Raw genomic sequence first — 57,671 nt, 5'->3', positions numbered from 1 at the left:
AAAAGCAATTCAGAACCAACAAAGCCACTGGCTCCAAATAATACCGCTTTTTTCATTTTATTGTTTTCTAAAATTGACATTATTTTGTTGTAAAGTGCAGTTGAACAATATTTTCTGCAATTACTTTATTTTCTTTTATTTCAAGAATTTTATCAGCTGGTATATGACTAACAAGAAGTGCTCCTGCAGCTGTTAAAATGGGAAGATAGTTGATGTAAAATTCATCTGCATGTCCTTCTTTTAGAAAAGATTGATAGGTATAGGCACCGCCGGCAACAAATATTTTTGAATATCCTTTTGCTTTGTAAAATTCCCTAACCGCATCAATATTCTTTAGAACAGTGACTCCTTCGAGTTCTTCTTCGCAGCTAGATGAAAGTACTGCAATTTCCACTCCTTTAAAGGCTTCAAGAGCATTAGCATTATTAGAAAACAGACGATATGTATTTAATCCTATCACCATATTTCCTGTTTGATGAGCTAAACCCATACAGTCCTGCAATAACTCGACAGGTATTTGATAATTGTCTTCACTTGTCAATAAAATTAGTCCGTTGGCTGAAACGGCTACATAAATAATTGTTTCCATTGTTGAATATTTTTGAGCAAAACTATACTATAGGATTGGCATAAAATTGTACACAATGGACATACAGGAAATAATTAGGAAATTAAATGGAGCAGAGCGGACCAAAATATTTGGCTCTTAAACCGGATAATTTTTTGAATTCTTTTGCAAAATGGGCCTGATCGTAATAACCGGATTGATATCCAACACCTGTCAATGAAATAGTTGTTTCTTGGATTATCAACTGTTTGGCTAATTCAAATCGGGCCAGTCGTCTGTAAGTTTGAATATTGACCCCTATAATCTGCTTAAACATTCGTGATAAATGGCGATAGCTTATCTCGGTTCCTAAAGTTATTTTATATTCAGGATTAGATTGAATAGCTTTTGCAAGTTTTGCAAAACAGGAAGTCTGTTCAGTAGTTTTGGTTAATAGACCGATAAAAAAAGTGTCCAGTAAATTTTGTCTTGCTTTGATATTTTTTACCAATTGAAGTGATGTGGAAAGGGAAGCAATAGTCTCTCCAAATATATCTTTTGCATCAATAATAGTATTGGTTATAAAAGAAGTTTGCGTAGTACTAAAAACAGTCAAAAGAGCAGGAGAGCAATGAACTATAATTGTATCAATATCATTTTCCTCGGGTTGTATTACATGAATAACGTCATGTAATCCTGCTATAGCGACAACTGGGCTTAATTTGTCGTTTAATTTTGTCTTTTTGAAATTAAAAATCAATGAAGCATTAGCACTTGGCCATAGATTTTTCTGCAATAATTTTTTACTTGAAGAAGAAAAATGAATGTATTGATGGATATATGGCAACAATTCGTCTTTTTCAGGAGTATTTATTTCATAGTGATACTGCATGGTGTTTTCTGATTCTTTTACAAGATTTATGGACAACTAGTAATTATATCTAAGGTAAGGTTTTAAGAAGTTGGATTTCCAGAAAAAAACTTTTAACAAAATTACTAATTTATTTTGCTAATAAATCAATTGAATAAACAGGAGATTTGTCATGATGCTGAAGATTTTACTATGTTTTTTGTTAAAGCATCCACTAACGAAATATGCGTGAATTGATTTGTCATTTTTAGGATTGCAATTTTTTGCATCTTTTATTTTTTGGTGGTTGCATCTAATTGTTTTAGGCCCTTCCTTTGATAATTTCGCAAGACCAATCAGGGCTTGCGAAATTATACAGTTCTAACAGGAGAATTATCTTAATTTTAAAAGATAATATTTTACAGTGTTTTTATACTCGGGGGCATCAATTTGTATACTATCGGTGTCACAATTCTTGATAGCAGCGTTGAGCTAATCAGTCCGCCTATCATCACTACTGCCAGCGGGGAAATCAACGGATTAGTTGACAGCGCAATAGGCAGCAGGCCACCAATAGCTGTCAGGGAAGTCAACATGATGGGCAGAAAACGGACTTCACCGCCTTTACGTATAGCGTCTTCCACTGACATTCCGTGCATCCTGAGCTGATTAGTAAAATCAACAAATAAGATAGAGTTCTTAACTTCGATTCCCACTAAGGCAATTAAACCAATAGTTGCCACAAAACACAGGGAGTTACCAGTTACCCAAAGGGCTGTAACAGCGCCCACAATTCCCAAAGGTATAACCGATAAAACAATCAGTGTTCTTTTAAAAGTTTTGAATAGTAAGATTAAAACAGCAACAAAGAGAAAAATGGTAATTATAATAATGGTTTCAAAACCTCCAAAGAATTCATTTTTAGACTCGAACTCACCTCCCATAGTATATTTATAACCTGAAGGAAATTTGAAATTATCCAATTTGCTCATTAAGTCTGTAATAACATTGTCTGTCAGGTGATTTTTATCAACAAAAGCAGTGATGGAAACAGTTCTTATTTTGTTTAAATGCTTAATAAATAAAGGAGAACTTTCCATGGTTAAAGTTGAAATCTGTGACAATGGAACAGCTTTACCGGTTGTAGTATTTATAAAAACATTATCCAATGAATTTAACGTCGCCCTTTCGTCTTTTGGTGTTGTGATTACAATATCCCGATCGTCGTCGTTTTCATCTGTCTTGTTATTTTTTTGTATAATGTGGCACGATTCAACCAAGATAATTTTCGCCGTTTTTATCAATATTGAAACTTCCACAATGATTTAAATCCGTTTAAAATTTCGTTATAATAATTAATTGATTCAGATACATAGATATACATTTTTACAACAAACTAAGACAAATATTTTTTTGAAACCCTTTAAGCGATACGACAGAGAAGTCAAGAATAGTAAATATTGACAAAATAATGAAACGGTATGAAGGAATTTAATAATAAGAGTCATTAATATGTATATAACAAAGAGCTATCAATACCAATTAAATTTTAAGATTTGATATTTTTCTACAACGAGTGATGATCTACATTTTACCCCATATAATTTGTTATTTTATATTTCCTGTTTACTCATTGTGGCTAAATTATGGGGCTGATTGATGACAAGAACAATTTTCTAGTTGTGTTTACCATAAAATAAAAGTCATCTGGGATGTATTACTTAGGATAACTTCACTAGAAATATTTCTATATATATATGAGCATCATTTTTTTTTAACTAATTGATATATTTTGTTTTAATATTTATTTGTCAATGTTTTTTCTATATGTTTTTGAAACTCTGTACTCCCTCATTTATTTTTTAATTCTTTTGTATATACAATTAAGAGAACTGTATTCTGTTCCTTTCTTTATTGTTGAACAACAGTATGTTACTTCATAAAGGGAGAGCCAGATCTGCTCTAAATTGTATGACTTTACTAACCACAAAAAACAGCAGGAATATTGTCTTATAAATTTCAAGAGATATGTTCTGAAATGTTCTTATTTAAAACTGCTTTCTAACCCTCTAAACCAACCAAAATGAAGAAAACACCTGTTTTAATTTTATTGCTAATTTTATCCTTAGTATTGTCTTTACAAAAAGGATTTTCCCAAATCAATCCGTATAAGGCTCCCTTGTATTGGAATCCGTATGAATATAATCTTATTAAAAATGATTATATCCCTGAAGATGAATGGAAAAAAAACATTGATTGGGTCAATGACAATCTAAAATCATATGGGTACAATATGATTTGTATAGATGGCTGGGGAGATGACTCAAACTATACTCAGGATGGTTACAGAACAACACATTCCTCGAATTGGATACATGATTATAAATATTGGGCAGATTATTTAAAAGCCCGCGGAATGACATTAGGTATGTATAATAATCCTTTGTGGGTAAATAAAAAGGCTGCTGATGCAGGAGTTAAAATTAAAGGAACCAATATTCCGTTATCAACGCTTCTGAACCCTATTGAAGGTCAGGAAAAAATATTTAACTGGGTTCAGGTTAATAAGCCTGGGGCAGAACAGTACATTAAAGGTTATGTACAATATTATGCCGATATGGGTGTAAGTTATTTAAGGATTGATTTCTTAGCCTGGTTCCAAACGGGGGCGGATAAAGGAGACTTCACATACGGTCCGGCAAGATCAACCCAAGACTATGAAAAAGCATTAAGATGGATTCGCGAAGCATGCGATGAAAATAAAATTTTTTTGAGCCTGGTGATGCCCGAATTAATTGATAATGCTGTTTCTGAGAATAAATACGGACACATGATTCGAATTAACGAAGATCTTGGAGATGGAGGGTGGAACAGGTTTAATAATTTAGATCGAGGCATCCGTCATAGTTGGTGGTCTCAATATTATAATACTTTTGATGGATATACCTATTGGTCATTTATTTCAGGACGAAAGAAATTAATTCTGGATGGAGATTTCATTAGATTAAATTCACTGGCCAATGACAATGAAAAAAAAACGGTAATATCGTTACATTTAATGGCGGGAGGTCCTTTGTCTATAGCGGATCAGTATAATTCCATTGGACAAGATATTTCTTATTATCAAAATGAAGAAATGTTAGCTTTAAATAAAGATGGCTTCGTCGGGAAACCATTATTTACGAACGATCCAACAAATGAATCGAGCCAGGTTTGGGCTGGACAAATGTCTAATGGAGATTGGATTATTGGTTTTTTTAATAGAGAGAATGTAACTAAGAGCCGCACTTTGGATTTCAATGTGTCTCTTGGTTTTTCAGGTAATGCATCGGTAAGGGATCTTTGGACTCATACAAATTTAGGAAGCATGTCTTCTTATAGTATAAACGTGCCTGCGCACGGTTGCGTGATTTTGAAAGTTGTACCAATAAATCCGCAGCCAGATATTTTATCAGGAAACAATTATTTTATTAAATCAAAAGCGAATGGTAAAACAATAGCTTACAACACCCAAAGAGATTCACTGACCACAAATAATATTGATTGGGATAAATCTGAGCAAAAATGGCTTTTTACCTTTGAAAAAAATAAGGAGTATAGTATTACATCATTGTCCGATAAAAAATCTTTTGATGTTGTTGAACAGTCTATTAATGACGGAGCAAAAATTCACACATGGCAGTATTTAGGATTAAACAGCCAGAAATGGGATATGGTTCCTGATGGGAACGGTTATTATAAAATCATAAACTCCAATAGTAATAAAGCTCTTGAAATGGATACAGTAAGGGGAATTGTAGTTCAATCAGGCAGCATCGGCGATAGTTCGCAATTATGGACTTTAGACCCCATTTTCGATCACCTCACTTTAGTCGGTCCAGCATCACCAACAGGCAGCTGGACGAAACCCGAAGGTACTGATGCAACCGATTTTAAAGAAAGTACCTTCGGCTCTAATATCTGGACATTCACAGGATATTTAAACTTGGGGGAGATTAAAATTCATGCGAAAGCAGGTGGTTTTGTTTCAGGCAGCTGGACTAGCGGTTCATGGCTCCAGGCAAAAAATAGTAATGCCAATTTTCTGACCGCCAATGAATATGTGGTAGGAGGTGCTGACAATAAATGGAATGTTGCGGCTCCAGGGCTGTATAATATTAAAGTAAATTTGCGTGAGAAGAGCTTAGACGTAAAAAAAATAGACTATGATTATATGACCCTTGTAGGCCCGGGATGCTCTATTGGAAATTGGGTCACGCCCGAAGGAGATTCAAGTACAGATTTTGCAGAAACTGCCCCTAACTCAAATATCTGGTTTTTTAAAGGGAATTTAAATGCCGGAGAGATTAAGATCCATGTAAAATTAGAATCTGATTTTATTGCAGGTAACTGGCTTGATGGATCCTGGCTTCAGGCAAAATCGGCAAATGCCGATTTTCTCACTCAGACAGAATACCTGATTGATGACAGCAATGATTATAAATGGAATATTGAAGAATCTGGGTATTATATTGTAACTGTTGATCTGAATGTAAATAAGATAACGGTACAGAGAAAATATTTTGATTATATGACTTTAACGGGACCTGGCTCTCCAACTGGAGGTTGGAACAAACCAGAAGGAGATATAAACACAGACTTTATACAAACGTCTCCTAATTCGAACATCTGGACTTTTACAGGGATGTTGAAGGTGGGCCAGGTTAAAATTCATGCAAAAATTGGATCGGTTTTTATAGCTGACAACTGGCTTGACGGTTCTTGGCTGCAGGCGAAAACCAATAATGCTGATTTCAGAACTGCTGCAGAGTTCATAATTGACAGCAGCAACGATTATAAATGGAGCGTTGCACAAGCTGGTCTGTATAAAATTACAGTCGATCTGACAAATGGACTCTTATCAGTTAAAAGATTGGATTATGATTATATTACTTTAGTTGGTCCCGGTTCCCCATCAGGGAGCTGGACCAAACCTGAAGGTGATATTGCTACTGATTTGGCCAGAACGACACCAGGCTCGAATATATGGACTTTTACAGGTGCATTAAATGCGGGTGAGATCAAAATTCATGCAAAATTGGGAACAGATTTTATTTCCAATAATTGGGAGGATGGGAACTGGCTGTATTCCGACGCTGTTAATGCTGACTTTCTTACTGCTGCGAAATACCGTGTTGATGGGACTGATACAAAATGGAATATTGCGGAAACAGGTGTTTATAATATTACGATTAACCTTGCAACAGAGCTCCTAACAGTGCAAAAGGTAGATGAAAACAATATAATCTTACAAAAAAACTCCTTAAATAATAAAGAAGTATCTTTAGATGGTAATGAAGTTTCAGTTTTTCAAAGTGACATAGTTGTTTATCCCAACCCAACTTCAGGCCTGTTTTCAATACAAATTAAACGTCCAAAATCTGCAAAGGCTACTGTATGTATATATAATTTAAATGGACGAGTTCTACAAAAGCGAAATATTATTTTTTCAGAAGAACGCCAAAGTTTCGAGTTTAATATTACTGGTGCCACATTTGGAATATACTTGATAAGAGTTGACTGCTTAGAGGGCATGACACAAAATCTGATTTTGAAAAATTAGCATTATTTTAATAACACCAAAACCGCCTGATGCCTTGGAGGCGGTTTTTGCTTTATTTTACCTTCTTTCTATTTTTTTTTAAATCACTTATTGAAATAAACATACTCCAATAATTGATTAGGATTAATGTAGCGGAATCTATTTAAAATATTGCAAAAGATGGAGGTACTGGCGGAAAGAAACGTAAATGTGAAAATTTGATCCAATATATGGTGGTGAGAAGAAGGGATGTCGAATTAGCTTTCACTGGATCGAAACTTTAAAAAAATAGAATGAATTAAGATTTTAGATATTAGGAAATGTTTTGGATTTTTTACACTAGCATACAGAATGGTCTTAAAAGTTATGGCCAATGCAGATAGGAAACGTGCTGTAAGTTTGATAATCTGTATCAGCTTCTTTATGTGTTAAATTATCTTATTCAATTTAAATTCATTAAGATATTGGTTTACTGTTAGTAATGTAATAAACTTGTTGCTTTTTTGACAACAGGCTTTATTATATCTGCAGTCCAATCTATTATATAAAGTGATGAGTTTAAGCAGGAAGTAATTTGTCAGACTTGCTGGGATGCATCGAAATCCCTATAAATTTCCCAGATCGATTTTGAAGACTTTCAATCCGGATTTACTTCTGTTTTAGAAACATAAAATAATTGGATTAAAACAATGAAAAGTATTTTGTGAATATACAATTGTCTTTTCAAGGACCATCGTATAAGCTGTACTTTTGTATATTTGATTTTTAAATTGTAATATAATAAAATTTTAATGCTAAGGAAAAGAGAAATCTCAATAGAAGAAGAGAACGAAAAATACAGCGTCAGGTTTCCTTCATTTATGATGGATACTTGTAGTTATTTTATAAGGCAGTTTATTAGTAAGATTACTATCGTGGTATTTTTTTTATTGCTGCATCCACAGCTATTTTATGGCCAAGGCGGCGAGTTGCTAAAAAGGCTTGATCAGGTTATTGACTCTTCATCTCTCTATGACAGCAATAAAGGAAGAATCATCAAGAATATAAAAAACAAACTGAGGCATAACAAAGATGGTCAATATAGGGAAGTGGAATTAAATCAGCAGCTTTTCGACCAATATGTAGTTTTTAAAAGAGATTCAGCTTTTAATTACGCTCTGAAAATTAAAGCTTTATCAGAAAGTATTAATGATAAAGCTTTTTTGATGAAAGCTAATATTAATTTAGCTAACATCAGTGTTGCAGCCGGAATGTACAAAGAAGGTTTAGATTATCTGGATTTGATTAAGCCTGAAGAAATAAATAACGAAAACGGATCTTTATACTATGGTTTATTGGGACGATGCTATGGAGATATGGCGGAATATAGCAGTATTCCATTTTTTAGCAGGAAGTATAACAGGCTCGCTAAAGAATGCCGGATTAAGGCTCTTAATTTAACAACGCCGGGGACTTTCTTTAATTCTTTTTTAAAATTTTATAACGAGTATAAAGACGGTAATTTAATTATAGCAGAGGAAGGGTTTCAATCTATGTTCAATTCCAATATAAATAGCAGAGATGAAGCATTACTAAATTATATGTTAGGGGAAATTTGCAGAGAATCTGGAAAAGCAGACCGAGCGATTGATTACTACAGCAAAGCCGCTATTGCAGATATACAAATATCAACAAAAGAATCTTTAGCATTAATAAGGCTTTCAGAGCTGCTGTTTAGAAAAAAGAACCTGCAGAGCGCATCTTCACTAGTCAAAAAAGCATATGATGATGCTGTGTTTTACGGCGCTCAGCAGAGAAAACTGCAGGTTGGGGCGATTCTGCCACTTATTGAAGAAGAGATAGTACAGAATATTGAAAGAGAAAGAAAACGTCTTTATATTCAATATATTGGAGCTATTGTTTTTTCCACAATTGTAATTTGCTTCCTAATCTTAACTTTTATCCAATTCAGAAAGATTCAAAAGGCAAAGAAAATAATTGCAAGCGCTCATAGTGATCTGCAGAAAGTAAATAAACAGCTTGTAATTGTTAATGAAGAGGTAAACGCCAGAAATAAGCAAATAGAATCAATCAATAACCGCCTATTCGAGGCTAACAAAATCAATGAGGAGTATATCGGTTTCTTTTTTACTGAGTATGATGATATCTTCGAAAAGTTTAATGACTTTATCTCTTCTATAGAAAAAGATATTGATTCTGGCGATTACGTTAAAGCGAAATATCGTGTATCGAGATATGATCTGAAGAAAGAAAAAGAAAAGCTTTTAAATAATTTTGATACTGCCTTTATTAATTTATTTCCAAGTTTTATTGAAGAATTCAATTCCTTGATGAAACCAGCGGAGCAGATTAAGCTTAAAGACAATCAAATTCTTAATAAAGAATTGAGGATTTTTGCACTAATCCGTTTAGGAATTAAGCATAATGAAAAGATTGCCCAGATTTTAGGCTATTCGGTTAACTCTATTTATGCTTACAAAACAAAAGTCAGAAATAAATCAATAATCGAAAATGAGGGATTTGATAAAAAGCTGATGAAAATGACTTCTATTAAAAACTAACTTTATAATTAGTTATTCTAACTAATTCCCGCTAACTATACTAGCGGGATTTTTTTGTGCTTCGATTTTCTTTTACCCTGTTTGAAGATGAGAATAATTAGTTTTTTATAGTAAAATATTACATAATATGTTTTTTTATACCTAAATAATTATTGTATTGGAATTAAAAATCTATATGATTATTTGAGCTGTTATTTTGTTAATTGACTATAAATAAGTCAGTTGTGTTTTTTGTTTCCTTTTTAAAACCGTATTTTTTCTATACGAATTCCATATAAGCTTTTTTCGGATATGTTTTTTTGTTCCTTTGCTTTAATCCATGACAGATTTTGGATGCGCTAGTTTTTTAAAGGCCTTATAAAACTCAGTTGAAATATCAATATAAATATTTATGAAATAGCATTATTATTAGAGGACCCGTCCTTACTTCAAAAAACAATTACTAACAATATTACTAACCAAACAAAAAAATAAATGAGATCATATCATGAAATTGATGTTCAAAGGGCATCTATTAAAGATTTTGTCCTAATTCTTTTTATACTTGTTTCACTCTGCGGCAGCAATAATGCTTTCGCTGTTGTTCAACAACAGGGGGGACCTGCATTAAAAAGTGTACAAAAAATTCTTTCGGGCACAGTTTATAATGAAAAGCATGAGCCCTTGCCTGGGGCAACAGTAATAGTAAAAGGGACATCAAACAGTACAACCACAGATTTTGATGGCAAATTTTCTATTAAGGTAAACACAACCGATGCTGTATTAGTTGTCTCTTATGTAGGATATGCTAATAAAGAAGTTTCTGCAGTAGATAACAATCTGGAAATTCAGCTGGCGCCTGAGACAACAACACTAACAGATGTAGTTGTAATTGGGTATGGAAAAGCCAAAGCCAGGGATTTAACAGGATCTGTTTCTTCAATCGATGTAGCTAAAACAAAAAATCAGCCTGTTGCCAATATTGGAGAGGCAATGCAGGGAAGAGCTGCAGGTGTGCAGGTTATTTCGAGTGGAGAACCAGGATCTAATGTCACTTTTAGAGTGAGGGGAACAGGTACCATTGCTAATAATAACCCTCTTATCGTAGTGGATGGAATGCCCTTAAATGGAGGCCTTAACCAGGTAAATATGAATGATGTAGAATCGATCAGCGTACTTAAGGATGCCTCTTCTACAGCAATTTATGGTTCTAGAGGAGCAAATGGAGTTGTGATTGTAACCACTAAAAGAGGTGGAACAAAGGAAGGCTCAACTTTGACTTTTGATACTTTTACGGGGGTACAAAATGCTTCAAATGTGGTAAAGATGCTAAATGCTTCTCAATACGCATCGTTAAATAATGATATGCTGACTAATGGAGGACTTGCTCCTAATCCATTATGGACAAATCCCGCTTCATTGGGAACAGGAACCGACTGGGTTGGAACATTATTCAATCCTGAGATGATGTCTAGTTATACCTTATCATATGGCAATAAAACAAAGAAATCTAATATCTATGTTTCTGCTAATTATTTTAACCAAAAGGGTATTGTTTTAAATACAGATTATGAAAGATTTATTGTTCAGTTTAATTCTGATACTAAGGTGACCAGTAAAGTAAAATTTGGTAACAGTGTTAAAATTGCACACGATATAAAAGAAAGCGGCGCATATGATATCCGTAGCACGTTATTGGCAAACCCTACCCAGCCAATATATGATGAAAATGGAAATTTTACTGGACCTACAGGAAATCCTCTTTATTATGGAGATATTACAAATCCAATCGGAAAAGCCACAACTGTCGAAAGATCAACAAAAGGATATAATCTTCAAGGAAACCTTTTCGCAGAAATCAATTTACTAAAAAACTTAGTGTTTAAGTCTTTAGGAGGAGTAGAGGCAAATATTTGGTTTGACAGAACATGGTCGCCTAAATATTCATGGGGTTCTAATGTTCAGACCAACTCATATCTTTATGAGGGGACAAATAAAAGCATTACGGTTCTTTGGGATAACACGCTGACTTATGATGCTCATTTTGGCGCACATAATTTGAATGCTGTTGTAGGAAGCAGTTCGCAGTCTAATAAGTATGATTTCTTAAACGGCTCTATTCAGAAATTTGCGAGTGATGAAACCCAGCAGATAGACAATGGGACATTACAGCCGACGGTAGGAGGTAACGCTTCTGAATGGGCAATTATGTCTTATTTGGCAAGGGTAAATTATGACTATGACGGCAAGTACTATATAACTGGAACAATCAGAAGAGATGGATCTTCTCGTTTTGGTGAAGGAAATAAATGGGGATGGTTTCCATCAGGTGCTTTATCATGGAGGATTTCATCAGAGAAATTTATGGAGAAAGTAACAGCTATTAATGATTTGAAATTAAGAGTTGGTTACGGAATTACCGGAAATCAGGATATTGGTAATTATGCTTTTTCATCATCGTATAATACGGTTATGTATAATTTTAATAACAATTATGTGAGTGCTGTTGTGCCTACTGTACTTCCGAATACAAATGTAAAATGGGAAGGTCAGGAACAATTTAATGTTGGTCTGGATGCGTCATTTTTCGACAGCAGAATCAATTTAACTTTTGATGCCTATGTGAAAAACACCAATGATATGTTAGTTCCGATGTCGGTGCCGGTAACTTCTGGATATTCAGATATCTATGTTCCATCGATAAATGCCGGAAAAATTCAGAATAAAGGTATTGAATTGTCATTATCAACAAAAAATCTGGTGCATGAATTCAAGTGGTCTTCAGATGTTGTTTTTTCTTATAATAAAAACAAAGTTGACAGTATAAATGGTGATACTCCAATTATAACAGGAAGCACAGGATTGAACAGTACTATTTCCCTAATTCAGGCCGGGTACCCTGTAAACGTTTTTTATGGGTATGTAACTGACGGTATTTTCCAAACGCAAACCGATGTAAATAATCATGCAGTTCAAATGTTAGGTTCTAATTCGGCAACAAGCACAGCACCTGGAGATGTGAGATTTAAGGATCTTAACAACGATGGGATCATTAATGATAAGGACAGAACATTTTTAGGCAATCCAAATCCAAAATTCACCTACTCGCTTAACAATACATTTTCTTATAAGAATTTTGACTTAACGGTTTATCTTCAGGGAGTATATGGAAATGATATCTATAATGCCAACCGCATGTATACGGAATCTATGTCAGTTGCAAATAATCAGACTACGGCAACTTTAGGAAGATGGACAGGCGTGGGAAGCAGTAACAGTATGCCAAGAGCAGTGTATGGTGACCCTAACAGTAATGCCAGAGTTTCTGACAGGTTTGTGGAAGATGGTTCGTATCTGCGATTAAAAAATGTGAGTTTGAGCTATAACTTTCCGGATAGCGTATTCAACAATGTGTTTTCATCGATTCGATTATATTTCTCAGCGCAGAATGTTTTGACTTTCACAAACTATAAAGGATTTGATCCTGAAGTTTCGGCAAACGGTATTGATAATAGCGTATATCCGGTTACAACAAATTACTCTATTGGACTTAATCTTGGATTTTAAAATTATGAAAATGAAACACATAAAAATAGGCTTAATAGTAATGTTATCATTTGTAATGGTACAGTGCAGTGATGATTTTTTAGATAAAACACAACCTGATACTATAAATACTGGAAATTATCCTACCAATGCTGAGGAATTAATTACCATGGTTAACGGTGCTTATCAGCCATTGCAATGGCCAAAATTATATAATTTTAGAATGTGGACCAGCGATATTTTTGCTGGCAATAGTATTGTTGGCGCAGGGGGAGGGGAAGATGGTATTGAAACAACTAACTTGTCTAATTTTGTTACTACTCCCAGCAATGAAGGAGTTCTGGATCTATGGCGCGGGCCATGGCCGGGTATACTGAGATCAAATATTGTATTGGCGGTCGGACCTGGCTTGAATATCGACCAGGCAGTTAAGAATAGGTGCTTGGGAGAGGCATATTTTTTAAGAGCCCAATACTATTTTATTTTAGTTCGTTTTTTTGGTGACGTTCCGTTGATTACTGAGCCGCAAAATTCAAACAGTAATCTTTATCCATCACGTACTTCCAAAGATGAAGTTTATGCGTTGATATTAAGTGATTTGGAAAAGGCTGTTGCTATGCTTCCTACCAAACAAGAATTGTCAGAGGGAGATAAAGGACGAGCCACTAAAGGGGCAGCTTTAGGACTATTAGCCAAAGTGAACTTGACGTTGGGCAAATGGCAGGAAGTTGTTGATTTAACGACAAAACTAGAGACAATGGGATACAGTTTGAATGTTGATTACAGCGATAACTTCAGTACTGAAACAGAAAACTCAAAGGAATCTCTTTTTGAGGTGCAATATGCAGCTAATGCAGGATATGATTTTTGGAGTAATGAAAATCAGGCTTCCTGGGCAAGCACTTTTACAGGGCCAAGAAGTTCTAATATGGTAGCAGGAGCTTATGGATGGAGCCAGCCAACTCAGGAGTTTTTTAACAGTTATGAGAATGGCGATCTTCGTAAAGATAAAACTGTATTGTACCAGGGATGTCCTGACTTTGCTGGCATTCCGTACAGCGCATCATATTCCTTGACAGGATATAATTTAAGAAAGTTTTTAGTGCCCCTAAGTATTTCGCCTTCTTATGATAACAGTCCGCTAAATTTCCCGGTCCTTCGTTATGCTGATATTCTTTTAATGAAAGCTGAGGCGCTTAATGAATTAGGGAACACTTCTCAGGCAGAAGCTCCGCTCAATTTGGTTCGCAAGCGTGCAGGTTTGGCCAATATCACTACAGGACTTGGTAAGATTGATTTTAGGGAAGCTGTTCTGCATGAGAGAAGAATGGAGTTAGCATTTGAAGGTCAAAGGTGGTTTGATCTTATAAGAGTAGATAATGGCCAGTACGCGCTTAGTTTTTTCCACTCAATTGGGAAATCTAATGCTGATCAGCATCACTTGCTGCTTCCTATACCGCAGATTGAGCGTGACAGAAATCCTAATTTATCTCAAAATCCAGGTTACTAAAATTGTAGTGCTATGAAAAAAAATAGAAATTATATAGTTTGGACAAGATACGTGATTGTCTTCTTGTTGTTTTTATCTGCAGCTTTGTCAAGCTGCAGCAATGATGATCTTCAGGCTAAAAATTTTAGTGCTGATGTGTTAAAGCTTACGTTGAGCAGTACTGACATGGTTTTGGATCAAAGCATGTTCCAGCAAAAATTCAGTTTTAAATGGAGTACAGGTGATAACAAGGGAACAGGTGCTTCGATTTCATATAAACTGGAAATTGACAAGAAAGAAAATAATTTCGTTAATGCAGTTGAATATGATTTTGGAAAAAACAGATACGACTTTGATATTAATGTGGCAACATTAAATTCAATACTGCTCACAACTTTTAACGGAGAGCCTGGTAAAGTGATTGTTTTGCAGGCAAGGATTACAGCAACTTTTGGTGATAAAAGTGTGACGCCTCAAACTTCAATAATCGATTTTAATTTAACTCCCTATCAGCCGTTATCAACCGAACTGTTCATGGTCGGTGATGCATCACCAAATGGTTGGGATATTACAAAGGCTTTTGCTCTGACTGCCCAGACAGCTAATCCTGTTGTTTTTGTATATTCTGGCCAGTTAAGTAAAGGTAAATTCAAATTTGCAGTAAATACGGATTCTTGCTGGTGCCAGGACTTTTATACAAAAGATGCTGCTGATACAGGCAAGATAGTCCATAATACTGGCGGAAGCGGTTCTGACCTGCAATGGGAAATTACCAAAGCAGGACTTTACAAAATTACAGTGAACTTGCTAAAATTAACTATTGTAATTGAAGAACAGGAATCTCCAGCTTTTACACAATTATGGATTGTAGGTGATGCAAGTCCGAGCGGCTGGAATGTCGATACGCCAGAAGCCTTTACGGTTACAGATAATCCTTTTATTTTCACATACGAAGCTAATTTAACGCCTGGAAACTTTAAAATAATGGCTGGCACAAAAGGAGGCTGGTGCGGAGAATGGTACAGACCATTGGTGGATAATCAAGGTTTGACCGAAACAGGCGTTGCACAGAATTCCGGCTGTGATGTAGATAATAAATGGCAGGTTACAGCACAGACTGCAGGCAGATACAAAATTACACTTGATATAAGTACAAACGTTATTAAGATTGTCCCTGTTGAAGTTTATCTGATTGGCAGTGCTACACCAAATGGATGGAATATGGGCTCATTGCTTCCGATGACTAAAAATGGAAGTGTCTATACTTACAGTGGACCTTTGACTGCAGGTGAATTTAAATTTACAAAATACAATACCAATTGGTGTGAGGGGACTGAAATTACACCAGTATCAGCAAACCAGGCGATTACTAATACAAATTTTACTAAACGTGATAAATGTGATGGTGACGATAATAAATGGGTGGTAAGCGCAGCACAGGCAGGCAACCATACTATTACATTAGATCTTTCAACAAATGTCCTTACAATCAACTAAAGATGAGTATTAAAAATAAAATAATAAAGCTGTTTTTTCTTTGCCTCTTTTTATGTTTTGCATCATGCCAGAGTGATGATGACAATGGAAAGATTGAATATGCCGAAGATGCAGTTACTGCAAAGATTACCCTTAAAACAGATAAAGCAAGTTATAAACCGGGTGAAACGGTAAACTTTACGGCGGATAAAGTTTTTAATAGTTCTCTTATTCGCTATACCCACCTTGGAAAAGTTATTAAGGAGGAAACTTTTAGCGGAACTTCATGGAGTTGGCTTCCACCTTCTGATGATTTTCAAGGATACATGGTTGCCATTTACCAAACAAATACTGACGGTACCCAAACTATTTTGGGTACTGTAGGTATTGACGTTTCATCAGATTGGGCTAAATTCCCTCGTTATGGATTTCTCTCAGAGTTTGGCAATATTTCAGAATCAGACAGAGCAGCAGTTATAGATAATCTAAAGGATTATCATATTAACGGGATCCAATTCTATGATTGGCAGTACAGGCAGCATCAGCCATTGGCAGGCACAGTCTCAAATCCAATGCCGGTATGGAACGATATAATTAACAGAGAGGTATACGGAAGCACAGTTTCGGGTTATATAGCTCAGGCCCACAGCAAAAATATGAAAGCAATGTTTTATAATCTTGCTTATGGAGTTTTGAACGATTATGATCCAAATCTTATCAAACAGCAACAGTTTGTCTATAAAGATGCCAACCATAATGATAAAGACAAGCATGAGTTAGGATGGCCCTTTATTAGCAACATCTACATCACCGATCCTGCTAATACAGCATGGCAGAATTATCTTGCGCAAAAGAATGATGATGTTTATAAAGTGTATGATTTTGATGGTTTTCATATTGACCAGCTTGGAGACAGAGGCAATGTTTTCAGATATGATGGTACAAATGCTGATCTGAAAAATGCATTCCCTTCCTTTATTTCAGCTATGAAGTCTGCCAATACCAATAAAAAGCTCGTTATGAACGCAGTTAATCAATATGGACAGAAAGAAATAGCTGGTAAAGAACTTGATTTTTTATACACTGAAGTTTGGTCTCCTAATGAAGGCTTTAAAGATTTGACACAAGTTCTAACAGATAATGCGGCTTACAGCAATAACAGTAAAAATACTGTATTGGCAGCCTATATGAACTATAATAAAGCGAATAATCAGGGCATGTTTAATACACCGGGTGTCCTGCTTACGGATGCTGTTATATTTGCTTTTGGAGGATCGCATCTGGAATTGGGCGAGCATATGCTGGGCAAGGAATATTTTCCAAATAAAAACTTAAGCATGAGTGCGGAGCTGAAATCCTCACTTTTGGAATATTACGATTTTATGACGGCTTATCAAAACCTTCTTCGCGACGGCGGAACCTATACAAATCCGACAATTGCCACTGGAGACGGGAAGTTAAATTTAGGCAGCTGGCCTCCTACTATGGGGAAAGTTGCGGCAGTAGGAAAACAAGTTGGTAGCAGAGAAATAATACATCTATTGAATTTTACTAATGCTAATTCTTTGAATTGGAGAGATACTGATGGAACACAGAATGTTCCGGATTTAATTAAGCAAGCGATGCTTAATTTAAACCACAGTGGCAAAGTTACCAAAATCTGGTATGCTTCACCAGATTATAATGGAGGTGCAGCTGTCGAACTTTCATTTTCTCAAAACGGGGAAAAGGTGAATTTTAAAGTGCCGGTACTTCAATATTGGGCAATGATTGTAGTTGAATAGTCCCAAATAAATAGAGGATTGCCCCATTTCCAGGGGGCAATTTTTATAAACTCGTGTTAAGCTTTTGGAGCGGAACACATTTCTGCAAGCGTTGGATGTATTTTCAATGCTTAAACTAATCGATATGTTATATTATGAAAAAATCTATTTTTTATTGCTGCGTAATTTTCTGTATTATGGTTTCTCAAGCATACTCGCAAAAGAAAGAGCAGTATTTGGGGAATTGCACCGCTTATTCAGTAAAAGGAAATAAAGTAGTTTTCAGCTGTGCTAATAATTCAAAAATCATGCTTCAGTTATGCAGCGGGGAAGTCGTTAAAATCTGGGCATCTGCTGATGGCAATTTTGTCAGGAATAATGAATCTTTTGCAGTTATAGAAGAAGATCTGGGCTGGAAAGGAAATGTTACTGTAAAGGAGGAACCATCAACCTATGAAATTTTTACAGAGCAACTAAGGATACGGGTAAATAAGGCTCCGTTTCAGTTGCAGATATTTGACAAGTATCAAAAACTTCTTTTCAGTGATTATGCTGAAAAAGGATTTGTTAATGACAATGGCAAAATAAGAACCAATAAAGTCTTACGAAATGACGAACAATTTTTTGGATTGGGTGAAAAATCAGGGAACCTGAATCGTCGTGGAAGTGCTTATAAAATGTGGAACAGCGATCAGCCATGTTATGGCGTTAATGAAGATCCGCTTTACAAAAGTATTCCTTTTTTTATGAGTAGTTACCGTTACGGAATTTTCTTTGACAATACCTATAAGACAGAATTCAAGTTCGGAAGTGAGAGTAATGACTATTATTCATTTGAAGCGCCGGCTGGGCAGATGGTCTACTACTTTATGTTTGGAAACGACTACAAGGAGATAATACAAAACTATATTGCCTTAACAGGGAAACCGATTATGCCGCCTAAATGGGCATTGGGCTTTTCGCAATGCAGAGGAGATTATACACGTGAAGATCAGGCCAGGGAAATTGCTGCAGAGTTCCGAAAAAGAAAAATCCCATGCGATATTATCTATCAGGATATTGGCTGGACAGAAGGGCTGCAGGATTTTGACTGGAGAAAAAACAATTATAACAATCCAAAAGGGATGGTAAAAGATTTAAGTGATATGGGCTTTAAAATGATTGTTTCTCAGGATCCTGTTATTTCACAGGCAAACCAGCAACAATGGAAAGAGGCTGATGCACTTGGTCATCTGGTAAAAGATGTCCGTACAGGCAAATCTTATGATATGCCATGGCCTTGGGGAGGCAATTGCGGGGTTGTAGATTTTACAAAACCTGAGGTGGCAGATTGGTGGGGCAGCTATCAGCAGAAACCTTTAAACGATGGAGTTCGCGGATTTTGGACAGATATGGGAGAACCAGCATGGAGCAATGAAGATGCTGTTGACAGACTCAATATGAAACATCATCTTGGAATGCATAACGAGATTCATAATGTTTATGGTTTTACTTGGGATAAGGTGGTTACAGAGCAGTTTTATAAGCATAATCCAAATAAAAGAATATTTCAAATGACCAGAGCGGCTTATGCGGGGTTGCAGCGTTATACTTTTGGATGGAGCGGTGATTCAGGAAATGGTAGCAATGTGCTGGATGGATGGAAACAAATGGCCAATCAGATTCCTGTAGGTCTTTCTGCAGGGATGGGGCTAATTCCGTTTTGGACCTGCGATATTTCAGGGTACTGCGGGGATATAAAGGATTATGATGCTATGGCAGAATTATATGTAAGATGGCTGCAGTTTGGTGTTTTTACCCCATTGAGCCGCGCCCATCATGAAGGTGGAAACGCAGTTGAACCATGGAAATTCGGAACGGAGGCAGAAAATATAAGCCGAAAAAGTATAGAATTAAAATACAAGCTTTTCCCATATCTATATACATATGCCCGCGAAGCTCACGATACGGGACTGCCGATCATGAGAGCCTTGCTGTTGGAATATCCGAATGATAAAGAAACATTTAAATTAAATGGGCAGTTTCTTGTTGGAAAAGAACTCTTGGTAGCACCGGTCGTAGAACAAGGTGCTGTTACTAAAGATGTATACCTTCCTGAAGGAGAGTGGATTGATTTTAATAATTGCAAAACTAAGTATAAAGGAGAGCAATGGATTACTGTTGATGCCCCCTTGAATACAATTCCTGTCTTTGTGAAGAAAGGGAGCATAATTCCACAGATGCCTGTAATGCAGTATATTGATGAAAAGAAAGTATATCCGGTTACATTTGACATTTTTCCAGGTAATCTAAATAAAGAAACCTCTTTTACATTCTATGAAGACGACGGAGAAAGCCGTGATTACGAAAGAGATGTCTTCTGTAAAACCAAGATAACTTCAAAGGCTTCAAATGAAGAAATCAAGATTACTGTCGGTGAGCGTGAATATAAAGGATATAGTCCTGCCGGCCCAAGAAATTTCATTCTAAAAATTCATGCATCGAACAAACCTAAGGATGTTTTTGCAGGTGGAGAAAAACTTAAAAATGTTAAACCGCATGTTTTGGAGAAAAATATTGAAGCCGATTTTACAAAAATAAACTGGAGCTGGAATGAAGCTGAAAATGTTATCTCAGTAAGAATTCCTGATTCAGGAAAAAATGCAGTAATCACAATTAAAAATTAAATACTATTATACTCACAATGAAACACTTTTTTCTCACCGCTATTTTGTGGTTTGGCATTTTTACTGCCAATGCACAGGATTTAAAATCGCCTGACGGCAACTTTTTAATGCACTTTTCCCTGGAGGCAGACGGTACTCCGGTTTATAAATTAATTTATAAAGGAAAAGACGTTATAAAAGCAAGCAAGTTAGGTTTTACGCTTAAAAATGATAATAAGTCCTTATTAAATGATTTTAAAATAGAAGACACTAAAACTAGTTCTTTCGATGAAAATTGGAAACCTGTATGGGGAGAAGTTTCATCAATTAGAAACAATTATAATGAATTGGCTGTAAGCCTGAGCCAAAAAGAAACAGATAGAAAAATGATCATTAGATTTCGTCTTTTTGATGATGGACTGGGTTTCCGTTACGAATTTCCCCAGCAAAATAACCTGATTTATTTCACCATTAAGGAAGAACGAACCCAGTTTGCTATGGCGGGAGACCATACCGCTTATTGGATTCCCGGAGACTATGATACGCAGGAATACAATTATAGTACTTCAAAACTTTCTGAAATAAGAGGCCTGATGGAAAAAGCATATACAAAAGGAAATGCTTCGCAGACGTCATTCTCTCCAACCGGCGTGCAGACTTCACTAATGATGAAAAGCCAGGATGGATTGTATATTAACCTGCATGAAGCTGCATTAATTAATTATTCCTGCATGCATCTTAATCTAGATGATAAAAATTTTGTATTTGAATCATGGCTGACGCCTGATTCACATGGGGATAAGGGTAAGATGCAGGCACCTTGCAAAACGCCATGGAGAACTGTTATTGTTAGTGATGATGCACGTAACATTTTGGCTTCGAAATTGACTTATAACTTGAACGAACCAAGTAAAATTCAAGAAACATCATGGATCAAACCAACAAAATATGTGGGTGTATGGTGGGAAATGATTTCAGGAAAAAGTACCTGGTCTTACACTGATGAATTTCCTTCTGTTCAGCTTGGCGTTACCGATTTCTCTAAAGCCAAACCAAATAGGAAACATGGCGCAACTACCGCCAATGTGAAAAGATATATAGACTTTGCAGCTAAAAATGGATTTGATGCGGTGCTGGTTGAAGGATGGAACGAAGGCTGGGAAGACTGGATTGGCCATGAGAAAGATTATGTTTTTGATTTCGTTACGCCATATCCCGATTTTGACATAAAAGGATTAAATGAATATGCACATGCAAAGAAGGTAAAACTTATTATGCATCATGAAACTTCAGGGGCGGTACGTAATTATGAGCGTCATATGGATGCTGCATACAAATTGATGAAGCAATATGGTTACGATGCTGTAAAAAGTGGATATGTAGGCAATATACTTCCGCTTGGTGAGACGCATTACAGCCAATGGACAAATAATCATTATCAATATGCCATTGAGAAAGCAGCAGATTATCAAATTATGGTAAATGCGCACGAAGCAGTCCGTCCGACTGGAATTGCACGTACTTATCCAAATCTTATCGGAAATGAAGCTGCACGTGGAACCGAATATCAGGCTTTCGGTAATGACAGAAATAATGCAAACCATGTCACAATACTGCCTTTTACAAGACTGATTGGTGGACCAATGGACTATACTCCGGGAATTTTTGAAATGGATGTAACAAATGGTTCACATGTAAACGCTACTATTGCTAATCAATTAGCGCTTTACGTAACGATGTACAGTCCATTGCAGATGGCGGCAGATTTTCCTGAAAACTATGAACGTTTTGCAGATGCTTTCCAATTTATTAAGGATGTTGCGGTGGATTGGGATGACAGCAGATATCTTGAAGCTGAACCTGGCCAGTATATTACAGTAGCCAGAAAGGCCAAAGGAACTGACAACTGGTTTTTAGGAAATGTAAACGGAGAAACAGCGCGTGTGTCCAATATCGATCTTGGATTTCTTGAAAAAGGGAAAAAGTATACCGCTGTAATTTATGCTGATGCTAAAGACGCAAATTATAAAACTAATACCCAGGCCTACACAATCCGTAAAGTTGTTGTTACGAGCAATTCAAAGCTTTCGCAATTTTCGGCTTCGGGTGGAGGATATGCTATTAGTTTTTATCCTGTAGCTGATGCAGCAAAAAAAAAGTGATAAAGACCTAAACAAAATAAAAATTTAATTAATTAGTTTTTTAAAGATCGTTGCTGTTAAACAGACTGCAGCGATCTTTATGTATTATAACTAACCTCTTGAATATTTAACCTTAAGTAAGATGAAAAAATACATATTTAATCATGTTTTCTTTTTTTTGATGCTATGCGGCAGCAATTATTTGTATAGCCAGGATCCGTGGAAGCTTTCGGCAGATAAACCGGATTCCAATAATTATTATGGAGAAACGGTGGCTAATGGCATGATCGGAATTATATCGTCACCGGAGCCTTTAAAAGTGAAAGAAGTAGTATTGGCAGGAACGTACGATATCTACAAGCGTGGAAGGGTCAGTAGTTTCATTCCAAATTACAATCTGCTGAATATGAAACTGGCTTTTAATGGTGAATCTGTGCAGACCTATAATATTAATAATTATAAGCAGGAACTGGATATGCGCAATGGGGCTTTCACGGGGTCTTTTCAATTTAAGGATTTAGCAACTGTAACATATTCATACTATGCTTTGCGTCATCTTCCGCATTGTATAATGATGGTTGTCAATATAAATACGCAAAAAGATACCGAAATCAACGTAGAGAATCTTTTGGAGACTCCCTCTTCACTTAACAACCAGCAGAATTATTTTCAGAATATTACAAATACCCATGTTAATATACCATTATTGACTTCTGTTGCATTTACGCCCACAGGAAGATCTAAAATAGCTGTTTCAAATACATTCCTTTTTGATGAAGGGAAAAAGCTGCAACCTGAGATCCTGCACAGAATGAATGACGCTGATATGCATGCAATGTCATTTGACAAAAAAATAAAAGCGGGCAAGACTTATTCTTTTGCTTTGATAGGCAGTCTTATATCATCAGATCATATAAATGATCCTTATAATGAAGCTGAAAGGCTGACTATTTATGCAGCCTTAGAAGGAAAGTCAAGGCTTTTAAACAGACATATGCAAGAATGGAATAGCCTCTGGCAGAGTGATATCCAAGTAGAAGGAGATCCCCAAGCGCAACAGGATATAAGAAGCATGCTTTATCATCTCTATTCTTTCACAAGAAAAAGCACATCTCTTTCTCCATCGCCGATGGGGCTGAGCGGGCTTGGATATAACGGACATGTGTTTTGGGATACCGAAATCTGGATGTTTCCTCCCATGCTGCTGCTTCATCCTGAAATAGCAAAAAGCATGATTGAATATCGTTATCAGAGGCTGGATGCAGCACGTAAAAAAGCTGCCATTTATGGATATGATGGCGCAATGTTTCCCTGGGAAAGTGCAGATTCCGGAGCAGAAGAAACTCCGGTGAATGCTTTAACGGGAGCTTTTGAGCATCATGTAACAGGAGATGTGGCCATTGCTGCCTGGCAGTATTATCTTGTTACAGGTGACAAGGAATGGCTGAAAGAAAAAGGGTGGCCGATATTAAAAGCAACTGCTGAATTTTGGGCGAGCCGAGTAGAGAAGAATGATAAAGGAGAATATGAAATAAAGAATGTCGTTGCAGCAGATGAATGGGCTGAAAATATTGACAACAATGCTTATACGAACGGAACAGCTATCAGAAATCTGCAGTATGCATCTAAATGTGCAACTGTATTGGGTGTCATAGCTCCCAAAGAGTGGACTTTGATTGCAGATAAAATTCTAATTTCGAAGATGAGTAATGGAGTAACCAGAGAGCACGATAGCTATACGGATCAGAATATCAAGCAGGCCGATGCCAATCTATTAGCATATCCATTGAAGCTTATAACCGATAAAGAACAGATAGAAAGGGATTTGAAATATTATCAAACTAAAATTCCCCAGTCAGACACTCCCGCTATGACACAAGCTATATTTTCATTACTCTACAGCCGCTTAGAGGATAGCGACCAGGCTTATCATTGGTTTAAAGATGCTTATCAACCGAACCTTAACCCTCCTTTCAGGGTCATTTCAGAATGCAAGGGAGGGACAAACCCATACTTTTCGACAGGTGCAGGAGGTGTTCTTCAAGCCGTAATAATGGGATTTGGAGGTTTGGATATTGATGCTGCCGGAGGCATAAAACAAGTTAAATCAGTATTGCCTAAGAACTGGAAAAAATTAACAATAACCGGAATCGGAATAGAAAAAAAGACTTTTGTACTAACTCATTAAAAATAGTAATAGGAGCCGAGGAGATAACTAAGATAAAAAAGTTTCAAGACAAGAGTTTGAGGTTAATTACCGTTAACCTCTTGTCTTTTTTATGTAGTTTCTGTGGATGCTTATATTGGAAATGATTAGTAATGTTTCGAACTTGAGCCTTCAAATTGTTTTAATACAGTGGTAAATTCTTATAATTTTTTTTATTATATGGTCTTTCCGTACAGACTTTGCAGTGGGTGTTCTTTTCCTCCAGCGGAAGAAACTGCTTTTGTGGATCTGAAAAATCCGGCACATCTTCTCGACAGGAAATATTTCAGCATTTTCTCTGATGAATTCATATTTCACCCGCCGCTCTTGGAGAAGATATTTTGAGCCTTTTTTAGGATGTCCCTTTCAATTTCTAATTCTTTTATCTGTTTCCGAAGCTTCTGCAGTTCATTTTTATGGGATATTTCAGCTGAAGTTTTCTTTATGGTAAATCTGTCTTCGAGGTAAAGCTTCTTCCAGTGCTGAAGGGTACTTGTACTGATGTTGAGTTCTCTTGCCACGTCACCGACTCTTCCGCAGTGGATGCTCATGGAAGCGACCAGAATCTTAAAGCTTAAAGTAAAGGTTCTCCTCGTATTTTTCATGCTGTTAAAATTAGCAGGAATAAAATTAGCTGACAGTCAGAAATTTTAGGCAATATATCATCATTTTTTAGTACTTCAGATAAACACTGCCTAAGCTTTTAGTCGCAAATAAGGTATCAACTCCATGAACCTCTGTGCACCGATTCTGCACCAATTCAAATTTTTACTATTTCAATATTAAATCATGCACGAAATTTTAAATACTAACGAATTAACATGTAGTAGTATTATTCATTTTTCTGTTTGACAAAAATAAGAAAAATACAGAATATTTCCGATTTAGAAATTAAAATTTCTGATGCATAGTGGCTATAAAGGGATCAGTTCCGGTTAAAAAAAAGACAACTCAAAGAGTTGTCTTAATAAATAATAAAATACGTAAAAATTACTTTTTACAATCTTTCGGAGCACAAGATCCCGAATCGTTATTACAGCAATGCGTTGAACACTTTTCAGTGCAGTTTTTCTTAGTATCAGTTTTTGATAAGCTCGCATAAGCGAAGATACTTCCAGCAGACAATACCAATGCTGCAAGAGTAATGTACATTTTGTTTTTCATAATTTAAATTTTTAATGATTAATACTAACTAAGACGTACTAATCTAAAAATGATGCAAACTTTGTTGATTTTTTTTCTAACAGCTTGAATTTTGTATATATGAAGCTTACGTAGATGGTCTGGTGATCAGCATTTTCCTCCGCTGCACGATTTTTTAGAAGTAACATTCATAACATTTCCACGACGGTCTAACTCAATACTGCAGCAATCTAGAAGCATTTCTTTTAATTTGGATCTGCCTCTTTGGACTCGAGATCGTATTGACGGATAGGCAAGGTTGTATTTTTCTGTTAAATCTTTCTGTTTAATTCCATGAATTTCGCTATCCATGATGATATCCCGATAGTCTTCAGGTAACCGCTCAATGAATTTTATGAGACAACAATCCAGACTTTCTGTATTATCAAAATCTGTTTCATGCATTATTTTTTGCATCATACATTCGGTCAGCTCTGATTTTTTATGATTGGAATTTTTACGGTAATAGTCAATGATGGAATTTCTTGTGATTGTGAAAATCCAGCTTTTTAATTTGCTTTCATCAGTCAGTGATCCTAAATTCTCGTTTATCTTTATAAAAACCTCCTGCAAAACATCAGATGCATCGCCCGTATCATTTATACGGGCCTTAATATAATTGCCCAAAATGATATAAAACTGATTATGAATAGTATTTATCTCCAAATTCATAAATTAAATGTTCTGTTTGTTTAGAAAGCTGGATTAACAACAATTGATTTTATTTCTGAAATTATTCCATACATAGGCAGTTTTTGGAATACATAATAAAATATGAAGAATTGCCATTAGGATAGCTCCCGGCAGTAGATTTATAATTAACAAATTAAAAAAGCTTGGAGATTGATTTATATTAGAAATCATTATTTCTCCATTTTGAAAAGTAAATCTGATGGAGAGATAAACCGCAATTGACGCAAAATGAAACCCATTTACGAATAAATGAACAATATATTCCCAGCGTGGAAGCTCGCCCATAAACTGCCTGCTGTCTTTTTCTATAAAAGCGTCATACCCGAGCACTAGTATATCTAAAAGGACAATGGTTAAGCCTATTACAAAACTAGTATGATTATCTTGTTTCAAGAACAAAAAATAAAGGATTGCCGGAAAGAAAATAGCTCTCAAAGTATGAGTAACGTGCTCAGTTTTACTTTCTTCCCGATTGTGAAGCTGGTATTTGTAAATATGCAGATAAAAGCCATCATACAAGGCCAAGACTGCAAATAGAACAAGAAAGAAGGATGAAATGATAATTGCTGTTTCCATTTTATTTTTAATTGATTATAAAAGCAAAACTATTGGAAAGTATAATTAGCAAAAAGGACAAATGTCCTCGAATTTACTTGGTAATTTCTTTTCTGATCCTGCTCAGCGTCCTGCGTGTTATTCCTAGATAGCTTGCAATATCAGTTACTGAAGCCTTGTTTACAACTGCAGGCTGTTCCTTAAGCATACGCATGTATTTTTCCTTTGCGCTTTCATTGCTCAAAACACTGGCATACTGTTCCATCACCATATACTGCCGCTCAGCAATTGTCCTTCCGATATTCTGCCAGAGAGCACTTTTTTGATAGAGAATCTGCAGGTCATTGTAACTGATTGTTATAAGTTCGGTATCTTCTACAGCCTGAATGGAAAGTTCCGAAGGCTGCTGCGAAATAAAGCTCTTATAGGATGCTGTCAAATTATTTTCTGCACAGAAACAAGAAGTCACTTCTTCGGATTTTTCATTTATGTAATATGTCCTGAGCAGCCCTTTTTTTATAAAAGCGGCTTCATGTGAGGTTTTGCCGATCTCTGCAAAATAACTGTTTCTGGCTAATGTCCTTATTTTGAAATACTGGCTGTAATTTTCAAATTCCTGATCGCTGACAGGGACAATGCTCTTTAAAAATAATTTAAAACTTTCCATAGTAGGTTTTATTTCAATATTTTAATATGCTTTTCTAAGCATAAACGCGTAAATGTCTGGAAGAGGACTTTCCTCAATAGCACGGGCTGTTTTTTCAATATCATAAGGTACTCTTATGAATTCTACTTTAATGCCGTCTTTTTTGGAAAGATTACTGCTTTTTTCAATGGTGATTACTGCATAACAGCAGTCTGGATTTCTATCTTTTGGTTTTCCAACCGACCCTGCATTAATGGCATGAAAATAACTGCCTTTTTTATTAGGATTTTCCAATATGCGATGATAAGGTAAATGAGAATGTCCGCAGATAAGAATGTCTGTATTGGAATCAAGAAAGATGTTAGTGAAATCTTTTTCGTTTTTATCCTCAAGCAAATATTCCTTGTTGCTGTAAGGACTCCCATGGACCATCAAAATTTTTATAAGTTTGTTAGCCGTCTGATATTCAAGTTTAATATGGGCAGGAAGAGCAGAAAGATATTTTATCTGCTCTTTGCCCACAATCTGATATGCATAGCTTTCAATGTCATTTGAACCGTCATTGTGTATCTCGACAGCCTTGACATCGTGATTTCCTGCAAGGGTAGGGATATGCTTTTTACGGATCTCATTGATCACGGCATTGGGGCATAAATTGTAGCCTACTAAATCTCCTAAGCAGTAAACAGCATCAATATTCTGCTCTTCAATACTTTTTAAGGTCTGCTCCAATGCGGGGAAGTTCGCATGTATATCCGATATTATTGCAATTCTCATATTTTTTTAAGCAGTTTCTGCAGATACCTGTTTTGTGAAATACTTCTTTCTGAACCAGAATGCAAGGTTTACTAATGCTATAAGAGCAGGTACTTCTACCAAAGGACCTATAACACCTGCAAATGCCTGGCCGCTGTTTATTCCAAACACGCCGATTGCCACGGCAATGGCAAGTTCAAAATTATTTCCGGTGGCTGTAAAAGCTATAGATGTAGCCTTTGAATAGTCAGCCCCAAAATATTTTCCAGTGAAAAAACTGATGATAAACATTAAAGTAAAGTAAATCACAAGCGGTATTGCAATACGCACGACATCCATAGGGATCTGAATAATAAGTTCCCCTTTCAGGCTAAACATTACAATAATTGTAAAGAGCAACGAAATAAGTGTAATTGGCGAGATAAACGGCACGTACTTATTCTCAAACCATTCAGAACCTTTTAAGGCTATCAAAGCATAACGGCTTATGATTCCCAGAGCAAATGGAATACCTAAATAGATACCGACGCTCTCGGCAATCTGTGAAATGCTGATATTGACTTCGAAGCCATCATATCCAAAATAGGGAGGTAGAATGGTTATAAAAATGTATGCATATACGCTATAAAGCAGCACCTGAAAAATACTGTTAAGTGCGATAAGTCCTGCTGCATACTCACGGTTTCCGTCTGCCAGATCGTTCCATACCACAACCATTGCGATACAGCGTGCCAGACCGATCAGGATCACTCCAATCATGTATTCAGGATATCCGTTCAAAAACAGGAGCGCCAATAAAAACATTAAGACAGGGCCTACGATCCAGTTCAGGAATAAAGAAGCGCCTAAGACTTTAGTGTTTTTGAAAACCTGACCCATCTGCTCGTATTTTACTTTTGCCAGAGGCGGATACATCATCAGGATAAGTCCTATTGCCAATGGAATGTTTGTTGTTCCGCTGGAGAATGAATTGATGAAACCTCCGCTTGAAGGAATAAAGTATCCTATTGCCACGCCTATAGCCATAGCAAGGAAAATCCAAAGGGTTAAGAAGCGGTCAAGGAAGCTTAACTTTTTGCGTCCGACGGCTGGTGCACAATTATTTGCTGACATTTTATTTTTTTATTTGTGAGAATACGTAAAACATTTCAGTTCCTATCTGCAGGCTTCGCTCCAGATAAGTTTCCTTCTGCTGAGGCGTTCCGTCAGAAATTTTTGGATCATCAAAAGTGATCGGGATTCTTTTCTCTGCGCCTGCTATAAACGGGCATCCTCCGTCAGCCTGCGAGCAGGTCATTATTGCTGCGAATCCGCTTTCAGGATTGAAATCATCATCATAGGTTTTGGAAAAACCGATGACAGGAAGTTCATCAGCTGAATATTTTATGGAATAAACCGGGTTTGATCCCTCTGAAAGCGTTTTAATCTTAAATCCTGAATCCTTCAAAGCCTCCGCTGCCATCGGGAAAAGGGCAGTAGCCTCTGTTCCCCCTGAATAGCATGAAACGTTTTTGATGCCGTAATAGGTAGCCGCAGTCTGCGCCCAAACCTGCGAGAGGTGGCTTCTTCTGGAATTATGTGTGCAGATTAGGTTTAGTCTGGTTTCCAGCTTGCTGTCCACTTTAGTCTGAATGAAGTCGATTAATGGCTGCAGGACTGCTTTGCGATCTTCGGAGATCTGCTTAAAATCAAATGATTTAACGGTATTCTCAATTTCTGAATATAACATAGTTTTTTGGCTGTAAAGGTTTATTAATTATCTGTTTAATGATTAGCAGCATCCTCCGCCCGGAGTGCATGAATTAGCATTATCAGTATTTAACTGAGATAATTTTACTTTTGGCTTATCAGATGGAATACCGCACTGCTCCTGAGCAAGGCAGGCAGTCTGTTTATTAAGTAAAGTGAAGTTTTTGCCGTTAAAATCCAAATCGTATTTACCGATAGTAGTGTTCTGGTACTCCACTTCAATTTCATTGTCTTCAATTCCCAATACTTTTTCTGAAAGCTCAATGATGTGGATCAGCTTTCCGGGTTTAAGCCTGTGCTCGTAGTCGTTGGCATCCCAAAGCTGGAAATTTACAACAGTCTCTTTTCTTACTGTTCCTCCGCAGTCTATGAAGTTTTTGGTAACCAGGCCTACTTCAGTGACGTGAAAATATTCCGGTACAAATGTGCCGTTGGGCAGTTCAAAATTCACAGCTTCTACTGTTTTAAGGACTTCTTTAATTTCTGAAAGTTTCATAATTTTTCATATTTAGTTCAACTATATTTTTTATTAAATAATAACGGAGCTTCTTCTTTCAAGAAGCGCAGTATCTCTCCAGATACCATTTTGTTTTCCGATTTTCTCCCTTGTTCCAAGTATCCTGAAGCCTGCTTTTTCATGAATTCGCAGGCTTGCTGTATTCTCAGGAAAGATCCCTGCCTGAAGCGTCCAGATACCTTCTGCTTCGCTCTGCCTGACAAGTTCATTTAAAAGGGTAAGCCCGATTCCTTTTCCTGAATGTGAGGGATCCATGTATACGCTCACTTCTGCAACCCCTGCATAAACGCAGCGTGAAGAAACAGGGGTAAGGGCAGCCCAACCAATCACTTTGCCATCTTCCTGCATCACAACTCGGCAGGACTTAAGATGTGACTGATCCCAGTCTTCCCATGAAGGGGCGCTGGTCTGGAAAGTGGCATTGCCGGTATCTATTCCTTTTTGGTAGATTATTTTTACCTGATCCCAGTGTTTGTCTGAAAGTTTTCTGATTTCCATATTTTTATAGATTAGCAGCATTCGCTTCGCTTTTTTGCCAGATGATCTGATATGTGCTCAAAGAAGCCTTTTATCTTTTCCAGACCAGGCTCGTTGATGCAGTAGCAGATCGAGTTTCCTTCAATGCTTCCTTTAATGAGCCCTGCATTTTTCAACTCTTTCAAATGCTGTGAAACTGTCGGCTGTGAAAGGGGAAGTTCGTTTACAATATCTCCGCAGATGCAGGCATCCACTTTTAATAAATATTCCATAATAGCAATACGCGCAGGATGGCCTAATGCTTTGGATAAAACAGCCAGCTCATTCTGGCTTTCTGTAAAGTGATCTGTTTTTGTTGCTCCCATCGTTTTATATTTATATTGCAATATTACGATATAAAATTTAAAGAAAAAAGATTTTATGTTTTTCTTTTGCAGTGTAAGATGCATTAGGTAATCATTGCATAAAAATAGCAGATGCAAAAATAGCAGTGAAAAAAAAATATTGCTCTTTTAATAGCCTAATGAAAAATTAAATTTCAATTCTCCTAAAACAGCCATTGCAGAATCTCTTTTTTATGTAGTATTGCAAAAGCTTAGATATTGACCATGTAAGCATTATTTGGTTTATGATAAATAGCCGCTAAAAGGGATAGTAAGAACGGAAAAGTTTGGGACAAGCCCATTACCGGCGCTGTAAATCATTAAATGGGCAAAATGAAAATATAAAAAAAGAGTATAAATACTGATAATTTAAAAGCAGCAATCTTAATCAGGCTGATGGTTGGATCTGTATTTCTTTTAGAAGGAATTCAGAAATTTTTATTTGCTGAGACAAATGGATCAGGACGATTTAAAAAAAAGGGTCTGCCTTTGCCTGATTTTTTTAGGTAATTTTGTCGGCACATTTGAAATAGTTTTCGGAGCGTTGATTCTCTTTGGGCTTTTGACAAGACCGGCAAGTATTCCACCTATCATTATTATGCTTGCTGCAGCTGCGACAGCCAAATCGGAAGTTTTGGCCCAAAAAGGGTTTTGGGAAATGATGCATGGAAGCAGAACGGACTGTAATGCTTTTGGGAAGCATTTTTTATCGATTAAAGGCGCAGGGTATGGGTCGGTGGACAATATTTTAACGAAAAATGGAGACTAAAGCAGATTTAAAAGAGATCGCAAAAGTTTTTCTAAAACTTGGCATTATTGGTTTTGGCGGCCCTGCTGCACATATTGCCATGATGCAGGATGAAGTGGTTAGAAAAAGGAAATGGCTGACCGAACAGCATTTTTTGGACTTAATTGGTGCAGTAAACCTGATTCCAGGGCCCAATAGCACGGAAATGGCAGTCCATATCGGCCACGAAAAAGGAGGCTGGAAAGGTTTGATGATCGCAGGGCTTTGTTTTATTTTGCCAGCCGTTTTTATTATGGGAATTTTTGCTTACTTCTATAAGCAGCACGGACAAATCCCGGAAGCACAGCCTTTTATTTATGGAATAAAACCGGCCGTTATTGCTGTTATTGTTGGTGCGGTTTTTCCATTGGCAAAAAAAGCGCTGAAATCAGCAGAACTGGTACTCATCGGACTGCTTGTTTTGTCGGGTTCACTCTCCGGCTTCAGTGAAATATATTTGATGTTTGGTGCTGGATTTTTTGCTTTGCTGCTGACTTATATGCGAGACAGAAAGCAAAGCAATATCAAAGGTTTTGTTCCTTTGTCTCTAGTGCAGATCACGCACCCGGCAATTCTGGCACCCGGCAGTGCAAATCTGTTTTTTATTTTTCTAAAAATTGGGGCTGTACTTTACGGAAGCGGTTATGTTTTGTTTGCTTTTCTTGACACAGAATTAGTTTCAACAGGGCTTTTAACACGCCAGCAATTGATTGACGCAATTGCAGCAGGGCAATTCACACCTGGACCCGTTTTTTCTTCAGTAACTTTTATAGGTTATCAAATCAACGGTTTCACAGGAGCAGCGGTTTCGACAATTGCCATATTTTTACCTTCTTTTATATTTGTGGCATTGTTAAATCCAATGGTAAAGAGAATGCGAAACTCACAACTATTTGCAGTATTTTTGGACGCGGTAAATGTGGCATCAGTAGCAATAATTGCTGCAGTTTGTTTTGATATGGGAAAAGAAGCGATTACCGACTGGCGGACAATTTTAATCGCAGTTTTAAGTCTGGCAATTGCATTTGGATACAAGAAATTAAATAGTGCTTTTGTAGTTTTAGGCGGTTCGTTAATGGGCTGTCTGCTGACCCTTATATGACCAGAAACATATATGCTGATAAGCAGGGAGGGCAGCAGATTTAACAAATATGTAAAAAAAACAAAATATTATAATAATAAAGCACAGCAGTAAAAAGCAATTACAAAAAAAAAGGATGGATAAATTATTTAATAAAAAGTATTTTCTGATTGGTTTGTTTTCACTTTTATATCTTCCATCGGACGCCCAGACTCCTTATTATGATTTAAAATCAGATAAGTGGGGAGTGAAAAACAATGGCCGCATTGCAGTAAAGCCCCAATACGATTTTATTGGTGTTTTCAGGGATGGAAAAGCGCAGATCACGCTAAATAAAAAGCAAGGATACATTGATGAGACCGGCAGAGAAATTATTCATCCGAAATATTGGGCAATATATGAATTTAATCAAGGTCTGGCTATTTTTATTAATCATATAAATGGAACGCAGATTTATCAGTGGGGAGTGGTTAAAGATAATGGAGAAGAAATTGTGCCGGCTAAATATCATCGTATTGGCAATTATGAAAATGGATTTGCAGTTGTAAGCTTAATTTCAAAACTTGGTGTAATAAACACTTCAGGTGTTGAAATTGTAAAGGCAAAATATGATAAAATTATATGGAGCAATAATAAAGCAATAAACAGTTTTATAGTGGAGCTTAACGGAAAACAAGGAATTGTATCGGAAACTGGGCAAGAAACAGTTCCGCTGAAGTATGACAATATAGCCCCTTATAAGGATGGGGCAGCTCAAGTGACTGCACAAAAAAAAATAGGTCTTATTGATCACTTTGGTAAAGAAATCGCAGCGGCAAAATATGAATGCATTGGTAGTTTCCAGGAAAACCTTGCAGTAGTAAAATTAAATAGCAAATCCGGCTGTATTGATAAAAGGGGAAAAGAAATCATTCCCTTGCAATATGATGCGGTTTCCGGATTTTTTGATGGTTATGCCATAGTGATTATCAATAATAAAAGAGGTGTAATTAACCTGAAAAATGAAATAATAATTCCCATAAAATATGATTCAATGTCATATTTTATTAAGGGAATCTCATATGTAGAATCAGCAGGCAAAGAATTTTTCATTAATATCAAAGAAGAGCATGTTGCCGGGGAGCCATATCTGAAGAATTTTAGATTTTAATTAGATTAGCGATGTCTAAATTTCAAAACTAAGTATTAGAATAAAGAGTAAAGATAGATTTTAAAGCAGCGGAAATTAATGGTAATTTGTCGTTTATAAGGCTTTAGAGCTTTTAAAAGAAAGGAGCCAGAGATTTGTAAGCAATCTTAAAATAAACCGTAATCTTATGCAGCAGGCCAATGAAACTTCATAGGACAGCATCCTTTTGCTGTGATTCTAAGCCGTATTGACATCCGGACTTCTGCCGAATTAATTTTCGGCCGGGGACTTGGCGATATTTTCAGTGTGCGCAATCGCGGGAAACATTATCAATGAGGACATTTTAGGGAGCATGAGTTTGGCTGTAAAGCGGCAGGTTCAAAAATAATTGCAGTATTAGGCCATACAAAATGCGGAGCTGTAAAAGGTGCCTGCGACCATCTTGAAATGGGGTAACCTTACATCGCTGCTGACCAAAATAAGACCGGAAGCTGATGATGAAACCCATACATAAGAAAACCGCAGTTCGTGCAATGCTGCTTTTGTAGAGAATGTGTCTGTTATTAATATTAAACGTACTGTTTCATCGATAATGCAGCGCAGTCCAATATTGAAAGAAATGATTGAAAATGGAGAAATTCGAATTGCTGGAGGATCACACGACATTACTACAGGCGAGGTGACATTTTTTCCTGAAACTATTAAATTAGGATCGTAAAAAGCAAGGACATCAGATTCTCTGAATATTGAAAATAAGCAGTGAGAAAAAAGGGCATTCATCGTAGATTAAAATGACATTTTTTCATAGTGAATAATGAAAAAATGTCAGAATTATCCCCTGGCATATTATTTGTTTTTTTCCTTGTGCGCACCTTTGTGCAAGTTCAAAAATTTATTGTATAACAATTTTAAAAATTACTGTTATGAATCTTATTAAAAGAAACGGAAGCCATGTGCCGGCTTTCCAACGCTTGTTTTTTGATGATGTTTTTGGCCGCGATCTTTTCAATTGGGAAAACAACAATTTTTCAACCACAAGCACCACACTGCCTTCAGTGAATATTAAGGAAACTGATGAGAATTATGAAGTGGAGGTTGCCGCTCCCGGTATGAGCAAGGATGACTTCAAGGTTACCCTTGATAATGGACAGCTGCTTATTTCTTCGTCTAAACAGGAACATGTAAATAAAGAGGAAGAAAATTACACCCGCAGAGAGTTCAGCTACCAGTCTTTCCAGAGAAGTTTTATACTGCCTAAAAATGTAGTGGACGAAGATAGAATTCGTGCCCGTTACGAAAATGGAATTTTACTGCTGTCGATTCCAAAACTGGAACAGGCCAGACAAAAATCACCAAGGATGATAGAGATTTCTTAAAAACTTTTATCAATTTTTTTATTGAAAGCTGCCCTATAAAGGCAGCTTTCTTGATAATAATTTAAAAATATGCTCTCACAATTATTCTCGGGGATCGCTGTGCTTTCCCTTATTGTCTTATTGCTGATTTTATTGCTTCGGCGGTTAAAGCAGCCTTACTTTATCGCCTACATAGCGGCCGGCGTGCTTTTAGGTCCTCAGGTATTTAATATTATCCACAAACCTGATGTTATATCAGAACTTGGTGAGATAGGGATTATTATTATGATGTTTTCCATTGGAAGCGAGATTGACCTTCAATATCTCACGCGTAATTTTTACAAGCCGCTGTTGATTTCAGTTGTTCAGGTCGTGCTTAGTTTTATCTGCATGTATTTTGTAGGATCATATGCGGGATGGGAAATTACAACAATTGTGTTGACTGCTTTTACAATCAGCATCAGCAGTTCGGCTATTGTATTTCAGTATCTGGCCAGAACAGGCCAAATTAAAAGTCAGCTCGGCATGATTACCTGCGGTGTATTATTAATGCAGGATATATTGGTTATACCTATGATGCTGGCTTTGAATTTTATGTCAGGCGCCGCCGTATCAGCAGTTCAATTGATAAAAGTATGTGCAGGAGGCGTACTGATGATTCTTTTTTTGAAAGGGGCTCTGACTAAAAAACTTTTTAAAATTCCGATGCGCAAAGAGATTGCTGCTGACCATGAACTGCAGGTTTTTATCGGCTTCAGCATCTGTTTCACAATGGCCTGGATCAGCGGATGGTTTGGCTTGTCTACCGCCTTTGGTGCTTTTGCTTCAGGAATATTAATCGGGCATGATAAGGCAACCCGCTGGCTGGGGAGTTCCCTTATTCCTTTCAGGGTATTTTTTATGGCTTTCTTTTTCTTAGCTGTAGGACTGCAGTTGGATATTAATTTTTTTATTCAAAATAAAGGTACAGTTATATTGATTTCATTTTCAGTACTCTTTATAAACAGCCTGATCAATACCATCCTTTTTAAACTGACCAAGAACTCCTGGCGAGACAGTTTATATGCGGGGGCACTCTTATCGCAGATAGGGGAATTCAGTTTTATTTTAATGACCATGGCAGCTTCTTTAAAATTAGTAGAAAATTATACGTATCAAATAACACTGGCTGTAATTACTTCAACTATGATGCTTACTGCAATCTGGCTTATGATTATCCAGAGGCTGATTTTCAGGCTGAAATAGAAATGAAAGATTGTTTTTTTTTGACCGGCAGGGCTGTAATTTCTTTTTCTGGGAATTAGTTTTTTAAAAGCCCCTAAGAAAAAACATGCCAGTGATAAATTGATTGCGAGAGGCCTGTCTAAGTTAATATGAATTGCTATCAGCATCATAAAATATACTATGATTGACAGTGCTTATTTTTTAGGAGCTCTTCCCGCTGTGCGCTGCAATCTTTGCGTTGAACCCCGCAGCAAAAGATTTTACTGCTATCGGTGCTGGGGATGCTCAGACACGCTTTTTTGTCTTGGAGAACTGCACTTCAAGCCCGCTTTTTGCACTTCTAATCAACAGCCAATCCCCTGTTTATAGTGATGCAGTAAACATAGCAGCGGCGTGGCTTTAGATTAATAAAAAAACAGAAGGTTATAATAAAAAAGGCGCCAATTGCCTTGAATTGGCGCCTTTTGGCTGTGGAGAGAGCAACAGGACAAATTTCTGTAAAATTTTTGGACGATTTGAAGAGATTGTCATACTGCATTTAGTGCCTTTCTTTCATTGGCTTTATCAATTTGGTTTGGATGTCCTGTTGGGGATCGATCGAAAAATCTATTTAATTTTTTTTGACAGCTTAAACAGAATTCACCTTAGCTTTATGTGACACTTTTGGAGGCAGCTCCAGCACCCAGGTGCCACGATTTTCGCGCAGAACTAAGAATGTTGAGATAATAACCAGCCTTAGACTTCTGTAAAATAAGAAGCAAATCCAATTTTAAATTTTAAAAATGCCTCTGAATAGCTAATGCTAGCTCATTTTTAAGGAGGGCTATTATTAACAAAGCTTAACTATTTTTATTTATTTTTTGCAATTCAGTCGGGGAGTAGCCAAACTGTTTTTTGAACGCAAAGGAAAAATGCGATAAATTTTCAAAACCTGTTTCATAATAAATCTCGACAGGTTTTTTATTTTTTTCATTAAGCTGATAATGGGCTAATTCCAATCTTTTTTTGGTTAGCCAGCGTTGTGGCGTACTATTGAAAGCCTTATGAAAATCCCGTTTAAAAGTAGTAAGACTCCGGCCTGTTAAATAGCCAAACTTTTCCAAAGGCATATTAAACATAAAGTTTTTCTCCATAAAAGCAGTTAAATCAATTTTATCAGGTTCTTCAAAGCTGGCCAGTACATCGTCAATATCGGCATCAATGTTTCTAAGAATTGAAATTGCTTCAGTAATTTTTAATGAAGCGATATTCTCGGGAAAGTTTTCCTGCATGTCAAAATAGGGAATCAGCGAAGCCAGACAGCTTTCCAGCAGAGGATGTTTATGGAAACTGAAAATTTTTGGTATGGCAGTTTTTATTTTTGCATTTTGGCGATCGTAAAATTCCCGGAGCCTTTTAGCCGTTAGATGCATGGCAACTGCTTTGTGGGGCAGTCCATCTTTTGGAATATTAATGATTGCCGCCAATTGGTTTCTTGGAATTAAAAAAGTACTGCCCGGGCCAAATACAAAACTTTCATCTGCCTGGATAATTTTGGTTTCACCTGAAATTAACCACACAAGCAGATGGTCGTTAAACGCAGCTTCTGTTTTAAACAGCTTACCGGAATAATTAGAAAGTTTAATGTCTGGGTTTATGTAATTTACCTGATAATCCATAATTGCCTGTGTGGTATAAAGATACAAATATTAACTAAGATCGAAATTTATTCCGGTCATCTCCTGGCTTAATTTCCATAAACGTTTTGCATTTTTTTCATCTAATGAATAAGCTTTAACGCCTCCAATAATTTTTTCATTTGAATTTAAAGATGCTATATCTGCATTTTCACAATACACCCCGCCAATATTGTTAAGCGATTTGCTTGTCGCTGCCCAAAGCGTTGTGGCTGCACCTTGCGGAATCGTTTTTAATGAAGCTGCTACTTCCGGCAGTATATTTCCCTCAGCATCACTGTAACCCAGTTTTTGGAACAGGTCAATTGGCGCTTCTCGCGCTAATTCAGTTTCTCCCACAGCACCCGGGCATAAGGAATAGCTTCGCACATTATACTTTTTTGCACGATTGTCTAATTCCAGTGAAAAAAGATTCACCGCAGTTTTTGACTGTCCGTATCCCTGTAAGGTCTCATACTCCCTATTTAGGAAATTAGGATCTTGAAAATCAAAATCTGAAAATTGATGTCCGCCGGAAGATACATTTACCACCCTGGCGCCATCTGCTTTTTTTAATGCAGGCCATAATCTTGCCGTGAGCTGAAACAGCGCCAGATAATTGGTGGCCAGCTGCGATTCATAGCCTCGAGAATCCCTGCGCAGCGGCACCCACATTATCCCTGCATTGTTAATGAGCAGATGAAGCGTTCTTCCTGAAAGCAGAAACTTTTCAGTAAAAGCATCAATAGAACCAGGATCCATTAAATCCATTTTTTCTATTATTACATTGGCAGTTCCCTCGAGATTTCTTTTCGCTTTCTCTGCATCTCTGGCCGGCACAATGACAACTGCGCCTGCTGCTGCAAGTGTTTTGACGGTTTCCATGCCAATGCCTGTATTGCCGCCCGTTACAATGGCAGTTTTCCCAATAAGGTCAATTCCTTTTATAATTTCCTTTGAGGTAGATTTTGCGCCAAATCCCGAACCTGTGGCTTTCTGTAATTTTCCATGATAATTATTCTGTTCCATTTTTTTTAATTTAAATTATTTTAACAGGACAAAATTAGATGATGCGGGGAACAGCAGCTTTGTTCAAACGTCTTATTATGGTTTGTTTAAACGTCCAGGTCAAAAATTTGCGGGTCAACTTCAGGTATAGCTCACCGGAGCGGCCAACAATTACTATTATGGAGAAGCCTATTATGAATAGGATGGGTAAAAATACGCCGTTGCAGCCCCAACTGCTGGAATTATAGAGGAAAACCTTTCGGATGGGCCTATGAGGCGGAAAAAGAAAGCTAATGTTTAAAAGATGGGCTGCGTGCCGGATCTGCTGGAACAGCACTGAAATAGATAAAACAATACAGGCAGTAAGGATAAAAGTGCTCTGGAAACAGCGCAGAATTAAAATTTTAAGCCGAAAGAGGCATGATCTGAAGAGAGCGCCCAGATTGTCCATAGCTGGTAAAGAGGAAAATAGTACCTGAATTATTTTTTAACGGCATCTGAAAATGAGGCAGAGCTTATAAAATCATAGGTGCAGCGGAAGATTGCCGACAGATTCTATCGCCTGAGGGCATACGCTTAGCAATTGTACAGCTGGATTAGTTTTATATTTGATCCAGGACTAGGTGGTAAGCAGAAAAGGAGCCCTGTTAAAAAACAGGTCTCCTTTTCAAAAAATCAAATAAAAATGAAAACTACTAATTCCACCCGCCGCCTAATGCTTTGTAAATATTTACAAAAGCATTCATCTGCTGTTTTTTGGTTTCGATAAGTTCAAACTTAGATTCTAAAGCATCTTTCTGGGTCAGTAAAACTTCCATATAATCTGCCCTGGCAGAACTAAACAAGTTAGTGGATATCTGAACAGATTCGTTTAAAGCCTCAACCTGTTTTGACTTCAAATCATAGCTTTTTGCCGTATTTTGAATTTTAGACAGTTGGTTTGCCACTTCAACGTAAGCATTTACCAGGGTCCTTTCATAATTGTAGACTGCCTGGATCTGTTTGGCGCCAGCGGTAAGATATTCTGCTTTAATGGCATTTCTGTTAATCAAAGGAGCAACCAAATCTCCGGCTATGGAATACAATAGAGATTCTGGAGAAGTCAGCAGATACTTGGCATTGAAAGCTTCATAACCAATTCCTGCTGAAATGCCCAGCGATGGATAAAATTTAGCTTTAGCGGCCTTAATGTCGAGTTTTGCAGCGATTAGTTCCATTTCTGCTTTTTTAATGTCGGGACGATTTTCCAGAAGCTGAGAAGGCACTCCGGCATGAATATCTGCAGGAGTTATAGAACTGAATGTATTGCTGTTTCTGGCAATTTTTTGAGGAAAACGCCCCAAGAGGAAATTGATTTTATTTTCTGTTTCGGTTATCTGCTGCTGTATGCCAAACTGAAGGCTTTGCGTGCTTAAAATCTGAGCCTCAAACCGGCGCACAGCCAGTTCGTTTACCCTTGCCGCCTCTTTTTGTATTTTTACGACTTTTAAGGCATTCGTTTGAATATCAATATTTTGTCTGATGATTTCCAATTGATTATCCAACGCTAAAAGTTCGTAATACGAATCGGCTATTTCTGCAATCAGATTGGTGACTACGAAATTCTTTCCTTCAATAGAGCCCAAATAACGGTTTAAAGCGGCTTTTTTGGCAGTATGCAGCTTGTTCCAAATATCGATTTCCCAGCTTGAAGTCAGTGCAAAACGGTAATTGGGAAGCGGATCAGGCGTTTCTCTGCCCGGCATAATCTCTGTTGTTGCCTCGCCTGAACCTGTGCTTGTGTATCTTCCGGATTTGGTTACATCTGCACCAGCGCTAAAGCCAACAAAAGGCAGATATTCTCCTTTTCGGGCTTTTACTTCGCTTCTTGCAATTTCGATTTCCTGAAGCGTACTATTTAATTCCTGATTGTTCTTGAGCGCAATATCAATCAGGTTTTCTAAATTTTCATCAGTAAAATAGCTTCTCCATTTTACTTTTCCAGTATTAAGAGTGTCCAAGCCATTATCGGCATAGTTTTCTGGCACTGTTTTGTTTTCTGTTTTTTCTGCAATAGTCGTCGTTTTACAGCCCGCTATAGAGAGCAATAAGCAGGCTAGGCCTGCGTATTTTATATTTCTGTTATTCTTCATTTTCCCGTGTTTGATTATTTGTTGAAAAATCATCAATATGATGCATGAAATCATCCGATAATGAACTTTCTTCTTCTCCTTTAATTAGTTTTCGGCCCTGTGCCAATGAGCCAAAAATGTAGTATAGTCCAGGGACAATTATTACTCCGAAAAGGGTTCCGAAAAGCATTCCTCCAAGTGCAGATCCTCCAATAGTCCTGTTACCGATTGCGCCAGCTCCAGAAGCAAAAATCAACGGAATTAAACCGGCAATAAAGGCAAATGATGTCATTAAGATCGGTCTGAAACGGACTTTAGCGCCTTCAATGGCCGCTTCTAGAATTGTCGCCCCCTGCTGATGCTTGAGCACGGCAAATTCGACTATCAGCACGGCGTTCTTTCCTAGCAGTCCGACAAGCATGATGAGCCCAATTTGGGCGTAAATGTCGTTTTGCAGACCCATAATCTGCAGAATGACAAAAGAGCCTAAAATTCCAACAGGAATAGATAAAATCACAGACAGCGGAATAATAAAACTCTCGTATTGCGCGGCCAATACAAAATAAACGAAAGCCAATACCATCAAGAAGATGTAAAGCGATTCGTTACCTCTTCCGGCTTCATCATAGGAAAGGCCCTCCCATGCAATATCATATCCTTTAGGAAGTGTTTTAAGAGCCGTTTCCTGTACCGCTTTGATAGCATCCGCAGTGGTGTATCCTTTTGCTGGCTGGCCCTGAATAGCGGCAGAATTGTACATATTGTAACGCGTGATCTCATTAGGACCCTGCGTTTTTTTAAGAGTCATAAAGGCGGAGTAAGGAACCATTTTTCCATGATCATTTTTTACAAAGAGATTCAATATATCAGATGGAAGCCTTCTGAATTTTGGATCAGACTGTACATATACTTTAAAAAAACGTCCAAATTTGATGAATCCCTGTTCGTATGTACTTCCGATTAAAATGTTAAGGTTTTCCATCGCTTTTCCAATAGAGACCCCTTTTTGCATTGCCAGATCATTATTGATCTCCAATTCGTACTGCGGATAATTGGCGGCAAAAAAAGTAAACAAACCGGAGAGTTCTTTGCGTTTGCCGAGTTCGGACATAAACTGCTTGTTGATTTTATCAAACTCTTGGTAATTGGTACCGGTTGTTTTATCCAGTAAACGCATAGAAAAACCACCGGAAGAACCAAAACCAGGAATTGCAGGGGGTTCAAAAAATTCGACAACAGCCCCCAGATCTTTAGATTTCTTTTCCAGTTCTTCCATGATTTGGGTTACGGAATGTTTTCTCTCAGACCATGATTTCAGGTTAATCAGACAGGTTCCGGCATTAGATCCGCGTCCTTCGGTCATGATTTCGTAACCAGCCAGAGAAGAAACCGATTCAACCCCTTCCACCTTTTCACAGATTTTCTGCAGTTTCTGGGCTACCTGATTGGTTCTCTCTAAAGTCGCACCTGGCGGCGTTTGGATGATGCCGTAAATAGTTCCCTGATCTTCATTTGGAATAAACCCTGAAGGGAGTACTCTATTTTCTATAAAGATAAAAGCGCAGAAGGCAATCAGGATTCCAAAAGTTAAAACTCTTCGGCTTACGATGGCCTTTAAAACAATAACATAACGGCTTGTAAGCCTTTCAAACCATCTGTTGAAAGCATCAAGAGACTTGGTGAGGATATTTCCTTTTTTCTCTTTTCCATGATTATTTTTCAAAAGAATTGCACAAAGAACAGGAGTAAGGGTTAAAGCCACGATTGCCGAAATGATAATCGAACTTGACATGGTAACCGAAAATTGTCTGTAGAAAGTTCCAACTGGGCCCGACATAAACGAAACGGGAATAAATACAGAAACCATAACAGCTGTAATAGCAATAATAGCACCTCCAATCTCGCCAAGAACTAATTTTACAGCATGATAAGGTGTAATATGTGGAAATTCTTCAAACTTGGCATGGACTGCCTCCACGACGACAATCGCGTTATCTACCACAATTCCGATTGCCAGCACCAAAGAGAAGAGTGTTACCAAGTTGATTGACATTCCAAAGATCTGGATCACGAAGAAAGCTCCAATCAAAGAAACTGGAACCGCAATAATCGGAATTAAAGTGGAGCGCCAATCTCCTAAAAAAACAAATACAACTAAAGCAACCAGGATAAATGCATCCCTTAAAGTATGCACCACCTGATCGATAGAAGCATCTAAGAACTGCGAAACGTCATAACTGATCTTATAATCCATCCCAGGAGGAAAACTGGCTTTCATTTCTTCGAGTTTCGCTTTTACGTCATTAATGACGTCGCTAGCATTGCTTCCGTAGTTTTGTTTCAGTACAATAGCGGCAGAAGGATGGCCGTCCAGATTGGAGTAAATATCGAAAAACTCACTTCCTAATTCCACTTTTGCAATGTCTTTTAAACGAATGCTCTCGCCTTCAGAATTGGCGCGCACAATTACATTTTCATATTCTTTAGGCTCGTCGTATCTTCCTTTATAGGTCAGCACATATTCTAGGGATTGTGCGGCAATGCCTGAACTCTGGCCCAATCTTCCCGGACGGCCGATAATGCTTTGTTCCTGGAGCGCCTGCATGACTTCTTCAACAGAAATTTTATACGCTCTCATTCGGTCAGGATTCAGCCAAACACGCATCGCATATTTACGGCTGCCTAATATCTGGGTTCTGGCCACACCTTTTACACGGCTGATTTCTGGAATCATTTTTACATCGGCATAGTTGTAGAGAAACTTCTCGTCCATGCTTTTGCTCTTCGAGTAAAGGTTCACATACATCAGCATGCTGGGCTGAATAGGAGTGATGACAACTCCTTCACGCTGAACCAGTTCAGGCAATAGTGGCATTACCTGATCGACCCTTGTTTTCACCCTGATTACAGCTTCATTAGGATCGGTTCCCGGTTCAAATATGATCCTGAGTGTTGCTTCTCCGGCACTCGTTGCATCTGTCGCCATGTAACGTACACCCTGCGTGCCGTTAAGCGAATTCTCTAAGGTAATTAAAGTAGATTTTACCAATACATCGGCACTTGCTCCCGGATAAGCAATAAAGATATTTACTGTTGTGGGCGCAATCTGCGGGAATTGCGATATAGGAAGCTGTTTTATGGACAGCGTGCCTATAAAGACAATTATAATCGAAATTATAATTGCAAAAACGGGTCTATGTATAAATTTATTAAACATTTCTTTTTCTTTTAGATTCGGTTATTCTGCATAGAGTTCTAAATTGGAGATAACCGACTGGGGTTTTACCACTTCGTAGTCTATTTTCTGATTTTCTTTTACAAGACGAAGCCCCTCTAAAAGAATTTTATCGTGAATTGACAAACCTTGTTTTATTACAAATAGGTGAGGCATTTCCGCGGCAATAACAACCTCTCTGGATTTTACGGCATTGTTTTTGTCAATTACATATACATATTTCTTGTCCAAAACTTCAAATGTGGCTTTCTGAGGGATAAGCATAGCATTTTTCAGTTCTATCGGCATCTGGATGCTTCCTGTTTCTCCGTGTCTCAATAATCTTTTTGGATTTGGAAAAGTGGCTCTAAAAGGAATATTTCCTGTTTCATTGTCAAAATCGGCTTCAATAGTTTCTACAACTCCAGGGTATTGGAATTTTTTGTTATTGGCCATTAGCAGATTGACTTTCATTTTGCCTCTTTTATCTGTTTGTTCCTGATAATCCAAATATTCAGATTCCGGAACATTGTAATACACCCACATAGAGCTGTTGTCTGCCAGTTCTGTAAGCAGTTCGCCTTCATCAACCAGACTTCCCTGGCGCACGTGAAACTTGTCTATTATGCCGTCAAAAGGTGCCCTGATTTCAGTAAACTGAAGATGGACTCTGCTTAAAGCCATTTCAGCATCTGCTTTTTCCAGCTTCGCTTTGGCCATAGCAAGTTCGTTTGGAGAAACTACTTTTTCATCCGCCAGTTTTTTTGCATTTTGGTATTCAATGGAGGTGAAACTTACCTCTGCTTTGGATTTTTTTAGTTCCGCTTCGTAGAGTGCCGGCATAATTTTAAATAATAGCTGTCCCTTTTTGACCATCTGTCCTTCATCGACATAGATTTTTTCTAAATAGCCGCGTTCTTGGGCCCTTATTTCAATATGCTGTATGGAATGTATCTGCGATACGTAATCTTTTGTAATGATAGTATCTTTTTGAATTGGAGCAGTAACCAGAAATTTGGTTTTTTCCTCTTTTTCTCCTTCTTTTTTAGAGTTGCAGCCTGCAAAAACTAATGCACATAAAGACATGAGCATGAAAATTCTTTTCATAATAATTTCAGAATTAAAACGTAATGATTTTTGATTTTTTTAACAGCCTTAAATAAGGCTGAAGTATTCCGCATCCGTTTGCCGGCTTAGAGAAATAATCTGCTGGCAAAGGATAAAACGGTAAATTAGAATAGTTTGTGACTACTTAGGGTAAAAAATCAAATTCGGAAAACTTGAAATCGAAGGTATACTTTATTAGAAAGTAAGGCGAAAATTTTAAAGTTATCAGCCTTTTTGTTAAAGGCAGGACACACTGCAAATTTATTGCGGAGAAGGAAATGTAAAAAGCAGCTGCTTTTTACAAGCTGTTTTTGAATGGTGGAAAAATTTTCTTCATTTTCTTCATTATCTAAAAGACAGCATTTTCTTTTGAAGGTTTCAACAGAATGTCTTTTAGCAAGATAAGCTCCCGTATCGGACTTTATTTCCCGAAGTGCTGCAGGCTGCGGTTTTTTCTCTGAGAATTGGCTGCTGCTTGTATATACACTGCCATATCCCATTAGCAGGACAACAAGTAACAGGGTAAAACTAGCAAACCATTTTTTCATAGGAAAGACAAATTTAGATAAAGAATTTTATAAAAACAATCACTGTAATTTACTAATTTATGCCAAATGGTAATTTGGGATTTTTTAGACGATTTAGTAAAGAAATCATTTATTTTTTAGCCCTCATATTATGAATTGGTAAATAAATAGAGATTATGCCTTGTCTTTTTTTTATCAAAAGCCAGCCGTTTTAAAGAAAATGAAAAGCTGGGCATCAATTCCTAATATGAAGTATGGTTCCAACCCAGGTCTTATCAATGCCTTTTGCATATCAGCTCTTAAAAGCAGGCTTTTTTATATAAGAGCTGATGATGAAAAGACCGGATAAAATGAACGGGATACCCAGCCAGTGCCCGTTAACAGAAGAGGGTCTAATTAGTGTGCCTTTGCAAAATAATCTTACTTACGTGATTGGCCCTAACTGGCATTATTAATAATACTGGGTGCTGGTTCATTTTTATGCATGGATCTTCTTGGCATTTTAAGCCCTAATGCCTATTTTTGTTCAATGGCAAAACTTATAAATCTCAAAATTTTCACGCATTTTTTCCGATCTTCCGCAGCAGGAGGGATTCTGCTTTTAATTTGTGTGCTGGTTTCTCTTATAGTGGCCAATACGGGGCTCGGAGTACATTTTAATGATTTTCTGGGGTATCCTTTGGGATTTGAAGCAGCGGGCCTGCAGCTGCGGTATCCGATCCTGCTGTGGATCAACGATGGTTTGATGGCTGTTTTTTTTCTCCTGGTAGGTCTTGAAATAAAAAGGGAAGTGATAGAAGGTGAGCTTTCTTCTCTTCGCCATGCCGCCCTGCCGGTTCTGGCAGCTGTTGGAGGGGTTATCATTCCCGCATTGATTTACTTTCTTTTTAACGGACAAAGTCCTGATACTGCCAAAGGATGGGGAATCCCAATGGCTACCGATATTGCTTTTGCTCTTGGAATACTTTCCCTTTTAGGAGATAAGGTTCCCTCAGGGCTTAAAATATTCCTTGCCGCCCTGGCCATAGTGGATGATCTGATTGCCATTTTGGTTATCGCGGTTTTTTATTCCTCGGAACTTCATTTTCTGTATCTGGGTTATGCAGGGGGAATATTTGTACTACTTATGGTTTTTAACCGCTTGGGGGTTAAGAATTTATTTTTTTATCTCCTGCCCGGTGCGGTGATGTGGTATTTTATACACCATTCAGGGATTCATGCCACGATAGCCGGAGTGCTTACGGCCTTAACGCTTCCCACTAACCAAGAAGACAAGGATTCCCCTTTGGAAAAGCTGGAACATGCTTTGGCTCGTCCGGTAAATTTTATCATCATGCCTGTTTTTGCACTGGCCAATACTAACATCGCTTTTGAATCCGAAATGCTGCAGGGACTTACCGGTAATCTCGGACTTGGAATTATTCTGGGGCTTGTCCTGGGCAAACCCATTGGTATCTTTGTAATGTCATGGCTCTCGGTGAAGATCAGGGCTGCTGATCTGCCTGCTCAGACCACATGGACTCATGTACTTGGACTGGGGCTTTTAGGCGGAATCGGCTTTACCATGTCCATCTTTATAGCACTATTGTCTTTTCAGGAGCAGGCCTATCAGAATGAAGCTAAGTTTGCCATATTAACAGCCTCTGTACTTGCCGGTGCAGCAGGCTTTATCCTGCTGAGCTCGTATAATAAAAATAAACAGGAACAGTAGTTTTTGTTGATTCTTTCTAAAAGGGCTTACTGTCTTTTAAACAATGCGGCATCTTTCACTAAAAGACGTTCATTGAGCCATTTGGTCAGTTTTTCACTATCCTCTGCCGTTAGGTTTTTTGAGGCATCGTAAATTACAGCGGTGATCGTTGAGGTGCTGTCTTTATAATTCACTAAAGTATTTTTGGCAATGGAAAGCGAATGGACATCAGGAAATAAGGTTCTTATTTCATTTAAAAGCTGTTTGTTGTCAAATTTGTTTTTTTTCAGCTCTTTTTCCAGCTGGATTATTTTAACATCTTTTACATTCATTTCGTTTTCACTGCTCTTGATCTGATTTAATATATCGCCTTTTATGTCGTTAAAGCGGTCGGTGCTGTCCTGTCTAATGCGAAGGCTGGTGCCGGCAAGGTATTTATTGCTGTTGAGCCTGTTTTTAAGGCTTTGAATCTCCTTATCGGAAAATCGTTTGGACAGGAAAGCAAGTTCGAGTTTTTTCTGCTTCGCGTTAAAATCAGTCTTTTTATAAACCACTGTATAACCCTTGCTGCTGAACTCACTGTCAACAAAAAGCTCTACATTTTTTTTAAACTGCTGTTCCCTGTATAGAGAATAAGCAAGATAACTGCTGGGAACCAGCATGGCAGTAATGAGAAAAGCAATAATATACTTAACCCTTTGCTGCTGTTTTTCATCCACCTGTTTAACAGCAGGATAATTCAGGTATTTTATGATTAGAAAAGTGGCGATACCTATAAAAACGCAGTTGATGCAATAAAGGTAGAAAGCTCCTAGAAAAAAGGTCCACTGGGCAGTTGCAATCCCGTAACCTGCCGTGCATAAAGGCGGCATTAAAGCCGTTGCAATAGCTACTCCGGGAATAGGATTTCCTTTCTCTGAACGCGTAACGGCAATGACACCGACAACACCGCCAAAAAAAGCGATAAGAATATCGTAAATGTTCGGGGAGGTTCTCGCCAGAAGCTCCGACTGAACGTCCTTGAAAGGACTCAGGTAAAAATAAAGCGTGGAGACCACCAGACTCACAACCGTTGCATTGAGCAGGTTTTTGAGTGATTTTTTAAGCAGTGAAAAGTCATAAATGCCAAGGGCAAAACCGGCCCCTACAATAGGCCCCATCAGAGGGGATATCAGCATCGCACCAATGATTACCGCTGTTGAGTTTACATTAAGCCCCACCGAGGCCACAATTATGGCGCAGGCCAGTATCCAAAGATTAGCTCCTTTAAAGGAAATGTTTTTTTTAACGGTCTCCAGTGTTTTTTCTCTGTCGTCTTCTCCTTCTCTAAGATTCAGAATGTCAGTAATTTTTCTCATGAATGTCTACATTAGGGGTACTGCTGTGATCGCTGTATTTAAAGATAAGATTTATTTTAATAACAGGGATGGAGTTCAAAAAGATTATTAGTAAAGTGAAGCGTTTATTATCCATTGATTTTATCCTTGTGGTATTGTTTGAGCCATTTTTCCATTTTTTGTACTAACTGAATTTCCTCTGGATCACCTGCTGGATCTAAAAGGCCAATGATTGTTCTATCGTAATTGAATTTCTTATCCTCAAAAATACAGTTGAATTTGGGAACTTCGTTGTGAGATACTAGCCATTTTCCGTGCTCTGTTTTTTTAATTTGAAATTTTTTCATAGGAGTTTAAATTTGTCTGAGTGCTTTAATTATAGTGCTATTATGATAGGCAAGGCACCGAACTATTGTAAACGGCTGACAGCAGGCAGTATTGTTCATGAAGATAAAAACTTTTCAAAGCGGCATGATCTTGGAGCTTTCGGTATTGATATAAAATTAATTCACAGCCTTATAGCCGATACAGAATAATGTTTCGCCTTCGTTTACCGGCAGTCTTCCTGCCTTATAGAGAATTGTGCCGCTTTGGGGCGCGGTGATTATTTTCACATTACGGCCAAAAACATCTGTGATATAGCCAATTTCCTCTTCTTTTATAACTCTGCTTCCTGCTTTAAAACTGCTGTAAAATAATCCCTGGCCGGGTCCTGGAACGTAGGCCTGCCTGTTATATTTGTTTTTTGCAGGAGCACCTGGTATCACTTTTTTGCTTTCATACATTTGCAGCTCTTTGAGCATGAGGTAAACTGCATTTTTAGTAAAGGAAACATCTGACTTCTCGCAGTTGCCAAGCTTTCCAATTTCAATGCTTAGCGCCGGGATGCCCAGCCTTACGGCCTGCTTAAAGGCATACATCGCCGGCCGGCCTTCGGCGATGACATAGGGATAACTCACAATGGTGGAAAAACCGCTGTTTTCACTAAGACGGGAAACCAGCCGGGTCTGCTCTTTGAATTCCTTGTTATCGTAATAACAGATAAAGGGTATGAGATCTTCATTGACATCCCCGCCATGCAGATCCAGAAACACGTCCGTGGCGTCAAAAACCTGAGTGGTTATAAAATCAGCAATTACCTCGGTGATACTTCCTGTTTTGTTTCCTGGAAAAACGCGGTTTAAGTTCAGGTTGTCAGAGGGGTTTACAAAAGGAGTTCTTTGGTAGAAGGACTGCAGGTTCATGATGGGAATAATGATTAAATTTCCTTTAAGTTTTTGAGGATTTATTTCCCTGCGAAGCTGCAGCAAAGAGGCTATAGCGGGATATTCCATTCCGTGAATACCTGCCGTTATTGTAAAAGTGGGACCGCTCTGGCTGCCTTTAATTAGAGTTGCGGGTAGATCTGCCCTAATGGAATCCAGGGTGCTTAAATGAAATATGGTGTCTTTGATACCTGGCTGCTGCAGGACTAAGATCTTTTTTAAAGAATTTTTTTGAGACTGTGCTGTTTGAAATATTAGTATAGAAAATAAAAAAAAGAGTAAATTTTTCATGCGTATCTTAAAGCGACTATGGCGCTTAATAGGTTATTTTTTAGTTGATTTAAATTCAAAATAATAGCCCGGGATTCAATTTGCTGCAGGGAGAAAAACAAAAGCTGATCGAACGGCTCTTTACTTGTTTTTTTAAAATTTGATGCAGTCTGGATTTTTTTTAATTACATGGAACAAAAATGTTTGATGTAATAATCCCTAAAATTTAGTATTCAAATGTCATGGATTTAAGCCTGTTTCGGTAGGATTCCAAAATATCTGATTTAGTCATAAAACCATAATACCTGCCGTTTTTTTCCACAGGGAGAAATATTTTACTGCTTTTCTCAAATTTATTCATGACGGTTTCCATGCTGTCAAAAAGATAGATAGTTTGAACCGGCTTTAACATTATATCTTTTACCATTGTATTTTTAATTTGAGAAGTATCAAAAATGATTTCTCTGATGTCATCAAAATAAACCAGTCCCTCGAGCTCATTCTCCTGGCTCACTACTCCAAAAACCACCTGATCGCAGTGTGCCAGCAGATCGGAAATCTTTTCCATATCCTGATCTGCTGTAAGGGTTAAATAATCTTTTTTTACAAGATCCTCAATATTGAGCGTGCATAAAATATTGCTGTCTTTATTGCTGGTGAAGGCATTTCCTTTTCTGGCAAGGTTTTTTACATCGAGAGAATGTTTTTCAAAACCTTTTGAAACAGCAAAGCTCACCGAAGCCACAATCATAAGGGGTATCATCAGATCGTAGCCTCCCGTTATTTCGGCAATAAGAAAAATCGCTGTCAGCGGGGCATGAAACAGCCCGCTGAGAATTCCTGCCATCCCTACAAGGGTAAAGTTGCTTATCGGAAGATCGGTTAAACCGGCCAGATTTAACAGCTTTGAAAAGAAGTATCCAGCATAGGAACCCAGAAATAAAGAAGGAGCAAAGTTCCCGCCGTTCCCGCCGCTTCCAAGGGTTATCCCGGAAGCAAAAGCTTTTAGGAACATTGAAAATCCAACGAAAGCCAGCAGTATCCAGCTGCTGTCGCTGTATTGCTCAAAGAGTGTGTTTTTTAAAAGTGCTCCCGGGTTCTTATCGGCTAGGATTTTGATGCTTTCATAACCTTCACCAAACAGGGTGGGGAAAACAAAAATCAGAATTCCCAATACCGCTCCTCCAATTAAAGCTTTTTTATAGGGGCCAAATTTTAAGTGCGCAAAAAAATGTTCTGTTTTTAAAAATTTCCTGGCGTAGAAAACCGCTGTAAGACCAGTAAAAAGTCCCAGCAGCACGTAAAATGGAATATTATGATAGTCAAATGTCTGCTTTTCTCTAAAAACCAGCAGTATATTTTCATTTAAGACCACCGCTGAAACAAGCGCGCCTGTTGCAGCGGCAATCATAATAGGGGTAAAAGCCGCGATTGTAACATCTACCAGCAGCACCTCGACAGCAAAAAGCACACCGGCTATAGGAGCGTTAAAAGCAGCGGCAATACCGGCTGCAACCCCGCATCCAATGAGCAGCGTCCGTTCCTGGTAGCTTAATTTGAACTGCTGGGCAAAATTGGAACCAAAGGCGGCACCGGTAATTACAATTGGACTCTCCAGCCCGGCCGAACCCCCAAGCCCCACAGTAAGGGAACTGGTCATGATCTGGGCGTACATTTGTTTTTTAGGGATGATGCTGGCTTTTCGCGCGACGATGTATAAGATCTGAGAAGTCCCTTTTTCTAGGCTGCCTCCTAAGATCCTGTTCACCACAAGTACAGTCAGCAGTATCCCGATCAAAGGAAGTATGCTGTTTATAAAACTTAATTTTACTATTGCGTTGATATAAGCTGCAAAGGAAAAGACCCAATGAGCAAAAGCCTTTAAAAATATTACCGCGAAGGCAGCAATAATTCCAATCAGTACGCTGGAGAGAAAAATGAACTGTTTACGGGTTAATTTTCTCTGTCCTTCAATAAGGATATGTTTAACTTTTAAAAGGTGTTTTAGGACTATTTTTATCATTTGTAAGCAGCGTTGGAAAGCTCATGAAGGATTAATTTTTTACCTGCTGGAGCTGTTTGAATGTTTTATGTTTGAATGTTTTTATGTTGCAGTGAACAAGGGTATTTGGTACTATTGTTTACTGCTGCAAGAATTTATTTGTGCAGTAATATGTTGCAATTTGGTTTTTAGACTTGTAAATACAAATACTAAAGAGTTTCTAATTGTTCAAAGATATCGCTGCGGCATGAATTGAAGATTTCTTCAAATTGGATTTTTCTTAAAAACTAATACTGAAAGAACAGTGTTCTTGACTGAGAGTTTCAGTCTTAGAAACAGCTTGTCTGGCTTAACTGCATATTTCTTCTGTCTTTCTGTTTTTTACAGTTTTGGAAGCTATAGAATTACGCAGAGAATTTTTTACTTAAATAAGGAAAGACCGCTTTTAGAAAAGCTGGTAGAGGTGCAGGTAATTATGACGCTGAATTTGGTAAATAACTTCAATGCCGTAAATTAAGCTGTTTTTAAAGATTGTAAAAAGTGCTGATTTAGTGCTGTAAGGAATATTTAAAGCATCGCTTTCCGAAGCAGTTGCACGGTATTTTACCTTGTTTTTAAATTTAAAATGAACATCCAGCTCTTTATATTTTATTACGAATGCAGAAGTGATTAAAGTATTGTCAAAAGAGATAAAGCCAGTTTTTAAGTGCCCAGCGCAAGATGGCTCCGGTGATCTGCCTGATGCGCTGCTGGCTGTGAAGGCAAGCAGCAATATTAGAAAAACGTATAGTAACTTTAAATACTTCATTAGGGAACCTGCAGGGATTGTATTTCTCCAGAAAGAAAGCGTAACAATATAAGTGATGCAAATATACTAATTTTGAAAAAGAAGAATTATCAAATGAACTATAAAAGCTTTTTTTTTTGGTATGGGTACTTTGTACGGTTCTGTCGCATCTAGATACGTTTTAACTTTGCCTTTTTTTAAATTCTTAAACTCATGAATAGCAAAGGACATTGCTATCCTAAATCTATTATACTGCAGGCCGTATATTTTAAGCTTAGGTTTACATTAAGCTATCGGGATGTTCAAGAGATCATGAAAATGCGAGGAGTTTCTGTTGATCATGCTGTTATTCAGCGCTGGGTTTTTAAGTTTACACCTTTGCTTGAGTCAGAGATGAAGAAGAGAAAAGGCAGAGTGGGAGAGTTGGAGATTGGATAAAACCTATATCAAGGTAAAAGGTATTTGGTGTCATTTATACAGAGCAGCAGATAAACCAGTCATACAGTAGACTTTCTTTTGGCCAGAAAAAGTACAAAGAATGAGCGCTCAGTCATTTCTCATTAAAGCAATTAGCAATAACTGCATACCAAGAGTAATAAACATTGATAAAAGCGGTTCTAACCGCAGCGGTCCAAGTCTATAGCAAGCGTTCGTTCTCAAAGATTAAAATCCGGCAGTATAAATATCTCAACAATATTGCAGAACAGGGCCATCGATTTATAAAATGGAGGATGCAAAACGGGTTAGGCTTTAAAAGCTTTGAATCAGCAAGACGAACCTTGAGTGGAATTGAACTTGTGCATATGCTTAGAAAGAATCAGTTGATTAGACCAGGGATATCTATGTTTAAATCATTCTGTAAATTAACAGGCTGACTTTTAAATCAGTTAAATTCTTATATTTGATTCTGACAGCTGCGACAGAACCAGATGCTGTTTTATCATTGATTTTTTTGATAATCAAAATGATAAACCCGCCTTATACAATTAAGTGCAGGGCGGGCTGTCCATAAACATAATCTTCCACTTTATGTCTACTTAAAAACTTTTGATTGTATATATTGAATTATCTGCGAAATTGAAATTCACAATTTGCAATAACACATTTGCGATAAGAATCTTTCAGCTTATTTATTTCCTTACAAGGTGCTAAAGATAAGAATCGGACTGTTTTAAAGGAAGGGTAACTGTAAATTCAGCACCGTTGTCTTTCTCCCCCGCAGCTGTAATAGCACCATTATGCCTTTTGGCTATTTTTCTGCACAGGGCAAGGCCGAGCCCGTTGCCTTCATACTGGTCTTTGGAGTGAAGCCTTTCAAAGGCATCAAATATCTTCTCGGCAAAAACAGGATCCAGTCCAATGCCGTTGTCCCTTATTTTTATTTCCAGCAGCTCGATGCCTTCTTGATTTATAATATGCGAAGTGATAATCACTCTGGGCGGCTCATTGGCCTTTGAGTCCCTATGTCTTTTGCGATGTTTTCGCAATTGTTTTTTTACATGATCAATAAAATCAACATCAATTTTATCTAATATTATAAGTTCAGAATTAGAACCAAAGAAAAATATTCTATAAGATAGTTTTAATAAATCTACAGGGGTATATCTAACTTTCCAAGTGCTATTTATCTCCTCTAAAAATTCATAACATGAAATTAATTCAACAACCATAGAAACAAAAACTTTTCTGCCTTCTATTATTTTTGTATTATGGGACCTAATTATTTGAACAACTTTCTTTTCATTATCTAATGTTTCTTGAATTACTGAATCATATCCAGTAATTTTCATTTCATTTACATTTTCTTTATGCAGTCGAAGCATCTCGAAAAATTGACTTTCAAATTGTTGAATTTTAAATTGATCTTGAACTTGTTTATTGGCTTCATATTGGGCATAAAATGCAAAGCCAGCAGCAAAAACCGCAAAAACCGCTATAAGTGGATTAAGAATTCCACCTATATAATCACCGTATGGACCAATTTTGCTATAATCTTTTGCGTTATCCAAAACATCAATTGAATGTATTGTAGTGAAAAAGAGCAGAACTAAAAAGGACAATAAAAGAATAAGTGCTGCAATTAATAGTTTACTATATGTTTTAAAAAACAGCCCCCATCCTAAAATGATTGACACTATGATGATTGCTAAAAAAATGATTGCTACTAATGCCATTATAAAGCCTGTTTGATTAAACTCATTATGTATTCTAAATTTTGGGTGTCAGAAATAGATAATTCATAATCACCATTACCATAATGGCCCTTTGAGGAAGCATCAATAGCTAAATTTTTGGGATCATCAAGCGTTCCTTTTTTCATGTTAATCCAAAAGATGAGGTTCTTTTGTTGAATGCGTATATCCACAATATTGTTCTTTAATTTGAAAGCGACATACATTTTTTTAGGAACAACTTCAATATCTGATGATAATTGCAGAATTGCATTTTTGAAGGTTTCATACAATTCAATTATATCATCGCTTTTACCACTGATATGGTCTTCCTCATTATAGATTTTGATTTCTTGAGTTACTTTGCTGATTTCGGAATTGTCATTGTTTTGTACCTGTTTTATACTAGGTGCCGATTTTGATTTTTTGATTGGGTTAATTACAATCACATCATTTTCAAACTGCTTGATTTCCCATAATTCAATGGATAAATCTTTGAAATTTGAGGATTGTTTTTGGAAATCGGTGAAAGAAGGAGACACGAATATGATTCGGCTTTGTGACCAATCGACATCGGAACGTTTTAGCGTTTCTTTTTGGGATTCGTTGTATTCAACAATAAAATCAGCTTTGTATTCGAGCATTAAGTTGAGGTAGGAAACGCCTTGGTCAATAACACTATAATTTTGGCTACGCTTGTACTCGATAATTACAAAAGCATTGCTTTCTTCATCAAATGCTAAAGTATCAATTCGGTTGTTTTTGATAGTAAACTCCGACTTAATAAATTGCAAATTACTTAGTGCAATCAAATTAGCTTCGAACAAGTTTTGTATTTCTTTTTCAAGCTTAAATGGTTTTTCTTTTAAGCTGTTTACTTGGTTATTTTGGTTTTTGTATAGGTACATTGACGGTAATTATATTAAGCTTAATTTACGCATTAAGTCATGTAAATGTTCTGCTTTAGCATCATTTACAAGAGTATGACTATGGGAAGTTTGATAGGTCGATGACCATATTAAATCTGATGAATATTTGGCCTTAATGTTTTGCACTGCAAGGACCGTATTCCCTCTAGTACGGGTTGCACAAACGAGTACATCTGGTTTATATGTAACCATAATGTCATCTAAACGACGCTCTAACCCCGAATTAGGGTCACCCATACTTTCTAAAGCATAAATTTTACCCTTTATTTCAAGAATTAGT

At 37.3% G+C, this 57,671-nt stretch carries 44 protein-coding genes and 2 pseudogenes (2 of these 46 running past the window's edge); 17 read left to right on the top strand and 29 right to left on the bottom strand.

Annotated elements, in window-relative coordinates; all coding sequences use genetic code 11:
• The 4 genes from FJOH_RS22955 to FJOH_RS22940 all read right to left on the bottom strand — a co-directional run.
• Nucleotides 1–56 carry the 5' portion of an NAD(P)H-binding protein gene (locus FJOH_RS22955; RefSeq protein ID WP_044048556.1) on the bottom strand. 625 nt of this gene lie to the left of the window's left edge, so the window shows 56 of its 681 coding nt (coding positions 1–56); its start codon is at nucleotides 54–56; its stop codon lies off the left edge, out of view.
• A 23-nt stretch (nucleotides 57–79) separates the two neighbouring features.
• Nucleotides 80–589 carry a dihydrofolate reductase family protein gene (locus FJOH_RS22950; RefSeq protein ID WP_012026409.1) on the bottom strand — a complete coding sequence of 170 codons (510 nt, stop codon included), beginning with the start codon at nucleotides 587–589 and terminating at the stop codon, nucleotides 80–82.
• Between the two features lie 82 nt (nucleotides 590–671).
• Complete coding sequence (locus FJOH_RS22945; RefSeq protein ID WP_012026408.1) at nucleotides 672–1,439, bottom strand: helix-turn-helix domain-containing protein; 768 nt, start codon at nucleotides 1,437–1,439, stop codon at nucleotides 672–674.
• A 377-nt stretch (nucleotides 1,440–1,816) separates the two neighbouring features.
• Nucleotides 1,817–2,677, bottom strand: a complete 861-nt coding sequence (locus FJOH_RS22940) for an efflux RND transporter permease subunit (protein WP_235023048.1) — start codon at nucleotides 2,675–2,677, stop codon at nucleotides 1,817–1,819.
• An 803-nt stretch (nucleotides 2,678–3,480) separates the two neighbouring features.
• Between FJOH_RS22940 and FJOH_RS26380 the strand changes: the two genes are divergently transcribed.
• The 9 genes from FJOH_RS26380 (at nucleotide 3,481) to FJOH_RS22895 (ending at nucleotide 24,766) form a co-directional block, all read left to right on the top strand.
• Complete coding sequence (locus tag FJOH_RS26380) at nucleotides 3,481–6,999, top strand: RICIN domain-containing protein (RefSeq protein ID WP_012026406.1); 3,519 nt, start codon at nucleotides 3,481–3,483, stop codon at nucleotides 6,997–6,999.
• 839 nt (nucleotides 7,000–7,838) lie between these two features.
• A complete protein-coding gene (locus FJOH_RS22930; protein WP_012026405.1) occupies nucleotides 7,839–9,539 on the top strand; it encodes a DUF6377 domain-containing protein in 1,701 nt (566 codons plus the stop codon).
• Between the two features lie 474 nt (nucleotides 9,540–10,013).
• On the top strand, nucleotides 10,014–13,085 hold the full coding sequence (locus FJOH_RS22925; protein WP_012026404.1) for a SusC/RagA family TonB-linked outer membrane protein: 3,072 nt from the start codon (nucleotides 10,014–10,016) through the stop codon (nucleotides 13,083–13,085).
• Nucleotides 13,063–14,574 (top strand): RagB/SusD family nutrient uptake outer membrane protein, encoded by a 1,512-nt coding sequence (locus FJOH_RS22920; protein ID WP_235023049.1) that lies wholly within the window; start codon nucleotides 13,063–13,065, stop codon nucleotides 14,572–14,574. The genes FJOH_RS22925 and FJOH_RS22920 overlap by 23 nt, the downstream gene beginning before the upstream one ends.
• Nucleotides 14,575–14,586: 12 nt before the next feature.
• On the top strand, nucleotides 14,587–16,050 hold the full coding sequence (locus FJOH_RS22915) for a SusF/SusE family outer membrane protein (RefSeq protein WP_012026402.1): 1,464 nt from the start codon (nucleotides 14,587–14,589) through the stop codon (nucleotides 16,048–16,050).
• A 2-nt stretch (nucleotides 16,051–16,052) separates the two neighbouring features.
• A complete protein-coding gene (locus FJOH_RS22910) occupies nucleotides 16,053–17,813 on the top strand; it encodes an endo-dextranase (RefSeq protein WP_012026401.1) in 1,761 nt (586 codons plus the stop codon).
• A gap of 176 nt (nucleotides 17,814–17,989) precedes the next feature.
• Complete coding sequence (locus FJOH_RS22905; protein ID WP_202944870.1) at nucleotides 17,990–20,458, top strand: glycoside hydrolase family 31 protein; 2,469 nt, start codon at nucleotides 17,990–17,992, stop codon at nucleotides 20,456–20,458.
• Nucleotides 20,459–20,475: 17 nt separating this feature from the next.
• The gene (locus FJOH_RS22900) at nucleotides 20,476–22,599 is read left to right on the top strand and encodes a glycoside hydrolase family 97 protein (protein ID WP_012026399.1); all 2,124 of its coding nucleotides are present in this window, start codon (nucleotides 20,476–20,478) and stop codon (nucleotides 22,597–22,599) included.
• A 160-nt stretch (nucleotides 22,600–22,759) separates the two neighbouring features.
• The gene (locus FJOH_RS22895; protein ID WP_012026398.1) at nucleotides 22,760–24,766 is read left to right on the top strand and encodes a glycosyl hydrolase family 95 catalytic domain-containing protein; all 2,007 of its coding nucleotides are present in this window, start codon (nucleotides 22,760–22,762) and stop codon (nucleotides 24,764–24,766) included.
• Between the two features lie 332 nt (nucleotides 24,767–25,098).
• Here FJOH_RS22895 and FJOH_RS22890 read toward each other — a convergent pair whose 3' ends face one another.
• The 11 genes from FJOH_RS22890 to FJOH_RS22845 all read right to left on the bottom strand — a co-directional run bounded on the left by FJOH_RS22890 (nucleotide 25,099) and on the right by FJOH_RS22845 (nucleotide 31,724).
• Nucleotides 25,099–25,389, bottom strand: coding sequence for a transposase (locus tag FJOH_RS22890; protein WP_012026397.1), 291 nt, complete (start codon nucleotides 25,387–25,389; stop codon nucleotides 25,099–25,101).
• A 385-nt stretch (nucleotides 25,390–25,774) separates the two neighbouring features.
• Nucleotides 25,775–25,948: a hypothetical protein gene (locus FJOH_RS27090; protein ID WP_159436642.1), complete on the bottom strand. Its 174-nt coding sequence runs from the start codon at nucleotides 25,946–25,948 to the stop codon at nucleotides 25,775–25,777.
• 126 nt (nucleotides 25,949–26,074) lie between these two features.
• Entirely contained in the window at nucleotides 26,075–26,638 is a 564-nt protein-coding gene (gene sigZ, locus FJOH_RS22885; RefSeq protein WP_012026396.1) for an RNA polymerase sigma factor SigZ, read from the bottom strand.
• 33 nt (nucleotides 26,639–26,671) lie between these two features.
• Complete coding sequence (locus tag FJOH_RS22880) at nucleotides 26,672–27,235, bottom strand: hypothetical protein (RefSeq protein WP_012026395.1); 564 nt, start codon at nucleotides 27,233–27,235, stop codon at nucleotides 26,672–26,674.
• A gap of 73 nt (nucleotides 27,236–27,308) precedes the next feature.
• Entirely contained in the window at nucleotides 27,309–27,881 is a 573-nt protein-coding gene (locus tag FJOH_RS22875; protein WP_012026394.1) for a Crp/Fnr family transcriptional regulator, read from the bottom strand.
• Nucleotides 27,882–27,902: 21 nt separating this feature from the next.
• A complete protein-coding gene (locus FJOH_RS22870) occupies nucleotides 27,903–28,637 on the bottom strand; it encodes a metallophosphoesterase family protein (RefSeq protein WP_012026393.1) in 735 nt (244 codons plus the stop codon).
• 6 nt (nucleotides 28,638–28,643) lie between these two features.
• Entirely contained in the window at nucleotides 28,644–29,729 is a 1,086-nt protein-coding gene (gene arsB / locus FJOH_RS22865; RefSeq protein ID WP_012026392.1) for an ACR3 family arsenite efflux transporter, read from the bottom strand.
• Nucleotide 29,730: 1 nt separating this feature from the next.
• Complete coding sequence (locus tag FJOH_RS22860; protein ID WP_012026391.1) at nucleotides 29,731–30,345, bottom strand: arsenate-mycothiol transferase ArsC; 615 nt, start codon at nucleotides 30,343–30,345, stop codon at nucleotides 29,731–29,733.
• Between the two features lie 42 nt (nucleotides 30,346–30,387).
• Nucleotides 30,388–30,861, bottom strand: a complete 474-nt coding sequence (locus tag FJOH_RS22855; protein ID WP_012026390.1) for a DUF6428 family protein — start codon at nucleotides 30,859–30,861, stop codon at nucleotides 30,388–30,390.
• Between the two features lie 33 nt (nucleotides 30,862–30,894).
• Nucleotides 30,895–31,401, bottom strand: a complete 507-nt coding sequence (locus FJOH_RS22850) for a GNAT family N-acetyltransferase (protein WP_012026389.1) — start codon at nucleotides 31,399–31,401, stop codon at nucleotides 30,895–30,897.
• Nucleotides 31,392–31,724: an ArsR/SmtB family transcription factor gene (locus FJOH_RS22845; RefSeq protein WP_044048546.1), complete on the bottom strand. Its 333-nt coding sequence runs from the start codon at nucleotides 31,722–31,724 to the stop codon at nucleotides 31,392–31,394. The genes FJOH_RS22850 and FJOH_RS22845 overlap by 10 nt, the downstream gene beginning before the upstream one ends.
• Before the next feature lie 472 nt (nucleotides 31,725–32,196).
• On the opposite strand from FJOH_RS22845, the gene FJOH_RS22840 reads away from it, so the two are divergent.
• The 6 genes and pseudogenes from FJOH_RS22840 (at nucleotide 32,197) to FJOH_RS22815 (ending at nucleotide 37,339) form a co-directional block, all read left to right on the top strand.
• A complete protein-coding gene (locus tag FJOH_RS22840; protein WP_235023050.1) occupies nucleotides 32,197–32,511 on the top strand; it encodes a DoxX family protein in 315 nt (104 codons plus the stop codon).
• Complete coding sequence (gene chrA, locus FJOH_RS22835) at nucleotides 32,501–33,631, top strand: chromate efflux transporter (protein WP_012026387.1); 1,131 nt, start codon at nucleotides 32,501–32,503, stop codon at nucleotides 33,629–33,631. The genes FJOH_RS22840 and chrA overlap by 11 nt, the downstream gene beginning before the upstream one ends.
• Nucleotides 33,632–33,746: 115 nt before the next feature.
• Complete coding sequence (locus FJOH_RS22830) at nucleotides 33,747–34,760, top strand: WG repeat-containing protein (protein ID WP_012026386.1); 1,014 nt, start codon at nucleotides 33,747–33,749, stop codon at nucleotides 34,758–34,760.
• A 97-nt stretch (nucleotides 34,761–34,857) separates the two neighbouring features.
• Nucleotides 34,858–35,457 (top strand): annotated as a pseudogene (locus FJOH_RS22825) (carbonic anhydrase); the annotation flags it as partial.
• Nucleotides 35,458–35,662: 205 nt separating this feature from the next.
• Nucleotides 35,663–36,115 carry an Hsp20/alpha crystallin family protein gene (locus FJOH_RS22820; RefSeq protein ID WP_012026385.1) on the top strand — a complete coding sequence of 151 codons (453 nt, stop codon included), beginning with the start codon at nucleotides 35,663–35,665 and terminating at the stop codon, nucleotides 36,113–36,115.
• A gap of 69 nt (nucleotides 36,116–36,184) precedes the next feature.
• Nucleotides 36,185–37,339 carry a cation:proton antiporter gene (locus FJOH_RS22815; RefSeq protein ID WP_012026384.1) on the top strand — a complete coding sequence of 385 codons (1,155 nt, stop codon included), beginning with the start codon at nucleotides 36,185–36,187 and terminating at the stop codon, nucleotides 37,337–37,339.
• Nucleotides 37,340–38,157: 818 nt separating this feature from the next.
• Here the strand turns inward: FJOH_RS22815 and FJOH_RS22810 are convergent.
• The 6 genes from FJOH_RS22810 to FJOH_RS22785 all read right to left on the bottom strand — a co-directional run bounded on the left by FJOH_RS22810 (nucleotide 38,158) and on the right by FJOH_RS22785 (nucleotide 46,961).
• Nucleotides 38,158–38,976, bottom strand: coding sequence for a helix-turn-helix domain-containing protein (locus FJOH_RS22810; protein WP_012026383.1), 819 nt, complete (start codon nucleotides 38,974–38,976; stop codon nucleotides 38,158–38,160).
• A gap of 30 nt (nucleotides 38,977–39,006) precedes the next feature.
• Complete coding sequence (locus tag FJOH_RS22805) at nucleotides 39,007–40,002, bottom strand: SDR family NAD(P)-dependent oxidoreductase (protein ID WP_012026382.1); 996 nt, start codon at nucleotides 40,000–40,002, stop codon at nucleotides 39,007–39,009.
• Between the two features lie 674 nt (nucleotides 40,003–40,676).
• Nucleotides 40,677–42,113, bottom strand: coding sequence for a TolC family protein (locus FJOH_RS22800; protein ID WP_012026381.1), 1,437 nt, complete (start codon nucleotides 42,111–42,113; stop codon nucleotides 40,677–40,679).
• Complete coding sequence (locus FJOH_RS22795) at nucleotides 42,103–45,309, bottom strand: efflux RND transporter permease subunit (RefSeq protein ID WP_012026380.1); 3,207 nt, start codon at nucleotides 45,307–45,309, stop codon at nucleotides 42,103–42,105. The genes FJOH_RS22800 and FJOH_RS22795 overlap by 11 nt, the downstream gene beginning before the upstream one ends.
• A 21-nt stretch (nucleotides 45,310–45,330) precedes the next feature.
• Nucleotides 45,331–46,413: an efflux RND transporter periplasmic adaptor subunit gene (locus FJOH_RS22790; RefSeq protein WP_012026379.1), complete on the bottom strand. Its 1,083-nt coding sequence runs from the start codon at nucleotides 46,411–46,413 to the stop codon at nucleotides 45,331–45,333.
• Between the two features lie 158 nt (nucleotides 46,414–46,571).
• Nucleotides 46,572–46,961: a hypothetical protein gene (locus tag FJOH_RS22785; protein WP_012026378.1), complete on the bottom strand. Its 390-nt coding sequence runs from the start codon at nucleotides 46,959–46,961 to the stop codon at nucleotides 46,572–46,574.
• Between the two features lie 508 nt (nucleotides 46,962–47,469).
• Between FJOH_RS22785 and nhaA the strand changes: the two genes are divergently transcribed.
• Complete coding sequence (gene nhaA / locus FJOH_RS22780) at nucleotides 47,470–48,651, top strand: Na+/H+ antiporter NhaA (RefSeq protein WP_044048542.1); 1,182 nt, start codon at nucleotides 47,470–47,472, stop codon at nucleotides 48,649–48,651.
• A 26-nt stretch (nucleotides 48,652–48,677) separates the two neighbouring features.
• Here the strand turns inward: nhaA and FJOH_RS22775 are convergent, their stop codons facing one another.
• The 5 genes from FJOH_RS22775 to FJOH_RS22755 all read right to left on the bottom strand — a co-directional run bounded on the left by FJOH_RS22775 (nucleotide 48,678) and on the right by FJOH_RS22755 (nucleotide 54,312).
• Nucleotides 48,678–49,988: a TIGR00341 family protein gene (locus tag FJOH_RS22775; protein WP_012026376.1), complete on the bottom strand. Its 1,311-nt coding sequence runs from the start codon at nucleotides 49,986–49,988 to the stop codon at nucleotides 48,678–48,680.
• A 107-nt stretch (nucleotides 49,989–50,095) separates the two neighbouring features.
• Nucleotides 50,096–50,314: a hypothetical protein gene (locus FJOH_RS22770; protein ID WP_044048035.1), complete on the bottom strand. Its 219-nt coding sequence runs from the start codon at nucleotides 50,312–50,314 to the stop codon at nucleotides 50,096–50,098.
• Between the two features lie 156 nt (nucleotides 50,315–50,470).
• Nucleotides 50,471–51,523 (bottom strand): M14 family metallopeptidase, encoded by a 1,053-nt coding sequence (locus FJOH_RS22765; protein WP_012026375.1) that lies wholly within the window; start codon nucleotides 51,521–51,523, stop codon nucleotides 50,471–50,473.
• A 205-nt stretch (nucleotides 51,524–51,728) separates the two neighbouring features.
• Entirely contained in the window at nucleotides 51,729–53,525 is a 1,797-nt protein-coding gene (locus FJOH_RS22760; protein WP_012026374.1) for a chloride channel protein, read from the bottom strand.
• Nucleotides 53,526–53,949: 424 nt separating this feature from the next.
• A complete protein-coding gene (locus tag FJOH_RS22755; RefSeq protein WP_012026373.1) occupies nucleotides 53,950–54,312 on the bottom strand; it encodes a hypothetical protein in 363 nt (120 codons plus the stop codon).
• Nucleotides 54,313–54,504: 192 nt separating this feature from the next.
• Here FJOH_RS22755 and FJOH_RS27440 point away from each other — a divergent pair.
• Nucleotides 54,505–55,166, top strand: a pseudogene (locus FJOH_RS27440) (IS6 family transposase).
• Nucleotides 55,167–55,439: 273 nt separating this feature from the next.
• Here the strand turns inward: FJOH_RS27440 and FJOH_RS22745 are convergent.
• The 3 genes in view from FJOH_RS22745 to FJOH_RS22735 are tightly spaced (at most 9 nt apart) and all read right to left on the bottom strand, a layout consistent with a single transcriptional unit that may run on beyond the window.
• Complete coding sequence (locus FJOH_RS22745) at nucleotides 55,440–56,465, bottom strand: sensor histidine kinase (protein WP_012026372.1); 1,026 nt, start codon at nucleotides 56,463–56,465, stop codon at nucleotides 55,440–55,442.
• Entirely contained in the window at nucleotides 56,465–57,370 is a 906-nt protein-coding gene (locus FJOH_RS22740; RefSeq protein WP_012026371.1) for a DUF5655 domain-containing protein, read from the bottom strand. Before FJOH_RS22740 ends, FJOH_RS22745 begins: the two co-directional genes overlap by 1 nt.
• Nucleotides 57,371–57,379: 9 nt before the next feature.
• On the bottom strand, nucleotides 57,380–57,671 hold the 3' portion of the coding sequence (locus tag FJOH_RS22735) for a hypothetical protein (protein ID WP_012026370.1). The gene runs 149 nt beyond the window's last position; the window shows 292 of its 441 coding nt (coding positions 150–441); the start codon falls outside the window, past its right edge; its stop codon occupies nucleotides 57,380–57,382.

Source organism: Flavobacterium johnsoniae UW101 (assembly GCF_000016645.1).
GTDB classification, from domain to species: Bacteria; Bacteroidota; Bacteroidia; order Flavobacteriales; family Flavobacteriaceae; genus Flavobacterium; species Flavobacterium johnsoniae.
This window is presented reverse-complemented; position numbering and strand designations above follow the sequence as displayed.

Bases quoted from the DNA above. Each gene is read 5' to 3' on its own strand.
- FJOH_RS22870 (WP_012026393.1), bottom strand. From the start codon at position 28,637: ATGAGAATTGCAATAATATCGGATATACATGCGAACTTCCCCGCATTG.
- FJOH_RS22790 (WP_012026379.1), bottom strand. From the start codon at position 46,413: ATGAAAAGAATTTTCATGCTCATGTCTTTATGTGCATTAGTTTTTGCA.
- FJOH_RS22945 (WP_012026408.1), bottom strand. From the start codon at position 1,439: ATGCAGTATCACTATGAAATAAATACTCCTGAAAAAGACGAATTGTTG.
- arsB (WP_012026392.1), bottom strand. From the start codon at position 29,729: ATGTCAGCAAATAATTGTGCACCAGCCGTCGGACGCAAAAAGTTAAGC.
- FJOH_RS22890 (WP_012026397.1), bottom strand. From the start codon at position 25,389: ATGAAAAATACGAGGAGAACCTTTACTTTAAGCTTTAAGATTCTGGTC.
- FJOH_RS22925 (WP_012026404.1), top strand. From the start codon at position 10,014: ATGAGATCATATCATGAAATTGATGTTCAAAGGGCATCTATTAAAGAT.
- FJOH_RS22860 (WP_012026391.1), bottom strand. From the start codon at position 30,345: ATGTTATATTCAGAAATTGAGAATACCGTTAAATCATTTGATTTTAAG.
- FJOH_RS22905 (WP_202944870.1), top strand. From the start codon at position 17,990: ATGGTTTCTCAAGCATACTCGCAAAAGAAAGAGCAGTATTTGGGGAAT.
- FJOH_RS22880 (WP_012026395.1), bottom strand. From the start codon at position 27,235: ATGGAAACAGCAATTATCATTTCATCCTTCTTTCTTGTTCTATTTGCA.
- nhaA (WP_044048542.1), top strand. From the start codon at position 47,470: ATGGCAAAACTTATAAATCTCAAAATTTTCACGCATTTTTTCCGATCT.
- FJOH_RS26380 (WP_012026406.1), top strand. From the start codon at position 3,481: ATGAAGAAAACACCTGTTTTAATTTTATTGCTAATTTTATCCTTAGTA.
- FJOH_RS22830 (WP_012026386.1), top strand. From the start codon at position 33,747: ATGGATAAATTATTTAATAAAAAGTATTTTCTGATTGGTTTGTTTTCA.
- sigZ (WP_012026396.1), bottom strand. From the start codon at position 26,638: ATGAATTTGGAGATAAATACTATTCATAATCAGTTTTATATCATTTTG.
- FJOH_RS22740 (WP_012026371.1), bottom strand. From the start codon at position 57,370: ATGTACCTATACAAAAACCAAAATAACCAAGTAAACAGCTTAAAAGAA.
- FJOH_RS22875 (WP_012026394.1), bottom strand. From the start codon at position 27,881: ATGGAAAGTTTTAAATTATTTTTAAAGAGCATTGTCCCTGTCAGCGAT.
- FJOH_RS27090 (WP_159436642.1), bottom strand. From the start codon at position 25,948: ATGAAAAACAAAATGTACATTACTCTTGCAGCATTGGTATTGTCTGCT.
- FJOH_RS22760 (WP_012026374.1), bottom strand. From the start codon at position 53,525: ATGATAAAAATAGTCCTAAAACACCTTTTAAAAGTTAAACATATCCTT.
- FJOH_RS22755 (WP_012026373.1), bottom strand. From the start codon at position 54,312: ATGAAGTATTTAAAGTTACTATACGTTTTTCTAATATTGCTGCTTGCC.
- FJOH_RS22805 (WP_012026382.1), bottom strand. From the start codon at position 40,002: ATGGAACAGAATAATTATCATGGAAAATTACAGAAAGCCACAGGTTCG.
- FJOH_RS22800 (WP_012026381.1), bottom strand. From the start codon at position 42,113: ATGAAGAATAACAGAAATATAAAATACGCAGGCCTAGCCTGCTTATTG.
- FJOH_RS22810 (WP_012026383.1), bottom strand. From the start codon at position 38,976: ATGGATTATCAGGTAAATTACATAAACCCAGACATTAAACTTTCTAAT.
- FJOH_RS22745 (WP_012026372.1), bottom strand. From the start codon at position 56,465: ATGGCATTAGTAGCAATCATTTTTTTAGCAATCATCATAGTGTCAATC.
- FJOH_RS22845 (WP_044048546.1), bottom strand. From the start codon at position 31,724: ATGGGAGCAACAAAAACAGATCACTTTACAGAAAGCCAGAATGAGCTG.
- FJOH_RS22820 (WP_012026385.1), top strand. From the start codon at position 35,663: ATGAATCTTATTAAAAGAAACGGAAGCCATGTGCCGGCTTTCCAACGC.
- FJOH_RS22855 (WP_012026390.1), bottom strand. From the start codon at position 30,861: ATGAAACTTTCAGAAATTAAAGAAGTCCTTAAAACAGTAGAAGCTGTG.
- FJOH_RS22895 (WP_012026398.1), top strand. From the start codon at position 22,760: ATGCTATGCGGCAGCAATTATTTGTATAGCCAGGATCCGTGGAAGCTT.
- FJOH_RS22770 (WP_044048035.1), bottom strand. From the start codon at position 50,314: ATGAAAAAATTTCAAATTAAAAAAACAGAGCACGGAAAATGGCTAGTA.
- FJOH_RS22850 (WP_012026389.1), bottom strand. From the start codon at position 31,401: ATGCTGCTAATCTATAAAAATATGGAAATCAGAAAACTTTCAGACAAA.
- chrA (WP_012026387.1), top strand. From the start codon at position 32,501: ATGGAGACTAAAGCAGATTTAAAAGAGATCGCAAAAGTTTTTCTAAAA.
- FJOH_RS22795 (WP_012026380.1), bottom strand. From the start codon at position 45,309: ATGTTTAATAAATTTATACATAGACCCGTTTTTGCAATTATAATTTCG.
- FJOH_RS22765 (WP_012026375.1), bottom strand. From the start codon at position 51,523: ATGAAAAATTTACTCTTTTTTTTATTTTCTATACTAATATTTCAAACA.
- FJOH_RS22930 (WP_012026405.1), top strand. From the start codon at position 7,839: ATGATGGATACTTGTAGTTATTTTATAAGGCAGTTTATTAGTAAGATT.
- FJOH_RS22910 (WP_012026401.1), top strand. From the start codon at position 16,053: ATGAGTATTAAAAATAAAATAATAAAGCTGTTTTTTCTTTGCCTCTTT.
- FJOH_RS22785 (WP_012026378.1), bottom strand. From the start codon at position 46,961: ATGAAAAAATGGTTTGCTAGTTTTACCCTGTTACTTGTTGTCCTGCTA.
- FJOH_RS22775 (WP_012026376.1), bottom strand. From the start codon at position 49,988: ATGAGAAAAATTACTGACATTCTGAATCTTAGAGAAGGAGAAGACGAC.
- FJOH_RS22900 (WP_012026399.1), top strand. From the start codon at position 20,476: ATGAAACACTTTTTTCTCACCGCTATTTTGTGGTTTGGCATTTTTACT.
- FJOH_RS22815 (WP_012026384.1), top strand. From the start codon at position 36,185: ATGCTCTCACAATTATTCTCGGGGATCGCTGTGCTTTCCCTTATTGTC.
- FJOH_RS22840 (WP_235023050.1), top strand. From the start codon at position 32,197: ATGGATCAGGACGATTTAAAAAAAAGGGTCTGCCTTTGCCTGATTTTT.
- FJOH_RS22915 (WP_012026402.1), top strand. From the start codon at position 14,587: ATGAAAAAAAATAGAAATTATATAGTTTGGACAAGATACGTGATTGTC.
- FJOH_RS22950 (WP_012026409.1), bottom strand. From the start codon at position 589: ATGGAAACAATTATTTATGTAGCCGTTTCAGCCAACGGACTAATTTTA.